Source organism: Enterovibrio coralii, assembly GCF_001559595.1.
Taxonomy (GTDB): Bacteria; Pseudomonadota; Gammaproteobacteria; order Enterobacterales; family Vibrionaceae; genus Enterovibrio; species Enterovibrio coralii.
This window is the reverse complement of the sequence record NZ_LNTY01000006.1, coordinates 1-57,671: the sequence shown is the minus strand read 5'-3', so window position 1 is coordinate 57,671 and position 57,671 is coordinate 1. Positions and strand designations below refer to the sequence as shown.

Genomic DNA, 57,671 nt, shown 5'->3' with positions numbered 1-57,671 from the left:
AAGCCGTTTGCGCGCAAAAATCACCCAATTAAATTCGTAAACGATTTTTCTGTTTTTCTGGCATTGATCAAAGTTTTCCCTTCACGTAATCAAAATAAACAACGTAAAAATCTTCGAAATGGCCAAATGGAGCGCAATTATGTGGGAGAGAAAAAGAGGCGTAAGACATAAAAAATCAGTCTGCATAATTTAGCAGCATGCACCACAAAACAAGACACGCTTCACGATACCTGCAAACAATTTCTATTTTCCGAGTTTTGCTTCACACCAAGTTTATATTCGTGTCATAAATTTATAACACGCCAATCGTACCGTTCGGTTCAAAGCAAAAAGCCTCCCGCTAAACATGATGGGTGCTTGTTGTAGAAGTACGCAAAACACTGTGATTACGGAAAAAGACGAAAGGGAAATAAGATGAACAGCGTGAAACTCTCTATCATGGCTGCCAGTACACTTTTGCTGGCGCAAACGGCTAACGCAGAAACACTTCGCTTACTTACCTGGGGTGGCTATGCTCCGCAAGAAGTGATTGACCAATTCCAAAAAGAAACGGGTATCGACGTAAAAGTGACCAAGTCCAACAACGAGGACATGATCTCTAAATTGCGTGCAACGCGAGGTGCGGGTTTTGACCTTGTTCAACCGAGTCAGGACCGTATCACTGGCGCGCAGCGTGACTTTAAAATTTACCAGCCAATCGACCTTTCCAAAATCGACACCAGCTTGCTGATCCCTTCAATGCTGGAAGCCACAAAGACCAATACTGTGTTGGACGGCGATATTTATGGCGTTCCACATATTTGGGGTACCAGCGGCCTTGTTGTGGATACCAAAACAGCAGGCGGCATTAAAGATTACACCGACCTATGTGATGCGGCGTACAAAGGCAAAGTCTCTTATCGCCTAAAACGCCCAACCTTGATTGGTTTTGCGTTTGCCATGGGTGAAGACCCCTTTGCTGCCTACAACGCCCCAGCAAAATACCAAGCGATCTTGGATAAAGTGCAGCAAAAACTCATTGAATGTAAGCCGAACGTCAAAGCGTATTGGTCTGGTGGTGACGAACTGCTGAACTTGGTTCGTTCTGGTGAAGTCGTTGGTGCTATGGCATGGGACGCGGGCGGCTGGAAAGTTAATCGCGACAACGCAGACATCACTTTCGTTGCACCAGAATCTGGTGCACTTGGTTGGATTGATACCTTCGCCATCCCTCGCAAGTCGAAAGCCGTCGATGCAGCATACAAATGGATTAACTTCGTTAATCAACCTGAAATTGCAGCCAAAATCACCGAGTCTGCGGGCAACTTTACAGCGTCTAAAGGTGCTGACAACTACGTCAATGACACTGCAAAAGCGCAGTTCCAAGCGAGCTTCCCGCAAGCCGATATCGATAATATCAAATGGTACCCAACTGTACCTGCTGGCCTAGAAGAGATGGAAGGTCTCGTCTTGGATCGCGTGAAAGCAGCGAACTAATCAATACTGTTCCGCCCAAACGGCCTGTTTCTCTGCAGGCCGTTTAAACACTTCATATAAGCATTATTCATAGGCGTTGTATCTATGTCAGACAAGGCAACACCCGACCTCGAATGCCGGTCGCTTAATAAAACCTTTGGGGACTTTATTGCCGTCAATAACGTTAACGTGACGGTTCCAAAAGGCAGCTTTTTCTCCATCCTTGGCCCATCTGGTTGTGGCAAAACCACCTTGCTCCGAATGCTCGCGGGCTTTGAGCAGCCGACTTCTGGCGACATCATAATTAAAGGCGGACGCGTAAACGACATTGCGCCGAACCGTCGTCCGGTTAACATGGTCTTTCAGCACTTGGCTCTCTTCCCTACCATGACGGTGGCGGAGAACATCGGTTATGGTCTGCGCCGCAGAAAAACACCCAAGCATGAAATTGATAAAAAGGTCGATAAGGTGCTGGCACGCGTGGGGTTATCCGGCAGCGGTCCTAAAGAGATTTCTCAACTCTCCGGCGGTCAAAAGCAACGTATCGCCATTGCGCGATGTTTGGTACTCAACCCAGATGTGCTGTTGCTCGATGAACCGTTGGGCGCATTAGATCTAAAACTTCGTGAACAAATGAAGGTGGAGCTAAAACATCTTCAACAAGAATTCGGCACCACTTTCGTCTATATCACGCATGATCAGTCCGAAGCCTTGGTGATGTCCGATCAAGTTGCGGTGATGAATCACGGCCAGTTTGAACAACTCGGTTCACCGCAAGACTTGTACTACTCCCCAGAAACCGCCTTCGTTGCCAAATTTGTGGGCGAAAACAATCACCGCTCCGGCACCGTTGCTGACATCAATGGTCAGGTCGCCACCATTACAGGTGCGAATGGCGAAAAGCTAATGGCAAGCACCAGCCATCGTATGACTGTCGGCGATAAAGTAGATGTATTTGTGCGTCCCGAAGCGATTGGAATTTCCCTGCCAAACGACAAACCCGCGCATGCAGAAAACGGCTTTGATGTGGTAGTCAAAGAAATACTTTTTGACGGCTCACGCAGCCAATTGGTGGCAGAAAGCCCGCAACTTCAAACCGCTTTCTTCGTTCAACTGCCACAAACCGAAAGCTTCAGAGCTATTCGTGCAGGTGACCCCTTGTTTATACACTGGCAGTCCGCTGTGTCTCGCTGCTTACGCACTGAGAGCTAGGAGGCGAACATGATTGAACGCGGTCACCGACTTGCTCTTTATCTACTGCTGACGCCTTTTTTACTGTGGCTGACGCTACTCATCATCTTGCCGCATGTGCAGATGTTCAATATCTCCATCCATGACCGAGTGGTTGGCGGCGATAAGGTGTTAAGCCTCGACAATTACGCCACCTTCTTTACCGAACCGCTCTATTGGCGAACCTTCGCGCGCACCGCCATCATGTCGCTACTCGCAACGGCATTAACATTACTCATCGCCTTTCCGGTGTCGTTCTACATTGCCAAAGTGTGCCAAGGAAAAACCAAAAGCCTGCTGTTTGTTGCCTGCCTGCTGCCCTTTTGGGTCAGCGAATTGGTACGCAGTTATGGTTGGATGATTTTGCTCCGTGAATCTGGGCTTGTTAGCGGTTTTCTCCAATACGTTGGCCTTGCCGACCAGCCCGTAGAGCTGCTGTATAACGATGCCACTATCATGCTTGGCCTCGTCTACACCTCTATGTTGTTTATGGTCGTGCCGTTGATTACAACCTTGGACAGCCTCGACAACAGTTTGATTGAAGCGGCTTACGATTTGGGTGGCAGCAGTTGGGATGTATTGCGCGAAGTGGTTATCCCACATGCCATGAGCGGCATTGTGGCAGGATGCATCGTCGTCTTTATGCTCACATTGGGTAATTACCTCACGCCTACCCTGCTTGGCGGAAAAGACAGCCTTTGGTTTACCGAGCAGATTTTTACCCAGTTCATAACGCGTTTTAACTGGGAACAAGGTTCAGCATTTGGCATTTTGTTACTCTCGCTCTCCTCCTTAATGGTTTGGGGTGGTCTCAAGCTAACCCGTCAATCCTTTGTTAAGACGATGGGGTGACGCATGATTCCTTCATTACCTACAAACCGCTCGTTGCAACGTATCTATCAGGGATACATCGCCCTGTTCTTTATCTTTCTGATGTTGCCTTTGATTGTCGTTGCAGTCTTCGCCTTTAACGACAGTTTGTTTCCGTCGCTACCTTGGAACGGTTTCACCCTCTCTTGGTTTATCGGCACAACAGAGCCAGAAATAGGGATTTTCAACGATCGAGAACTGACGGACGGCATTGGCGTAAGCATTATGGTGGCCATAGCGGTGACTGTTTGTTCGATTGCGCTCGCCACCACCAATGCCTTCTTGTTTGAACGTTTCGACTTTCGCTTCAAAGGGTTTTGCTATGTGCTGCTATTGCTGCCACTGGTGATCCCTGGTGTGATCCTTGGTGTCTCAATTCTTCTGATGAGCAGCACCATCGCAAATGGCATCGAAGACAGCATTGGCTGGGACATTGAGTGGATGCGTCCTGGACTCATTCTCGTCGTTCTCGGCCAGTTTGCCTTTATCACCACCATTTGTACCTTGGTGATTGCAGCAAGACTGCGTAAGTTCGATATCAGCCTAGAGGAAGCGGCACTGAATCTTGGGGCAACCAAACTAGAGGCTGTTTTCACGATTACGCTGCCTTTCCTTCGCCCTGCTCTCATTGGCGCAGGTATCATTGCGTTCCTCATGTCTTTTGAAAACTTCAATACAACGTTGATGTTGGTGGGATCTGATGCGCCGCTCACCATCGCCATGTTTGACCGTTTACGCGAAGGTTCTACGCCAGTCATCAACGCCGTTTCATTGCTACTTATGGTGGCCTCTGGCCTTCTTGCGATGGCAAGCATCTGGTTTTCATCGAAATCTGCGAAAACAGACTGACGAAAGCTTGCAGGGTAAAAACGCCATCCGATGCTTGATCGGGTGGCGTTTTTTATCGGCAGCAATAGAACAACTTGACGCAACACCCTTAACGAATACAATACATATACGTTTTATATATACATCGCATATCAATGGGCATCGTTAAGATTTCAGAAGAACTTCATGAGGAGATCCGTAAGGCAAGCTCCGTCATGTCTCGCTCAATCAACTCTCAGGCCGAATTTTGGATAAGAATGGGCATGTTGGCTGAATTGTATCCTCACCTGACCTTCAACCAAATCGTCGCTGAACTGATGAAATCAGCCGATGTGTCTGTACCTTCTGCAACATCTTCACAAGGTGCGAACGATGAATAATACCGTCAACATCAAGTCAGCGTCTGATATCGAGTTAATGCGAAATGCAGGTAAGCTGCTCGCACAGGTTTTCCATATGCTCGATGACTATGTAAAACCCGGCATCTCAACCATGGATATCAATAACCGTGTGGACGACTTTATTGTCAACGAGCTAAAAGCCCGTCCAGCGAGTAAAGGCCAGTATGATTACGCCTTTGTTTTGAATTCCTCCATCAATGACGTGGTTTGCCACGGTGTCCCCAAGGTCACTGAGTTTCTGAAAGGCGGCGACATCATCAACCTCGACATCACGCTGGAGAAAGACGGCTTCATTGCGGATTCAAGCAAGATGTATGTGATGCCAGCAGCCACACCTCGCGCGAAAAAGCTGGTAGATGTCACCTATCAAGCGATGTGGGAAGGCATTAAGCAGGTTAAGCCGGGAGCGAAACTGGGCGACATTGGTCATGCCATCCAGAAATATGCAGAGTCGCATGGCTACAGCATTGTTCGCGAATATTGTGGACACGGTATTGGCAGAGAGATGCATGAAGAGCCACAAGTGCTTCATTACGGACGACCAAACACTGGCCTCACACTTCGTGAAGGCATGGTATTTACCATTGAGCCGATGGTGAATCAGGGTGGCGCAAAGATTAAAACCAAGAAAGATGGTTGGACTGTCGTCACGCGTGACAAAAAGCTTTCTGCACAGTCTGAGCACACGATTTTGGTTACTGCGACGGGATACGAAGTGCTCACGCTACGTGGTGACGAAAGTTTGCCATCACAGTAACAAATTAAGCGTTATCTGGCAGTTCCCATGGTTCTGCCAGAGCTTATCTCGTCCTAGATTCGTTTCTTCACAAGCAGCCTTCTGCTTAAGCAGGTAAGAAGTCGCTAGTGAAAACAAAGTACCACAGGGCCGATGACACAAAGCCAAAAACAATGGCCAAACTAAGATGCTGGTATCGGCCAAAAGGACTGTTCAACCTTGCCAAACTAGGATTGTGGACAGGAACCCATAACGTCACTTTTTTACCCGTTTTGAACCTCAATAGAACCATCATGGGATAGTTCATCGAAACGGTGTGCTCAACTAGGTAATCCCAACCCCTGAAGTTAAAATAGAAAACGGCATTAAATGACACAGAGGGCTTATTAAGGTCTACGGATTCATCCTGTCGTCCATAGTGAGTGAAATGGGTAGCACCTGCAATTTCACCTTCCACCAGCTCATACTTCCACTTCCGCTCTTTCGCATACGTTCTGAGAGCGAAAATGCCCGCCAAACCAACGATTCCTGCAAACCAAGCTGTTAAAATTTGACCACCGTTATCAAAGAAGATTGCTGCAGCAATAGCGACGGGAATCGTCCCTATCGTTAAACCAAACTTCACCAGCCCCTTCTTTTCTTCAGGTGAAATGTTCAACGAGTTAGGCTTGGTGTTGCTCTTGTTCTTTGAGTGTTGAGGCTTTTTTCTGGACACGCTACTACCTAGTGATAACTAATTTGCCGTTGATGAGTGAGAAGTAGGGAGAGCACCGGAGTCTCCTTTGCAAAACACGGTAGGAGAAGACAGCTTCAATAACAATCCAAGCTAGCATCACTCTCAATGGATTCTAAAAATTAGGAAAATTGACACTTACATAGAGCGGAAAACAGCTTAGTTTCAGGTAGCAAAGGAGCAGAGTGGAGTAATGCTTAATACAACGAGTTAATCAGAAGAAGTGCTGCGAATACACTTCCCCTGACTTTCTCTTGTCAATGAATACACTTAGTTGCAAGATATTAGAGGGTGGAAGCAGAAGAAATTTCAGTACCGCTACTTTGCAACGCAAGCTCGAAATCTTCCGCAATAAGCTTCATTGGTGTCACTGGCAATCCATAAAAATCCACTTTCTCGCCTGTCACCGTACCGCCCAACGTTTGTACGATAGAAACCGTCGTATCTCGTGCGTCGATAAGGATTTCATCAGTAATCGTTAGTAAGTCACGAAGCGAATGCAGTGCCAGTGCTTTCCCTATGCCACAGCCTCTAAATCGATTGTCGACTACAAATCTTCCCCAATGCCAAGCTCCTTCTTTTTCCCAACCGGCTACGGCACCGAGAACATACTCCCCAGAGCGTGCAACCCACCACTTTTGGGTTGTTTCTCTGGCAAGTGGGACGAGGTCTTCAGGAATTTTTTGTTCACCATGAAAAGTATCTCTTAAAAGAGCATCAATATCTTCTCGGTAAACAGGGCTGAGAGTTTCTATCTGAATCTTTGTTTTGTTTATTGCGGCACTTTTTCTAAATGCGCTCAATCTTAGTAATCTCAAACCATCAATGACTGACTGTGCTTCTTGAGGCTCTAGATACTCGAGCAATTGAGAAAGCTCTTGATTTGCCGAGTTATCTGCAGTACCAAGTCGCTTCAGGCCTTTCGGTTCTAACCGGAAACACTTTTGTCGTTTATCATTTTCATTGGCAGATGCACCCACATAACCTTTGGTGATCAGCCCATTCAACGTTCTGCTCAATGAAGCTTTTTCAACATTCAATTGAGTGCCAAGTTCGGCAAATGACGTTACGCCGTTTTTACGTAAGTAAGTGAGTACGTGAACTTGTGATAGAGACAATCCTGAATTCAGGCAGTTTTTGTCGAGCAAGCCTAATTCTCTGACGAGATATCTAAGCTCACTCCTGATTTCTTTTGCAAAAGGCATAACCACACCGAAAATCTAAAAAAGAGCGTTCAATCATATAGATAAATCATCGAACCTCAATACTCATTGATACTATCAACAAAAGGTGCGATGTAGCTCCCCTTAATTAAAGAAGGCGGGAAAACACCCGCCTTCGTGACTTTCATTGACAATTGAATTGCCCATTTATAAATCGCAATCCTCGCTCAATTTGGTCGAGGATGCAGTCGAGATGTCCACCGTCAAACACATGATGCGTAATAGGGATATCAAGGGCTTCAAAGTTGGCGATCATCATGTTGAAGCTATCCAAAATTGGCTCACCGACTGCATCCCCTTCCTGAGTGCCTATCTCGGTATAGAGCGCGAGGCGTGATGCAGATTGAACAAATGCTGATGCTCTGTCGCAATCGCTAAGATAAGGTTTAAATTTGGGCACCAATGTCTTAGCGATATCGGATAGCTGGAACGCCTCCAAGGCCGACATAACCGCCTCCATATCATTTGAAATATACGAAGGTGGATTATTTGTGTCTGGGCAAATCGCGCGAAGAATCGCTAGGTAGGCAAAGGTATACCATTCGCATGTTTTACCCGATGTAAGCAGTTCAATTTGCTAGTTAAAATATGCCCCATGACCTCGATAGGTGTGTCTTCGCATCATCATTCCAGCAGGACTCAATGCAACACATGCTTGATAAATCTCGGGGCAATGCATGGCAGCGAACAGAGCACTGAACCCTCCCATTGAATGTCCAAATATCGCTCGCTTACCGCTTGCTACTCGGTACTGATGCTCAACCACATGAATCACATCTTGGGTGAGGTAGTCAAAGAAATTGCCGGAAACAGGAGAGTTCAGAAACCAGCACCCCCTGAGCGACGATGTACCATCCACCGACACGAGGATCATTTCTTCAACGTCCCTGTTTTCGACCAAGGTATCCATGACATGGTTAAGTCCTGGAGCACTGGCATCATCGCTAAACCACCCTTTCGGCGTTCCCTCTATGCCGTGCATCACGTAAACCACTGGGTAATGGCGGTCTTCCATTACGAAGTATGATTGAGGAAGATAAATAACGAGGGTACGGTTAGCATCTTCGCCAACAAGATTCCCTTCCAAAGAAGGAGCCGTAAAGGAGATTTCTTCGACATACCCTTGGTAACAGCCAGAACGATGTTTTTCTAATGTTGGAGCAGGAGCCATTTCGTCATCCTGAAGTGCCATAAATAAGCACATTTGAGCATATAACCTATTGACCGCTATCTAATTTACATTGACGTGTGACCACTACAGCAGGCGAAAGACATGTTTTTAATCGAAGTGTGTAAACCCCAGAATTTCGCGATTTTTTAGTTGGTTAATTCTGGGGTTTCAGTGTAAGACAATGTGCATGCCGATTGCGGTCTATGATATACCCATTATTCGCTCCTAAACGCGCGACCAATAAACCGAAGACCACGCTCCACTTGCTCCTCGATTTTGTCGATGTGCCCACCTTCGAATACATGATGTTGAACTGCTACATTAAGCTCTTCAAACTTGGCAATCATAAGCTGGAAGCTCTCAAGGATTGGATCACCCACTGACTCTCCTTCATCCGTTCCAATTTCCGAATAAACTGGCAGGAACTTGAGGTCCTCAACTTCAACATTACCGATTTCGGTGTATTTAGGTTGTAGCGTCAAGGCAGAAGCGCGCTCTTCCACAATGGCTGAAAGATGGAAGCTTTCCAGCGCTTTCATCGCGCTCTCCAGATCTTTAGTGATGTACGAAGGCGGGTTATTCACATCCGGGGCAATAGCGCGAAGAATCGAAAGATAAGCGAGCACAAACCACTCGCACTCCTCGCCTCGAGTCAGTTTGCCTATCTGTTCTTTGAAAAATCAGCATGTTGCTGATAGGCGTGCTGTCGCATCATCATTCCTGCTGGGCTGAGTGCCGCACAGGCTTGGTACAAATCAGGACGATACATTGCCGCATACAAGGCTCCAAAGCCGCCCATTGAATGGCCGAAGATCGCTCGCTTACCGGCTTTAACACGATATTTGCTCTCAACGACATCTATGGTTTCTTGCGTCAGTAAGTCGAAGAAGTTGCCTGACACGGGCGAATTTAAATACCACGCCCCTTCAAGCGAGGAGGTGCAATCGACGGCGACCAGAATCATCTCTTCAACATCTCCGCTCTGCACTAACCTATCCAAAACCCTGTCCATACTGGGGTCAGTAGGTAGCTGACTAAACCAATTTTCAGGCGCGCCATACATGCCATGCAGCACATAAACGATCGGATAATTGCGCTCAGAAGAGGACGCGTATGACGCCGGAAGATACACGATGAGGTTTCTTGTTTCGTTCTCGCCCGCAAGGTTTCCTTTTAGTGAGGTCGCATCAAATGAAAAGCGTTCAAACACACCTTGAGAGCAATTTGTGTTCAGGGGTTCTTGTGTTGAATGCGTTTCCATATGCCTGTCCTCAATTGTCTGAAATGCATTTCATTTGAGCACAGGCAAGGTTGTTGATGATGACACTGGAGGTTTCTTGCGAGCCAGTTAACAGCGAAGCCACAAGCAATAGCAAGAGTGCTAGGCTTTCCCAAAGGTCGCTTCCAAGTCGGCGACTTCTTCTCGGGACAGGTGTTTGCGAATATCGTCGGGAACAAGGAAGGCCAGCTTTGCCGTTTCTTCCAGCTCTTCGTAATTGTCACCAGCGTCTAGCAGGTTTTTCCCCATCACCACTGCTCCGTGGTTGGCCATCAAAATAGCGCGATGATTTATTGCTTTCTCGGCTAACGCAGGTGCGATCTTATCTGAGCCTGGGCGAAAGTAGGGAATGGTCGGGAGGCTTCCGACTCGCATCACGTAGTACGGAGAGAAAGCCTCTAACGCATTGTCATGATTTAAGTCTTTGCGACATGCAAGTGCGGTCAAATACGTAGAATGCAGATGCACGACAGCGCGATACGAAGGGTTGGCAAGGTAGATAGCACGGTGGAAGTCCACTTCTTTTGAAGGACGGTCGCCTGAGAGATGCTCACCCGCGAGACTCACAACAGAGAGGTTTTCCGCAACCAATCTTCCAAACTGGTGCCGGTCGGTGTCGCTAAAATCATTCCATCATCCAAGAGCAAAGAAAGATTGCCTGCGCCACCCGTCGCGTAGCCACGTATGAATAAGTCGCGTCCGTAGTCCACCATTTGCTGGCGAAGTGTGTTTTCATCCATCATTTCATTGTCTCCTGTGCTCGGTAAAAGAAGTCTTCTTCGCCGAAATTTCCCGACTTCAGTGCTAACGCCACAGAGCTATCAAAAGATTGAACCCAAGGTACGCCCGGCGATATTTCTCCGCCGATCCTTACCCCATCTAAATCAAATGCCTGCGTAACAGTACCTGACGTTTCGCCACCCGCGCTGATCACGGCTTTCAAGTCGTGTCGACGAAGGTGACGGATGAGAGAGTGGAACATGCTCTCTACAGCAGCGGCAGCCTTGTCGCCAAACTGTGCTTGAATGGCTGCCAATTCCTCGGGTGGCACAGTGGCGTAAACAAGCGGAAAGCATTTATCAGATTTGTTGTTTAGTACCCATTCTCCGACTTGCAAAAAATACTCACGGTCTTGAATGCATGAAGCCACATCTACCTTGAAAGACGGTGCCTGCCCGCTGTAGCTCTTCACCTGGCGGTTAGTCATTTCCGAACAGCTCCCTGAGACCACCAATCCAAAATCAGGCTTGTTCGGATAAAACGCAGCAACGCCATTGTCGCTTAATACAGATTGCGTCGATTTGTTTTCGTTTAACGCTGCCGCAATCGCACCGGCAAAGCCTGACCCACCGGTTGCCAACGCATCACTCGCAAACACTTTTCCCAATGTTGTAAGGTGACTTTCATTCAAGGCATCACAAACCACATATTGATGCGCATGCTCGATATCTTTTTGAGTAAGCGATAGACAAGCTTCAACACCTCGCTCGATGTCATTAAGCGGCAGCAACCACGATTTGCCTAATGACTGCGCATCCATCAAACGAAGAAGGTTTGCATCTCGCATCGGCGTTAAAGGGTGGTTACGCATGCCCGATTCATTGAGAAGCACATCATGAACAAACAAGTAGCCGTTATAGACGGTGCGACCGTTGACAGGCAATGCCGGACAAACAGACACCGAGCGCACATTGAGTGCTTTCATCAACGCATCTGTAACTGGGCCTATGTTGCCCTTTTCCGTGCTATCGAACGTGGAACAGTACTTAAAGTAAATGTGCTCACACCCTTGTGATAGCAGCCATTCTAGGGCTTCCAACGATTCGGTAATGGCGTTGTTCGGTTCAATAGAACGCGTTTTCAACCCAATCACAAGAGCCTTTGTGTCCATGAAATGGCTGGAGATATCTGACGCAGGCACACCATTGAATTGCACCGTGCGAAGTCCGTTTTTAACGATAAAGCTGGCTGCGTCTGTGGCACCCGTATAGTCATCTGCAATAACGCCTAGTTTCATAACTACCTCGACGTGACGTTAATCAGCCCCGTGATCCCTGTCAGCAATGAAATCAGCTCACTGGAGGAGCGTTTTCTGTGTTGTTCATGAATAAGAAAAGCTTTGTCGAAATCGCCAGACTCCATCGCCCGAAAGGTTCGCGTATGTTCATCCGTCGACTCTTTGGGTATTGCCCTCACGCGAAACGTCAGCAGCCGAATTCGCTGCGATTTATCCAAAAGGTGCTGCGTCATGGAGGCTAACGTTTCATTTCCACATAGCTTTATCAGCGCAAGGTGAAACCCTGTGTCATGCTCCATCCAAAGGGCTTTGTTTTCTTGTTGGAGAGCAAGGTTCAACCCCTCAACATGCTCGCGTAAGGTTTCCCAACTCGTCCCTTTGCAGTGCTCTACGCTCAGCAAACGAATGGCCTGCAACTCCAAAGCCGCAATCACCTCGTAGATTTCTTTTAGCTCTTCAACGGAAATAGGCTTAATAAAAACCCCCCGCCTTGGCACTAATTCCACCAACCCCTCTTGCGCGAGGCGAATACACGCCTCCCGAAGCGGTGTTCGCGATACTTGTATGCGTTCTGCCAATGCCTCTTCGAGGTAGTAATTTCCAACTTCAAGCTCGTTGGAGAGCACCATTTGGCGAACCGTCTGATACGCAGTTTCAGTGAGCTTTTTCTTCATTCATATCCTTATCTGGCTCTTAATCGAGCACTTAGCGCGTTACGTCTCCTCGATGACGCCAGATAGCTTATTGCCAATGAGTCCCGAAATCTGTTTCAACCCCGCGCTACCCCCTAATTCAAAGGGAACAATGCTATGGGTTGCGTATGCTTGCTCTACGGCACTTTCTAGTTTTGTTGCTGCGTCCAATGCTTCGTAGCACTGATGTTTGTCAGCCAAGTATTCCAGCATCATTTTTCCGGAAAGGATCATGGCTGTTGGGTTTGCCTTACCCTGCCCGACTATGTCTGGCGCGGAGCCGTGACACGGTTGAAACACGGCGTGCGAGTCACCAATTTCACCTGACGGTGCCATCCCCATACCGCCCATCAACCCTGCCGCGATATCGGAAAGAATGTCGCCGTACTGATTTTCTGTTGGCATCACATCAAACACCCAAGGACGACGCAGCAAATCCAGTGCAGCAAAATCCACATACTGGTGCTGCGCCTGAACATCTGGGTATTGTTCAGCGACGGAATAGAACCATTGTCTGGCTCGATGCTGCGAAGACAGTACGTTGGCTTTATCTATGTGCGTCACGAGATTTTTGCCTTTTCCGTTTTTGCTTCTTTGCTGAGACAAACGAAAACTGAAGTTAAAAAGCTTGTCGCACACGGTTCGAGAAATCCGCATCAAGTTGTGGGCGTATTCCTCATCGTCCTTTTCGTGACCGCGAGGAAAAGCAAATAGCCCTTCTATGGACTCACGGACGATGACGAAATCAAGTGCCAAGCTCCGCGGGTCTTTTAATGGCAAAGGCAAGCCCGGCAAGGTTTTACAAGGTCGCACACCTGCATAGAGCTGAAGGCGCTTTCTCAAATCATGTTGAGGCCCAATTTCCGTGCCGTCTGGATAGCGAATATCAGGGTGACCCATCGCAGAGAGAAAAATGGCATCCGCGGCTTTTGCTTCCTGAAAATGGCTTTCTGGAAACGCATCTCCCGTTTGGGCGTAATACTCGGCGCCAGCGGGAATATGGGTAAAGCTCAGTGAAAGGCCACATTGGTTTGCGGCCTCCTGCACCAATTCAAGTGCAGGTGGTGTGACTTCCTTGCCGATGCCATCTCCCGGCATCACTGCGATTGTGAAATGCTTCATCGCGAATTCCTTTTACTCACCAACTCTTGGCCAAACACGTTCAAAACACTGCACCGTTTTCTCATCCAACTTGCCGATACAAGCCTGATCAAAAGAGAAAAAATGCGCAGTCACGAGATGCTGTTCAAACGCGAGTCTCGACGTGTATTTCTCATAGAGAAAAACGGTTTGGTTTGGCTCATCAAAACAAACATCAAATTGCAGGCATCCTGGCTCTTCGAGAGACAAGGCTGCGTTTTGTAAAACAAGGTTGCTGAACACATTGAAATATCCATTCGACACCTTGAACATGACGGTTACCACGTACATCTACTGCTCCTTGTCCTACAACACGCCTTGTGAGAATCCGAATAAGAACCCCAACACCGCAGCGACCATCAGAACGCCCGCTATCTCTGGCCACCAGCCAAACTCGTAAATCTCGGGATCTTTTCCATCAGAGGTTTTCATTTTTCACTCCTACTTCGTTAGTCCCGGCAGCCACAGCGCAAGACTTGGGAAGAACAACACCAGCATCAAACCAATCAACTGCAATCCAATAAATGGCAACACGGCGAGGAAAATCTCCTGCAACGTGACGTCTTTCGGCGCAACGCTTTTGAGGTAAAAACATGCAGGACCAAATGGCGGCGATAACATGTAAATTTGAATGTTCATGGCAAACAAAATGCCGAACCAGACAGGATCAAAGCCAAGGCTTGCCACCACAGGGGTAAACACAGGAACGGTGATAAAGACGATGGCAATCCAATCGAGGAAGGTACCTAGCACCATCACAATCAACATCATGATGCTGATGATGGCCAACGGCGGAAGATCTAGCCCTGTCAGTAGGCCATTCAGAAAGCTTGTCCCGCCAATGATGTTATAAATCCCCACCAACGATACCGCACCTACGATGAGCCAAATGATTGAGCCCGTCGTCACTGTGGTCGACCAGAGTGCTTCTCGAATATTCGCGAGCGTCAGTTCTTTACGAAGTGCTGCGATGATGACCGCACCAGCAGATCCAATTGCCGCAGATTCAGTGACTGTCGCGATACCCATGTAAATCGAACCCAATACTGAACCGATTAAGAAGAAGGGCAACACAATCCCTTTGAGATACACCAGACGCTGCATAAAGGGTAATTGCGCTTCCGGTTTGTCGTAGACTGGCCCTAACGCTGGGTTCATCCGGCAGCGAATCATCACGTAGGCGACATAGAGAAATGCCAGCACTAACCCCGGAACAACGCCCGCGGTAAAGAGGTCTTTCACAGACACACCCGCTTCCGCGCCGTAAACAATCAATACAACGCTCGGAGGAATTAACGTCGCTAGTGAACCTGATGCCGCAATCGTCCCTATCGACAGTTTTCTGTCATAGCCAAGGCGGAACATTTGAGGCAGCGCGATAAGGCCGAGCAGCACGATTTCACCGCCTACAACACCGCTCATCGCCGCCAAAACAACGCTGACGAACACCGTTTGAACGGCAATGCCACCGCGCATCTGCCCGCCCAGTATCGCCATGCTGTTAAACAGTTCTTTTGCAACCCCAGACCGTTCAAGAATGTTCGCCATAAAGACAAAAAACGGAACGGCAATGAGCGCATGTTTTTCAAATACATGAACAACATTGCTGGAGATGAGGATGAGGCCATCCGACCCAAAATTCAGCAGTGCTGTCGTTACTGATACCAGTAAGGTTGTTGCACCTAATGGCACACCAATGGCCATCAGCAGGAAAAGGCTACCAATGATTGATAGCGTAATGAGTTCAATGCTCATACTGCCTCCTCCTCATTAGAAAATGAGAGAACGAGGTTGGCCGCAAGCTGAACGAAAAATAGGCATGCAGCGACCAAAAGTAGCACTTTGAAATAGGTCGGCAGCGGCGGGTTAAATGCACTGCCAGAGCGTTCGATGTACGTCGCCGCATGCATGGCTGGATCCCATGCTGCCCAGATAAGTCCTGCGACGGCAAGCATGCTAATCGCCAATGCCAAACGTTGCATCCAACGCCATGTCGCTTTGCTCACCACCAGTTCCATCACTGTCACTGTGATGTGGCGTTGTTGCTGTGTCACTGCACCTGCGCTGAGTAGCCATGTGCTGCCACACAACGCCATGATGATTTCCAAGCTCCACGATGTCGGCGCATCGAAAACATACCTTGCGATCACTTCATTGACCGCCAATATGATGGCTGTGGCGTAAAATATGCCGCAGGTTTTGCCTATAAATACGCTGATCTTGCTGGCAACGTCTGCGAATTTGATTCCGTTCATTCACTACACCTGAAGTCGGTTATGGCTTGGCGGAAGAGGCATCTCCCGCCCCTTTGTTTACAGCAGTCCGTTTTCACGCATGTAGTTGTAGTGAGCTTCAAGTGCCGCTTTTGCTTCTGGAGACTTACTTGCGGTTTCTTCCCATGCGCCCTGAGCGATCCTGCGAAACTTGTCTCGCTCCTCTTGCGTCCAATCGATAACTTCGATGTTCTCGTCTGCCTGATCTCGCGCGACGAGCGTCTTGTCTTGTTCATCTAGCGCGTTGAGTAAATCGGCATAGGCAAGGTAAAACCAATCCGTCAGTGCTTGTTGTTGCTCTGGCGTGAGTCGGTCCCACTTTTTCTTGCTGACAGTAAACTGGTGAACTGCCATGGAATGGATGCCAGGGTAAAGCGGGTATTTAGCGATTTGGTGGAAGCCATTACGGTCGTTATTCACATAAGCCGACGCATCTGCTGCATCTACCACGCCTTTTTCAAGGGAGGTGAAAACGTCAGAGAAAGGAATATTGACTGGGCTAGCACCGGCTGCGCGGAAAACGGACGCGGCCAACCCTTCAGGAGAACGAATTTTTACGCCTTGCAGATCGTCAACACTGCGGATCGGCACTTTTGATACCAAGGCTTCTTTAGAAACGGCACCGCAGCCTACGACATGAATACGACCGGGTAAGGTTTTATCCCACAGCGTCTGAAGCGCTTGCGCACCACCACCGTCTTTGCAAAACGCTTGAACCTGTGCCGGGGAGTCATAACCAGCGATCAAATCCCCCAAAATAGCAAAGGCAGGATTACGGCCACTGAAATAGGCAATAGAAGTCAGATCTCCACCCAAAATCCCTGCGGCAACCCCTTCTGGTGTTTCATTTCGAGGCATGACAGATTTGATCGGAAGTAGCTCAACTTTCACTTCTCCGTTCGTCATTTTTTCCAATTTAGGAAGCCAGTTATCTTTGAGGTATCCAAAGGAATAGCCGCCAGATTGAGTTGAAGTCTGTACTTTAAGGATCGTAGCAGCGGAGGCAGAAAAACTGGTTACGGCTAGCCCCAACGACAAGCTGACAACCGTTCGAATGAAGTGACGTCCTAACATCGTGTATCTCCTTATGAGTCATGAACACGTACCTCGAAGCACGTTCTCATTAACATCCTAGTAACACGATTTCAGGCCTTCAATGTATACATTAATAAATATATTAGTAGAATCATAAATAAGAATTTAATGCATACATTTCATTTTAATCTCATTTATTAATCACATAATTCATTCTTACCTTTGAAAAGTTTACTTTGGTAGTGAAATTACACCTGATTTCCAAATTTAAACCGCATATAACGTATACGTTAATATTGGGATTTATCTCTTCCCCTTCTCCTTCAGAACATGTCGATTTCATTTCGTCTGATTCAGATGGCTGTGAGTGCCCAGTAAACCATCAAACTTGTCTATAAAACTTATTTCACAAAAAGAAAGAGAAAAAAATATTTTTACCCTTATTACCCACTCTTTTTCCCCGAGCCAATTAGAAACCCCATTACTTTCTGTTTTTAATGATATTTTTAACCATATGATGACCTATATATTTGCAATATTTCGATCTCACATTTGAGACAATAATTTTATATTTGAATCACTTGTATCTTATGCCTACTTTTTATTGTGTGAAGTTGCGTTAACTCGATAGGCAAATCGATAGAGGTGGCAGTAATGGATAACACGCTTGTAGTTACTCAGATTGAAGGTAAAGCGGTTGCAGTTTCCCCAGACGGAGGTGTAACCCCCGTGGAGAACGGCTCGGTTCTTAATCAAGGCGCATTGTTAGCTCAAATTTTGGGGAAATGGCAATCGTTCAGACCGAAGACGACTCCTTAGTGCTTAACGGAGACATTTTCTTCGTTGACGACGAAGGTGCTGAAGCTCTCGAGTTACCCGAAGACATTGCCAACATCATTGCGGCGATTGAAAGCGGCGATGACCCTCTCGAATTAGAAGACGCAGAGACCGCCGCAGGTGAGTCACTGCAAAGCGGCTCCGGTCCTATCTTCACTGGTTTCAATGAAGACGGTGGCGGAGAGGATTCTAGACAAAGTATTCTCGAGTCTCTTTTCGAGCGCATTGTGGAGTTAAACCCGGATCTAGACATCACCCGCGACCAATTCGATTTTCTTGCCAACAACAGCTTCTCATCCTCTCAACGTTCTTTTGCCAATAACGATGATGCCCAAAACACGGATCCACTCGGTGACGACGAAGAACCCGGCCCGGGTTTCGCCACCTTGTCTGCGAGTGTTGATGACTCACCGGAAGAAATCGTCATCCGTGGCACAAATCAAGACGATGTCATCGACGGTGACTCTCCTGACGAAACCATTTATGGCTATCAAGGTGACGATAACCTTCGTGGCTCAAATGGCGATGACGTGATTAAAGCGGGCAACGGCGAAGACCGTGCTTACGGAGACTTGGGCGACGACACCATTTATGGCGGTCGCGGCGCAGACACCTTGTTTGGTGATACCGGTACCAACGCGACTAACAGTAGCGAGTTTTCAGTTAATGGCGATTTGGAAGCTTGGGGTGATGACAGCCGCCGCCGCTGGGGCTTGTTTGATGACGACCAAGTTGAAGGTTGGAGTACGCCGGATGACGTGAAAATTGAGTTCCAACAAGGCGGCTTCGGTGGCGGTCCTGCAAACGACATCTCAAACACCATCATGGAGCTTGATTCCACCGCAAACTCAACAGTCCAACAGACTATCGATGTCTCTTCGCTAACAGGAAACTCCTATTCTGCATTAGAGCTGAACTTTGACTATGCCAACCGTTATAAAGGCGGCAACACAGAGACAAGTCAGTTCTCGGTAGAGATTACCGACCAAGATGGCATTGTGCTCTTCTCCCAGTTTTTCGACAACACCCAACCTAACACGCAGTTTGAAAACTATCAGGGCTACCTCATCATTCCTGAAGGCACAGAAAATATCACGGTAACCTTCAGCGGTGAGGGCGCATCAGACAGCTATGGTGCACTAATAGATAACGTTTCTCTGACCGAAGTGTATGAAGACGTAGAAGTCGATGGCGTCCTTTACGAATACACAGGAAACGCCGACGTTATTTATGGCGGTCGTGGCGCAGACAAAATCTTCGGTGAGTCTGGAGATGATCAGTTGCACGGCAATCGCGGCAATGACGACATCAACGGCGGCACGGGCGACGACATCCTTAAAGGTGGTCGAGGCAGTGATGAACTGCACGGTGACGAAGGTGATGACCAATTGTTTGGCGGTCGTGGTCAAGACGAGCTTCAAGGCGGTGCAGGTGATGATCTCCTTAACGGTGGCCTTGGAAAAGATGAACTATACGGTGCTGAAGGTAATGACACCCTGATTGGTGGCAAAGGTGCCGATAGCCTTTATGGCGGTGCTGATAACGACACGCTGAAAGGCGGCCGTGGTAATGACTACCTCAAAGGTGACAGTAGTGACGACACACTGCTTGGCGGCTTAGGGAAAGATGAAATTCAAGGCGGCTCCGGCGACGATACTGCGAAAGGTGGCAAAGGCGCAGACACCATTTATGGCGCATCTGGTAATGATACCTTGCACGGCAATCAAGGCGCAGACCGTATTTTCGGTGGCTCGGATGATGACATTATCTTTGGCGGTCGTGGCAACGACTACCTTAAAGGTGACGCGGGCAACGATACTGTAAACGGTGGCCTGGGTGCAGATGTGATCAAAGGTGGTGATGGTGATGACACCTTAAAAGGTGGAAAAGGAAATGACGACCTTGAAGGTGATATCGGCAATGACACCTTGTTTGGCGGAAGAGGGCAAGACGACCTTGATGGCGGTGAAGGCAACGATGTGCTTAACGGCGGTCGTGGCAATGATGAACTGCACGGCGATGCGGGCAATGACACGCTAAAAGGCGGTTTGGGCAACGATGAGCTTCAAGGTGGCACTGGGGATGACCTCGCCTATGGCGGCAAAGGTGCTGACAATATTTATGGCGGCTCAGGCAACGATACTTTGCACGGTAATAAAGGTGCTGACCGCATCTTCGGTGGCTCAGATGACGATATCATCTTCGGTGGTCGTGGCAGTGATTACCTCAAAGGCGATGCGGGTAACGATACAGTAAACGGTGGCCTTGGCGCGGATATCATCAAAGGCGGTGACGGCAACGACACCCTCTATGGTGGCAAAGGTAATGATGACCTCGAGGGCGATGCTGGGAATGATACCCTATTTGGAGGCAGAGGCAGTGATGATCTCGATGGTGGCGAGGGCAATGACATCTTAAATGGTGGCCTTGGCAATGATGAACTGCATGGCGATGCGGGTAACGACCTACTGAATGGCGGCAAAGGTGATGACGAACTTCAAGGTGGCGAGGGTAACGACACATTGATTGGTGGTCGTGGCGCTGACCAACTCTTTGGCGCGGAGGGTAATGACACCATTCTGGCGGCCGCGGCGACGATGTTGCTTATGGTGGCTTGGGTAATGACATTGTCAAAGGTGGATTGGGCGACGATACCCTCTCAGGCAGTGAAGGCGATGACATCGTCTTCGGTGGCGAAGGTGACGATACGCTCTTTGGTGCCAACGACAACGATATTCTTCTCGGTGGCGAAGGCAACGATAGCCTGAATGGCGGCAGCGGTGATGACATTCTCCTTGGCGGCAAAGGCGATGACTTCCTCCATGGCAGCAGCGGCAGTGATGTCGTTTATGGCGGTGAAGGTAATAACTCTATCGACCTTGGTAGCGGTAAAAACACCGTTGCCTACGACGGCAAAGGTAACGATACCGTTGTTGATTTCAGCGTCCGAGACGACAAAATCACGATTCCTCGTTCAATGGGTGCCCTCTCGATGTCAGCACTGGCTATTTCTGTCGTTGACGGTGACGCAGTCATCACAATGGGCAGCAATACGCTGACGTTGGTAGGTATCGACCCAGCAGACCTGACAGATGACAATTTTGAGTTTGTCTCTGATGAAGACTTTGATGCACTGCTCGGTAATAACGGTGAATTGGCGTTCGAGGAAGTGGCTGTTGTTTCTCAATCAGAAGGCAGCTTCCTCGCAACCGGTAGCCTGCTGAACGAAGAGAACACTGTCGGTAGCTGGCATATCAAAACCGTCACTGTGGATGGCGTAGACTATGACGTGCCTGACTCAACCGTTGTCATTCACACCGAACACGGTGAGCTCACTATCTTTGGTCAAGACGACCCGCGTCATGCGGAAGGTGAATATGCCTACCACTTAACGTCAGAAGCTCTCGCGGGCGACGAACTCGAGCACTTCGATATCAAACTCGAAAATGACTTGGGAGAGACGGTGGATACAGAGTTCGACATCAGAGCAGGTGAAACTGCAGATGACGACCTCCATGACCTAACAGATGACTACGAAGTTGAAGGCGATGACGGCAACAACTTGCTCATCGGTGACGCCGATGACAACGAAATCCATGGCTATGCTGGCGATGATTTCATCGACGGTGGCTTAGGCAATGACCTCATCGTTGGCGGTGCAGGGTCTGATACTCTCAAAGGCGGCGAAGGATCAGATACTTTTGTCTTCCTACAAGCTGACGCGGGTGCAAACACTGTCGATACCATCGTTGACTACTCACCTACTCTAGATGTTCTCGACTTTACTGACGTCCTTGGTGGCGTCGAAGAAGAAAACATCGGCGACTACCTAGTGTCATTAGAAAACAATGACGACAACGAAGCAGTACTGTCTATCGCGACAGACGGTGACGTGGTAGACCAGCAAATTGTATTTAGTGATACGTCCGTCGCTGATCTTGCAGCACTTGTTGGTGCACCTTCAGCATCCAGTTCAGATGTTCTTTCCACCATGATTGAAGAAAACAAAATTCTGGTGAGTAACTTCTAACAAAAAGCAAAAAGCCCAAGAATCCGAAGCCTGCTCTTGCAGGCTTCTTTTTTGGGGTAGCGAATATCAGCAAACCCTTAATTGTTACCAAAATCGAGACAAGATCAGGCGAGACACAAAGAGTCGTTTATCTGGGTCTGTCAAAACGCCGTGGAGCCTTCTTTATTACTTTCCGCTGGCGAGCAGATCTTTTCGCTCAACGTTTAAGGAGACAGAGCAAATGACCAAGCTAGTTGATATTGAAGGTATTGGTGCCACGTATGCTGAGAAGTTAGAAGCCATTGGCATCTCAACTATTGAGCAGCTTTTGGAGCAAGGAGCACAACCTAACGGCCGCAAAGCTATCGCTGAGCAAAGCGATATCAGTGGCAAACTCATTCTAAAATGGATTAATCGCGCAGATTTGGCACGCATTAAAGGGATCAGCACCCAATATGCCGATCTGCTCGAGCATGCAGGTGTCGATACCGTTCCAGAGCTTGCCCAGCGCAATGCGGCTAACCTTGCCGCGAAAATGGAAGAAGTGAACGAAGAGAAAAACCTCGTTCGCCAACTTCCAGGTGAAACCAAAGTCGAGGACTGGATAGCCCAAGCCAAAGTTCTCCCGCGCGCCATCCACTATTAAATAACGAGGTGCGGGTTGTCACGACCTGCACCTTTTAAAGCTCTTCCACTCTATACGCCCACTGAATTAAAAGACTTTTTACCCGCCGCGCCCCAAAAGTGCGACAAATGAACAATACTTAGAACCAAAGCGCACTGCGCCGATCAATTCTTAAAAGGGTTTTCGATAGACGACATGATTTTCTTCTATCGGTTTTCGGGTGAGCATGGAATCAATTCAAATACAGGGTGAGCTTCTCGATGTCGTCTGGTTGATGTTGTGTACGGCATTGGTTTTATTAATGCAGCCAGGCTTTACTTGCTTTGAAAGCGGGTTAGTGCGAAGTAAAAACAACATCAATGTTGCTTTAAAAAACGTCGCTGACTTTTGCGTTGCGGGCGTCAGTTTCTGGGTGGTTGGTTTTGGATTGATGTATGGCACATCAATCAATGGGCTAGTCGGTTTTGACAGCTTTATCTTCGACGTTAATGGCGAACACCTTCTTCTCTCCTTTTTCCTTTTTCAAATGATGTTCTGCGGCACCGCCACCACCATCGTCGCTGGTGCCGTAGCCGAACGTATGCGTTTTTCCGGCTACTTGCTTTGCGCGCTACTGATCTCGGCAGTTATTTTCCCTGTGTCTGGTCACTGGATTTGGAACGGTTTGCACTTTACTGACCATGGCGAAGGCTGGCTGCGAGAACTCGGTTTCATCGACTTTGCGGGCGGAACAGTTGTCCATTCCGTTGGAGGATGGTTAGCACTGGCTGGCATTATTATTTTGGGTCCCCGACTGGGTCGTTTTAATGAAGCAGGAAAAGTGCAGGACATCTTTGGTCAGAATCTGCCCCTCTCCGCTCTGGGCACCTTCCTGCTGTTTTTTGGCTGGTTTGGTTTTAACGGTGGCAGTCTTATTACACCTAATGAAACGTTACCTCTTGTGTTTGCAAATACCGCGCTCGCCGCCTGCTTTGGTGGTGTTGCGGCACTGATTTTTTCGTGGCATTTACATTCAATGCGAGGAATTCGATATTGCCTGAATGGCTTGCTGGCAGGTCTGGTATCTATTACAGCAGGTGCAAATGTTTTGTCGCCTCATATGGCTGCACTCGTTGGGTTTATTGGCGGCATCATCAGTGTACTTGTGTCGCACCTTCTGGTTCATAAAAAGCTTGATGACGTGGTTGATGCGGTGCCTGTTCACCTAGGTGGCGGTATTTGGGGCACGTTAGCCGTGGCGATTGTCGGCCCCCTTTCTGCTTTTGACGGTGCAACACGTAGTGAGCAACTCATCACTCAGTTTATTGGCATTGTGGCATGTGGCGCATGGGCCTTTGGTGTTGGTTATCTTGTACTTTCACTGGTCAACCGTTTTTATCCGCTAAGGGTATCCCCACAAACCGAAACCATTGGGCTTAACTATGGTGAGCATGGGCTTAAAGACGAACTGATCGATCTCATGCATCAAGTGGATGAAATGCGTGAGCAGAAAGAATTTGACCGCACCATTTCCTTTGAACGTGGCTCAGAGAACGCCGCCATTTCGATTGCCTATAACCATCTGCTTGAAGCGGTGAACAAAGAATACCGCGACAGAGAACAAAACCTGCTTCGCATGGCGAACCTTGATCCCCTTACAGGGATAGCTAACCGACGCATGTTTGATAGTGAATACGAGAGTGAATGGCGGCGCAACCAACGAGAAGGCTCTGGGTTAGGATTAATGTTGATCGACGTTGATCACTTCAAGAAATACAACGATCGCTATGGTCATACTCTGGGTGACTATTGTCTTCAAAACATCTGCAAAGCACTGTCAGACAGTTTGCTGCGATCGTCCGATACGTTAGCGCGGATCGGTGGTGAAGAGTTCGCGGTTATCATTCCAAACACAACGCCAACTTCTCTCAAACAATTGGCAGAGCGTCTGCGTGGAAGTGTAGAAGATTTACGCATTCCTCATGCCGACAACGAATTGGATATTGTGACAGTCAGTATTGGGCTTTCCTATGTATCAACCGCAACCACCAGTGATAAATCACACTTCTTTGATGAAGCCGACAAAGCACTTTATAAGGCAAAAAATGGCGGAAGAAACCGCGTTGTCGTCTTCAGAGACATGCGTGCAACTGGTTAAATTAAAAACGAAACCTCGCCATTAATGTGACATGAGTCACAACAAACACCCAAGAAAGTAGAGATGTCATCTCCGATCCGTACGCTAAAAACATCCTTACAGCACAAAGCATTGGAACGAACATTTGCTGTAGCACAGGATTCTGTTCACAGGACCAAGGTAGGCGATATGACAGAACTAAACAACAAACTATTCTGCGAGAAATGTGGCACCATGACGACACACACATGTGTTGAGCTGGAGCCTCGCAAACCAGAGCCTGATAGCTCTCTTTTTCAACGAGCCACCATTATTCTTTCCAACTCTATGGATTTAATGCTTGGTAGTGCGTATCACCAGTGTGATCGCTGCGGTTCAACATACGGCCACTCAGAGTCTTTCGGAGGCTTCTAGTGGAGCTGACTTCTCTCCAAGAAGCACTTAACAATAATGGCTTCAATGACATGATGAAAAACGGCAAGGTGCGCGTCACTTTCGGATATGCCACCTTGCCAATCACTATCGAAAAAGACCTCTCCAACGACACGCTTAACATTTCATACCCTCAGCTGTTTCAAATTCTTATCGCGATGCTGATGCTGGTACTGGCCTTTATCTCGTTAGGAAACGCGAGCTTTGCGTGGGCTGGTATTGAGTTCGCTGTAGGTATCTACATGTTTGTGAGTGTGATCCTCACAGAAATGAGTGCCAAAGAGTTACGCCAGCACATCAGACAAATGTCGCTCCCTGAAACGTGATTGCCGAGAAACCCATCCCAACAGCAATATTGAGCAATTTTGTTCAAGTTTTATTCGCTTTCTACCCCTATAGTTCTGTTTAATAGTTAACGACACGGAATAAGGGAATCACTGTGAGCACGGAAAATCGCTTTCAATTCATCAATAGCCAACACCTTGATGGGGTGTCGGTGCTTGATGCCAATATGAGCGATTTCACCTACGACAAGCATGCTCACGAAGAGTTCTCGATCGGTGTGACGTTACAAGGCCGCCAAGACTTCTTCTGCCAAGGAGCCTTCCATAAAAGCCCCGCGGGTGGTGTACTGCTTTTTAACCCAGAAGATGTTCATGACGGTAGCTCAGGTGGCGACAAAGACCTCGAATACCTGATGCTATATATCCACCCCAACAGTTTTGAGTCTCAGTTTCTCGCCCTTGGCGTTACTCATCCAGCACAATTGAGAATTGAAGGTTGTTTGGTTGATGACCCTGTATTGAGAAACCAAGCTCTCGTCCTCGCTCAGACGCTCAAAAATCCGCAGTCTCGTCGAATCGAGCAAGAGTCGGCACTGTTTCAGCTCTCTCACGCCATGGTATCGAAAGCGGGCAAACTGGATGAATTACCTCAAACCAATCGCAAAGATACCCTGCTGCTTCGCGCCAAAGACTATGTGCAAGACAATCTAAGTCAGGATATCGGCATTGATGACATCGCAGATGCTGCGAACATGTCAAAGTTTCATTTCATTCGTCAGTTTCGCGCGCAGTTTGGAATAACGCCGCACCAATACATTCTTAACTGCCGCATCAACAACGCCAGAAAAGCACTAGAGGCGGGCGTGCCTTCCAGCGAAGCCGCACAGCAGTTCGGTTTTGCTGACAGTAGCCATTTCAATCGACGATTTAAACGCGTCTACGGCATGACACCGAAGCAATACCAATTGCAGACCACCTAGCTTTCTCGCTAGCACCAAAAATCAACACATCAGGAATTCTCACCATGTTAGAACTATGGGCATATGCCATTGGCATTATGTACTCGCCCGGCCCTGTCAATTTACTGGGGCTTCACGGTGGCGTACAACGGAGCACTAGACAGAATCTGGGTTACTTTGCAGGTGTTGCGTCCGCCATGTTTTTGCTGTTTCTTACCATGAGTTTGGTGGGCGGCTCTCTGATTACAGCTTCAATGCTGCCGTATGTGAGTATCGTGGGGTGCACTTATATCTTGTACATTGCCTTCAAACTGCTTCGTGCTGATGTGAGCTTCAATGCCGACCAAAAGGTAGCTTCTCATCTCACTTATATGGACGGTTTGATGCTGCAACTGCTCAATCCGAAAGGGTATATCGCAACCCTACCCATAGTGACCATTCAGTTTCCGGCGGCGGGTATTTCTGGCTATTCAAGCCTGTTCTGGATAGCATTTTATCAGTACTCGCTTTCGGTGCACCCGCGTCTTACTCACTGGTCGGCACACTGCTTGGCAAACAGATAGAAAAGCCATTTTACTTGCGCGCGTTTACGCTTCTTATGGCCATGCTATTGGTTTATGTCGCGGTAGGTATTGGTTATCAACACATCTACGTCCCTTGGTTTTCATAGCGTTGTGCGTTTGACATAGAACGAAAAAGCCGCCCAATGAGGCGGCTTAGTATCAATCTTCGCAACGATTATTGTGTCACGTAAGCTCGAATGAAATCACTCACTGCAACCATATCTGCAATCGCAATGAATTCTTCTGTGGTGTGTACTTTCGACATACCGGTAGACAGGTTAACCGTCTTCAAGCCTTTCTCATTGAAGACGTTTGCATCAGAACCGCCGCCCGTTGGCTTGGTCACAGGTTCGATACCAATTGACTCAAATGCTGCTTTGATAGACGCAACGTGCGCATCGTCATCAGCCAGTTTGTACGCATTGTACGAACGGGTTGATTCGATTTCGATGCCTGCACCGTGCTTTTCAGCTGCCGCTTCAAAGGTAGACACCATGTGTGCCACTTGTGCTGCCAGCTTGTTGTCATCCAGAGAGCGCGCTTCCGCTTCTAGGTATAGCTCAGGCATAACAATGTTCGTTGCTTGACCACCGCGAACCACACCAATGTTTGCCGTGGTTTCTTCGTCAATACGGCTCAGGTTCATTGCGCTGATTGCATCAGAAGCAACTGTTAGTGCGTTGATACCTGTCTCTGGTGCCAGACCCGCGTGCGCTGGTTTGCCTTTGATGGTGATTTTCAGGCTTTGCTGACCAGGTGCCGTGGTGATGATAGTGCCGATTGGGCCACCTGAATCCAGTACAATCGCTTGTTGGGATTCAATTTTGCTCATATCGAAGTGCTTCGCACCTTCAAGGCCCAACTCTTCGTAAACGGTGAACGCCACTTCGATGGTCTTGTGTGCAACACCACTTTCTTGGATTGCGCGAACCGCTTCCATGACCGCAACGATGCCTGATTTGTCATCACCACCCAAAATGGTGTCACCTTTAGAACGGATAACACCGTCTTCGATGATTGGCTCAATGCCGTTACCCGGGGTCACGGTATCCATGTGGCTACTGAACAGAATGCTGCCATCCAGTTCGCCTTTCAGCTTACCGTAAACGTTAAAGCCGTTAGAAATGTGTGCAGGAACTGGCAGTTTGCTTACTTCAAAGCCCATGTTGCCAAGTTGCTCAGCAAGGGTTTCTGCCATAGCTTTTTCATTGCCAGATTCACTGTCAATTTTTACCAGCTCAATAAAATGCTCAACGAGTCTTTCTTGATTAATTGTGGTCATCGGTGTGCGACTTCTTTTCTGCAAGATGGACAAGCACCTTAAACCCAAGTGTGAGGACAAAGAGATGGGCTACATCAAAGAAAGTGTCGATACGGGTGAATTTCAGGCAAAAAAAACGGGCTTTCGCCCGCTGAAGGTATGGTAAGGAAAGAAGTTTTCAACGTGGCATACACACAAGGAAACACTTATGCCACGTCAACACCGGCTTCATCTTCTGGGATAACGCTGGTGTCTTGTTGAGATTCCTCAATCCACTGCTGTAATGCAGCATTTTGGATCACATGCGTTGCATATCGCTGAGCATCGTCTGACAGTGTTACACCGTAAGTGATGAAGCGAAGCACAACTGGCGCATACATAACGTCAGCAATCGAGAAGTCTCCGAATAACCAACCGCCTTTCTCACTAAATTCTTTCATCTGTGATGACCAAATGTCATCAATTCGGGCAATATCTTTCTCACAGTCTCGAGAAGGAGACACTTTGCGACGCCCACGAATGTTCATTGGCATTTCATTTCTTAATGCGCCAAAGCCCGAATGCATTTCTGCAGCAATCGCGCGAGCTTTCGCTTTTTGAGCGGGCTCAGAAGGCCAGCCTTTACCATCTAGGTAGGTATCATTGACGTATTCGCAGATCGCCAACGAATCCCACACCGAAATGTCACCATCAACCAAAACGGGCACTTTCGCCGCACCTGAGTATTTTGCAATCTCGTCATAAAACTCGGTTGAGAAAAGAGCCATTTCAACTTCTTCGAAATCGATATCGAACCCACGAAGCACTAGCCAACCACGTAGCGACCATGTCGAGTAGTTTTTATTTCCAATAATCAACTTCATAACTCACTCCTTTGCATTCGTCTGGCTGAAAACAGTATGCTTGGGAGATGCACGGGTTTCTAACGCATAGTTTTGATACCTAGTATTCGAAATCCTGATAGAAGGCCTGACAGGTATGGACATCGACTCATTAAGAAGCTTTCTCGCGATTGTTGATACGGGCAGCTTTACACGCGCCGCGGCTCAAATTCACCGCACACAATCCGCCATCAGCATGCAGATTAAAAAGCTGGAAGAAGAGCTGGGCAGCCACTGTTTGACCGAGAGAAGAGGCCCTTAACGCTCAGCCTCGCAGGGCAAAGGTTGGTGAGCCATGCACGCCGCCTTGTGGCCTCACACGATGAAGCACTGGATGCTTTCAAACGGGAAGATACCGCGCGCCCTATTCGTATTGGTTGCCCTGACGATTACACAGACGGCCTATTGCCAGACCTACTTGAAAGTTTGAGACGAACGCTTAATCGCCCCATCACTTTTGATGTGCTTTGCGCATCAAGTACACGTCTTCGTCAACGCCTAGACTGCGGCGAATTGGACTTGGCAATCGTCACGCGTGCGCCGGATTCCGATGAAGGCTGGCTACTCAAACACGATAAAGGGGTTTGGATTTGCGGTGACAATGCGAGTCTCATTGCTCGTAGACCACTCCCGCTGGCATTGTTCGATAAAAACTGTAAGTTTCACACTACTGCCTTAGATGGCCTTGGCAAGTTTGGTATCGACGTTGACTTGTTAACCTTCACCACCAGTGCTTCAACATTAAAAGCGGTCGTTAGAAAAGGTATGGCGGTTTCAGCGATGGCAAGAAGCAGCGTGCCTGATGATTTGCAGATCATCGAAAACAGCAATTTACCTCCATTGCCTGCTATCGATATCGTTATTGTTGCCGCAACGCAAAAGCACCCCCTTATCACGCCATCGCTCATTTCGGCCATTTCTCTAGAGTTTGTTGCGATGGATAAGCAAACCGCAAACATTGCATAAAGGATTAAGATGGAGATGGATTTCTTTCAATACTACGGTATCGATTGGCTAGCGATGGTGCTGACCTTTCTAGCGATTTGGCAGATCGGCAATAAGAACAAGGTTGGCTTTTATCTCATGATTTGCGGCAACACCTCTTGGATATGTGTAGGCTTTTTAACTGACAGCCTTGCCATGATGATCGCCAACGTCATTTTTTTGCTGATGAACATTCGCGCCATTGTGAAATGGTCACAGCCAGACGAGCTAAACCATAATTAAAAAAGCCGCCAAATAGAGGCGGCTTTCTCGATTTTCGGGGCACGTTTATCGGCTAATGCTAGGTAAGCACCTGCGCCAATCATGATAGATCCCGCACTGCGATTCATGCGCTTGATGGCTTTTTCTGTTTTCAGCAAACGCGCTGCTCTGTCAGCACAAACGGCAATCAGCATACCGCCGCTCATCAATGCGATGCCTGCAAGCACGTTCGCCAACACAACATCACTCATGCTCAATACGGTTAGATCCATAAAGGTCGGCAAAAATGCGATGTAGAAAATGATGACTTTCGGATTCGACGCTGAGATGAGAAATCCCTGCATGAAATCCGCAACATAGCCTTTCGACTTGCGTTGAGGTTTCGCCGAGATTTCAGCAAGTTGAGGCAACGCCTTGAACATTTTGTAGCCCAAGAAAATCAGATATGCCGCGCCAGCATAGCGAATAACGGTAAACAGCTCTGAGTAGTTTTCTGCAATGGTCGCCAAACCAAAGCAAGCAAGGGTGAGATAAATGAGGTCACTCAAAACCATACCCGACATGATAACAATACAATCACGCCAGCCCGTCACCATCGCTCTCGCCAAAATGGCGAAAATACCCGGCCCAGGGGTTATTACAAAGATGAATATTGCGATCGTAAAGGTAATCGCCCCTTCAATAGACATAACACTTCCTTCGTGCAGTTATGCTTAGTACAAAAATCCACACTAACAGAAAGTTTAAAAATTAAAGAAGGCTTTTTGATGGGTTCAGTAAAAAAAGAATCGGCGTCTTAATCTGGTTACGCTTTGCAGTTAAACACAACCAGATTATTCAAACTCGTTGCGTTTTGTCAGAGACGTTTTTGATACTCAAACACCACAAACTCGTTATCGGGATCAGGGTGAAACTCACCGATCTTTTTGTAGCCGAGCTTTTCGTAAAAGTACTGGTTTCTGAAGGCTTTGTAGGGCGTTAATAGGTAGATTTGTTGAATGTCAGGGAGCAAGTTTTCTGCCATCGACATAACGTCTTGTCCGATGCCTTTGTTCTGAAACGCCTCGCTTATGTACAGATAACGAATGTCCATCCCGCCATCGCCAGTGTCTTCAATGCAAAGACCACCAGCAAAAGCCGTGTCGACGACTATCTTGAAGAATTGCTTATCCGCGATTCGCTCATAGAACCAGCCCAGCGATTCAATATTGGGTGGATAGCCGCCGTAAAGTTTATAGTCTGCATGAAATGCAGTTAACGCAGCTTCCTGCAATAGACTGGCATCATCTTTGGTTGCTAAAACCAACTGCGTGTTGGACATTCCTGCTCCCATTTTTGCCCAAGTGGGCTTTAAATTTCGTGATCAAGTTGATCGATAAACGTCTTCATAAACGCCACGCGCTTCTCACCTTCTCTTTGCGCTGCTGCGGTTTGCATGGTTGAAGGCAAACCCAAAAGCTTTGTATAGAAATGATCGAGCGTGTACGTGTGATCGTCTGGTTCCCGCTCTTCGCAGAAAGGATCGACCAGCGAATACAATTGGCGTCCCAAACTCGCGCTGACCAGAATACAGCGCGCAACACCAACCGCCCCTAACGCATCAAGACGATCCGCATCTTGAACGATTTTGGCTTCCACAGTTTCCGGTGTGATATTGGCACTGAAACTGTGGGCAACAATGGCATGGTGAATGGCTTCCAAAAACTCCGCGGGGTAATCGATGGAACGAAGAAACGCGACGGCTTTATCGGCGGCAAATCGCGAGCTCTCGCTTCGCTGAGGGTGATTTTTAGGAAACGTGAAGCAATCATGCAGATAGGCGGCAGGAAGAACAACCGCCCTATTCGCATTTTCAATCTCACAAAGGGCTTCGGCGGTTTTAACAACGCGCAGGATATGGCTGGTATCGTGCGCGGTGTCTGTTTGCATCTCTTTCTCGATAAACGCAAGGCAATGTGTAGCTAAAGTGTCGAGGTAGTCCACTGTGTCTCTCTTATTGTTGTGCATCTTCTTATGTTTCAAAGTAGTACAGTGTTTGCGCCCTCGCTTGCGTAAGCGTAACGATTCTTGCCCATCGCCTTGGCTTCATACATGGCTTTATCGGCCTGATCGATAACCGTTTTAAGTGGCGTCTCGTCATGACTCGCCCAATAGCGAACGCCAATACTGGCACTCACACGTGGTCGCACGCCTTCGACCATGATGACTTCATTCAGCTTCTTCATCAAACGCTGCATGATATGTTCGATTTGCTCACTGCCGCGAATGCCCAGCAAAAACTCATCGCCCGCTAATCTCGCTACCAAATCCCCCGAAGATACGCAGCCTTTAAGGCGCTTAGCAATTACCTTCAACAGTTCATCGCCAACGTTGTGTCCATAGAGGTCATTGACGTTCTTAAAGCCGTCTAGGTCAACAAACAGAACATGCATGTCCTGCCCGATGGCATGCTCCTGTGCCAACGTCGCCATAGCATGGGTGCGGTTTGCCAGTTGGGTCAGAGGATCGTGGTGCGCCATATGGTTCAGGCGTTTAAGCTCAAGTCGTGTTGTTTGGTCGAAAATGGAAATAACAAAGGCTTCCACTTTTCCATTTCTATTGGTCACTGTCCTTGCATCAATGCGGCAAGGAAGGATGGTGCCAGAAATACAGAACAAGTGAGAGTGCCAGGTGTACACCCCCTTTCTCAACAACGTTTTAAACTCGGTATACGGCAGTCGCCCAAGGTCGCTCGAGAACATCTGATTCCAATGCTCCACCGCACCAAACGTCTTCAAACAAGCACGGTTTTGCGCTTCAACGGATAGGCTTCTAGAAAGAACAAGCGTTGCATCTTTGCTTTGGTCAAAGATCAATTCGGCGAGTTTACGGCGCTGCTCAGCCGTTTGGAGCGTAGTGATGTCTTCAAATTGCACCAAAGAATGTTGTGCCGATGCCATTGGTGTTGAGCGCACGCGATACACTTTGCCCGAAACACGATGTCGGATTTCAACAGCATGGATTGGACGATGCTCATCAATCGCACTTGAGACTTCTAACAAGGTCGTCGCTGGCAGGAAGTTAGACAAAATATGGTCGAGGTTTGTTGGGTCACAGCCCATCGACTTCAACTCTATCTCTGCCGCTGGATTAAAGTAAGTCACTACGTCGCCCGGCGCGATAACCAAAATACCGTGATCAATCGTATCCAATACGTGATTGATATAAATACTTTTCTCTTCCAGTTGGCTCAGCGTTGCCGTTAGCTGTTTGTCCCGCTCATACAAGCTTGTCACCATGTCATTGAAACACTCGGTGAGCTGCCCTAGCTCGTCATAACGGGTAACCGGAAGTGTGTTGCTCATTATACCTAACCGAATCATGTTCGACATGGAGCGATGCAGTGATGACAGGGGCTGCGAAACAAATCCATGGATCAGGCGCGCAAAGAATAGCGCGAACAACGACAACGCCACCGTCGCCATGACAAGGAAACCCGTGAGTCTTTGCTTCTCATCTGCCACGCGCGTTTTAGTGAAATAAAGCTCTAACGTCCCCAGCTTCTCACTGCCCATTTGAATCGGTTTGACCACGCGCTCTAGAGCGGTCTGATTACAGATGAACCCGGCTGGATGTGGCGCGCAATCCTTTGGCAAGCGAGAGAATGACACGAATTCTGAACCGCTATCTCTCAAGACCTTTGCATGAACAAGGTCAGGGTCATAGCTCAGTGCCGTCAATTGCTCTTTGGCTGACGCTATGTCTTCAAACGCAATGGCAGCGGTTAAGTTGCTCGCCGCGCCACTCGCGAGAATATCTGCACGATACGCCAACCCTTCTTCTAGGTTCTGGCTAACGATGTGAGTTGTCGCTAACCCACCACCAATGACGAAAACAGTCATTAGCAACCAGGTTGGTAAAATCAGCTTAACGCGTAACGGTAAATTCTTTAGAAATTGAGGTGTCATTCCTGTACCTCCCCCTTAGTCACAGCAATGGCAAGCAACTGTGATCGAAGCGTAAAAGGCAAGCCGAGAAGATTATGCATGTCAATGTAAGGTCTGACTCGATTGTTCATTTTTATAAATGAAGCCATACCGCCATTTTCAACGAACCTCTTTCCTTCCCCGACAAGAAGCGAATCAGGATATTGAATTCGAAGTGACAAGATATGTTCTTCTTCACGACTGGTGGTGAATAAGATGTGGCATCGACTGGGCGTTGCGCTGTCGTCAGTGATGTCCCAGTACTTTGCTTTTTGGCGTTTCTGTTCAGCAATCGTCTCAAGTTGTCGAGCAACTTGGCTACTGCCATCCACGCAGTAGTGGTACAAATTGTCTTGGGAAGGCAGGTTCTCCCAATTAACAAGATAAGCAAACCTGAAAAGGTACACTGCCTTCAACTCGTCATCGGTGAAATCCGCCGCCTCGACATAGTGCCCTAATACAAGGACAAGCGACATCAGCACACCCACAAAAGGTGCAGAAAACAGTCGCTTAAAGCGTTGTAAATCCCATTTACGCTTTACCATAGATCCTCAGGGCAAAAACCAATCAAGCTCCAGCCAATATTGGGTGCCATTGTCGAACCCATTGTATGACTCTGGAAACTCATTAATTTGATCGTTAAACAGGTTTTCAACCGTGAGGGTCATTTCTAACCCTTTATAGAAGGGCTGGAGACCAAAAAGAAGGTCCCACGTAACCACATCTGGCCACGCAACTTGCTCCGCGTTGGCGAGAATGTCATCCGGATCAGTGCCAGACGCATAGTGCAACACACTGCTCACCCAAAAACTGTCTGTTACATCCCACATGACTTGCGCGCTGGCTAAATGCTGCGGTTCATTTTCATAGGTTTTGAGCAATTGCTTGATAGCGAGGCTTTCTGCACCATCAAACTCTGCTTTGATCCGCTTGTAGCTGTAGTTTGCATTGACCTGAAGGTCTTTACTTACCAGCCACTTAAGGGCGATCTCACCGCCGCTTGTTTTAGAAGAAACACGCTCTTCTTTTCGATAGACGATAGATTCAACCAACGTCCCCACGGTGCCCGGAGAAGAGTTGCCAGTGACAATCATTGCGCCAGAGCTGTTAGGGTCGTAAGCCCAAACCGGAATGTTAGATTCTTCGCTGTAAAACAAATTAACGTCAAAGCTAACGTTGTTCTTTTCATAGAACTTATACCCGACTTCGAAAGTATCAACTTCGGGGGCTTTTAGCTCTTCTTTGCCTACGTATGTCGTTGTACGGTAGCGATCAAAGTCTCCGCAATAGACATTATTCGGTGCCAACTGCACGCAAACGTACTGATCGCTCGCATAAACATTTCTCTTGAAGTGTGCGCTTCGGCCATCACGGGCGGGTGTCACCAAGGCTCTACCCCAACCTGCCCATACACTTTGGCCGTCAGTCAGCTTTTGCATAACCCTGAGCTGAGGCTGAGAATACGTTTCGTGGTTAATGTCAAAATACTGCCAACGATTACCCAGCATCACTGTGGTTGAGTCAGTGATCGGGTAGATAAAGTTAAAGTAACCCGCGATGCTCTTGTTACCGTAACCTTGCTCATCTGCGACTCTCACATACGGTGACAAAAGGCTTTCGTCCGCACTGTAAGGTCTGAAATATTCATCAATAAAGCGGTAATTCAAGCCAAGCGTTAAGTGGCCACCAAAGAAGTTGGCATCTTGATAGCTCGTTTCTGAATCGTAACGTGTGAAATACGCGTTGCGGTCGGAACCATCACTGCTGCTGTAAGTGATCCAAAGCTGCTGTTCCCAGTGACGGTCTTCACCAAGTTCTTGCAAATACTTCACGCCACCAAAGTATTCTTCGGCAAGCATTTCCGTTTGATATGGCGCAAAGTCATCAACATCTTCACCACCGTTTAAGAAGTGCGGCTGATACAGACCCCACTGATAATCTTCACGGGAACGAATGCCGCCTAGTTGGAAAGAAACGGTTTTATCGAAATGTTGGTAGTCGCCGCGCAAACCAAAGCGTTCGGTATAAACACGGTAGTCTTGATGAGGTTGGACAATTTCTTGGTCACTCGTCCACGGCATATGCTGAACAAACTCAGCATATCCGCTCATGAATAGATTATCGCTGACTTTGCCTGCGTGATGCGCTTGGTATTCTTGATAGTGGTAGTTACCCACTGCCGCAGAAACATGGCGTTTCGGTGCATCTTCAGCATCAACTGTGATGATGTTAATGACAGCATGAACCGCGTTGCCACCCCAAATAGTGCCGACCGGCCCTAGCACCACCTCAATATGGTCAATGTTGTCCAAGCTAACCGGAATCAAATCCCAGTCTACACCGGAGAACATCGGGTTAAATACGCTTCGGCCATCCACCATCACCAGCATGGAATTGCTCATCGCTTCATTGGTTGTGCGCGCGGAAACACCCCAGTCGTAGTTGGAAAACTTAGCGACATGTAAACCCGGTGCTAGGGTTAAGGCATCGGCGACGGATCGTACGCCTGATCGTTTGATTTCTTTTGCGGTGATGACATAGGTAGCGGCGGGAATATCGGCAAGGCTTAACGCTGTTTTCGTAGCAGACACGACTTTGGTATCAGACAGTGCCTCCAACGGCATATCCAATAATTCACTAAGATCCGACTGTGCAAATGCTGTTATTGGAAACGGCAATATGAAGCCTGCGATCGTTGTCGCCAGACGAGCTCTAAACATAAGTACTTCCGAGAGCGATTTATTCCAATTCTTATTATTTGTTTCCCTGTGAAGGTGAAACTGACCTGATCACTTCGAAAGTAAATATTCTGCTTCTTGTAGAGTTCGCGCCAGATCTAGGCGGATTATAATGGAGTTATTGCTCAAAAAAACATAACTATATTCATCAAATTGTAAATTTTTACAGCTCTATCGGAATTATTTTCCTCAGTTACACCTCAGCCACTAACTCCTTGTTAAAAGGCAAGAAAAAAATTCAACATACCATCACAAGTTTCACAAAAATAATTATACGACTTTCTTTAATTTCGCCAGACCATATGCGGCAATCGTCACATTATCTCGGATCTCTCCTTCGACGATCATGTTTTCAAAATCTGAAATGTTAAAAGCACGAGAAATTAAATCTTCTTCTTCCACGTCTAAACAATTCCCAATGTGAGATAGTTGTGTGGCGAAATAGATATGACAAGTTTGATTCAAAAATCCATAGGCAATGTATTGTTTGCCGAGATACGTCATTGACGCAGCATCCAACCCTGTTTCCTCTCTTAACTCCCCTTTAGCCAGCTCCAAATGATCCGCATCAGGGTTAGATTCCCACGCACCTTGCGGAAGCTCCCAGCAGCGCTGTTGAACTGTGTATCTGTACTGTTGTACCAAGTGAATTTGGCCGTCATCCACGGCAATAATCACCGCACAGTCTGGTTTATCAACCACGCCATAAATACCTTGTGCGCCGCTCGGACGTTCAATCTGGTCTTCTCTTACCGACATCCATTTGTTTTCGTATACAACTTTAGAGCTCAACGTTTTAATCATAAAAACAATCACCTACCGAGATTTTTCATCACGTTACATTAAGAATTAAAGAAAGTCAGGCATCATAGCAATCGACTTGGCGTAATCGTTGCGATTCTCTCAAGTTGCGCCAGCGAAGCCGAGTGTTCAGCGTCAGTGTGTGCGGCACAGGCATCAGCGACAACATGGACGACATAATCACGGTCATGGGCATCACGCACTATGCTCTGAATCGCCCACGATGTGCTTACGCCACATACATAGAGGTTGTTGATTTGATTTGCCCGAAGCGTCGCGTCGAGCGACGTACAGTAGAATGGGTTCACTCGCGGTTTAACCACCACTAAATCGTTGGCTGTCACCTGCAAGTCTTCATGAAACGCCGTCCCCCAACCGTTGAGGTTTAATGCACCGAGGCTATTGGCTTTACCAAAGATGGGAGAATGCTTTGGCTGGTCTTGATACCCTTCCGTGAAGCCAACTTTGACAAAGATGATGAGATGTTCCAACTTCCTCGCCCACGCAATAGCGTCATTGGCTTTTTCAATCACTCCCTTCTCTGCCACTTGCTCTGCACATGAGGGGATTTTTCCGTCCGGATGAACGATGTCGTTGATGAAGTCGATTACCACTAAGGCTGTGTTCATACATCCTCCAGATTCAGATACGCATTCAGTATATGCCCGCAACCAGTCTAGCCAGATTCAAAGACAACCGGCTTTGCATTTGCGACGCATCTTGATTTAGAGAAACTCTGCTGCTCCCATCTTGCCAAAATCAGAAATCGTGATATTTTTCGCTGCAGTTATTCAACTGGAATAGTGACCATGCCAAAGGCAAGTGAAATTAAAAAGAACGCCGTGATCGAACACAACGGCAAAGTACTGGCAGTTAAAGACATTTCTAAGCTGACTCCAAGCGGCCGCGCGGGTAACAGCTTGTTCCGTATGCGTCTGTACGATGTAGCAACAGGTGCAAAATACGACGAGAGCTTCAAAGCAGACGATATGCTGACGCTGGCTGACTTCAGCCGTCACGCAGCAGACTTCTCTTACATCGACGGTAACGAGTACATCTTCATGGATTGTGAAGACTACACGCCATACCACTTCAACCAAGAAGACATCGCTGAAGAACTGCTGTTCATCACTGAAGATACTAAAGGTATTCAAGTTCTGGCAGTAAGCGGCAAGCCTGTTGCAATCGAACTGCCATCTTCGGTTGATCTGGTGATCACCGAGACATCGCCGTCAATCAAAGGCGCGTCTGCAAGTGCACGTACTAAGCCTGCAACCCTGACTACAGGTCTGGTTGTTCAGGTTCCAGAATATGTAGCACCTGGCGACAAAATCCGCATCAACACGGCTGAACACAAGTTCATGAACCGCGTAGACGGAAAATAATCGAAAAAAAAGCCCTGAACAATCAGGGCTTTTTTTCAACTGCGTTAGGCTATTCACCCGCACCGCGTTGCGACTGCTCGCTGTTTTCCACCAAGCCTCGTGAGGCAAAAGCTTTCATCGTCAACCAATGTGCCTCATCAACTTCAATGCCACATTCCCATGCACGTTGAAACGATATGGCCTGCATCTCCGCCGAAATATCCGGTGACAAGCTTGCGTCATCCATGATGAATGGCACCAAGCTCAATTCAATCTCTACGTCGTGAACGCCAATATCCTGATTGTCCCCAAAGTAGATGTCCGGATAACGACGCCCTGCATTGTGTATGTACTCGACACCGAGCGGTACTTTGTCATTGCACCATGTCATTCGAACTGAAATCCCTTTACCTGATAGCTTTACCAGCTCACCAAATGCAAAGTGCCGATTGCTGCATTGATGAATCGTCAAACGCGCAGACTTCGCACTGATCAGCTGCTCGATGGTGACATCCAGCAGCGCTGGAAAATGGCACAGCAAGCTCGTACCGTGAAGATCGGCCTCTACATGATTCAAATCGATGACGATGGACGGCGAAACGGGTTTTCGTTCTTCATCGAGAAACTGCAGAGCTGCAACAAAGTTTGCGACACCCCCGAGCCCCGCCATTTCTAGCTCCACCACCATGTTTGCGATCGCATCTGACTCGCCGCAGTGCTTTTGTAGGCTCTCAAACGCCTTGGCACACAAGGTGACCAATTCATTGTGTGAAACAAACATGAACGTTATGCCTCCCTGTCAGGAAGCAACGGAAAAAGCCAGTCGTCCTTTGCGATACCTTGAGAGGTTTCCGCCGCCAAAGGCGCACCTTGAAACAAGGTCACCCTCACCCATCTGTCAGAGCGCGGGTCAAACTTAGTCGCGCCAAACATAGAAAGCTTGCACCTCAACAAATGCATAGGAAGCACGCCTTTATCCAGCACGTTGATTTGGATGTCACCCATTGGCTGATTGCCTAGCGTCCACACTCTTCGCGCTATCGTTCGATACTCTGGGTTTTCCAGCAAGAACATCGCCAGTGAGTGGTTACTGTCAACGCGAGAGAGCGCGTGATAGAGCCGGTGAGCCTGCCTTGCAACATCAAGTGATAACTCATGCTCCTCGCCCGCTTCATTGCCTCGAACGCCCATACGCGGCTCTTCTTTGTCTATCGAGCGATACCAAAACCAATACTGGCTGTCGGGCGACTCAAAATTTATGTCTAACGCCCAACGGTAGCGGGTTTCGAGTAGCCTCAGCATGTTTGCCACACTGATCCCCGGTGTTAGCTGTATGGACTCCTCTGTGTTCATACCCTGCGCGAATTCATCGACCAACCAAGGATGCGCCTCCATCAACGAAGCAATGAACACTTCTTGCGTTTCAAAGCTGTAAACCGAAGCACGTTCAATCAAGGTCTGCCATGTCAGGTTAGGTTCGGATGTACTGTTGATATCCTCTAAAAGAGAGGGAATCTCGCTTACACAGAGGGCATTGAGCTTACGCTGATGCTCGTCGATGGTGACAACCTGACTTAAGTGCTTTTTGGCCTTCTGAAGCAAGATGACACCTTCTGTTTTGCTTCTTCGTCAATGCTACTCAATGCCACCGTTCCCAGTGCCATTTCGCGTTGATAGAGCCAATTATCGACAACACGAGGATGACGAATAAGATACGGCGCCATACCCAATCCAGTGGCATTGCCTATCCCGATATACCGCTGCATTTGGGGAGAAAGTGTCACGGCTTTCTCACCGCCTCGTCGCGCTGCCAAGTCATGCACCCAATCGAGACTAAACTGACGAAGGATGAAAACCGCACACATTTGCGCGCTAAAAGAGAGCGAAAAGTCCGGATTTTCACCTAGCGTTTCAAAATCTGCGATACCGAACTTGCCATTGCCATACACTGCCGTCGTGCGCAGGATGTAGCCCACTTTGGCAATCTCATACGTATCGGGCTGACAACCTTTCGAGAGTTCATCAACCACGTGCTCAAACACGCGCACGCTCTTGTTGGCACGCGATAGCACAAGCACTTTGGTAGAGTTTCTGCCCGCCTCTTGAAGCGGTACATTTTGGCGAAGGTATGCCAGTTCTTTCTCGTTAACTTCGCCTTTGACCAAGGCGAACGTGACATCCCATTTCTCTGCGATCACACGATCGTTGCGATCTTCATCCGCAATCTCGTCAGAGAAAATGATCAACTCATAGTGATGATTTGGTGTATCTAGCGCGTAGATAGCGTGGCCGAAACCACTTTCCTGAATTTCCCATGTCTTTAACGCTATCTGCCACTTTTCAGCAGACATTTTTCTGAGCAGCGAACGAACAAAGCTAATACGGGTTTGGTGCATCGCACCGATACGATAAGGATCCATGACCACTGCTGGATCTCGAAGGACTGCCTTTCCATCGATTACTTGGTTTGCTTCCATGGCTGCTCACCTTTAACTGCCAAGGTTTACGTCGAACCTTTTCCTTTATTATTGGTGACAGCCTCTTGCGAGACTGTCACGTTCCTGTGTCGATTGAGTAATATTTTTTGGCTCAATCCAGCCCTTGCGCTTTTGCCATTTGAAGCGCAATTTTTGGCGCATTCCAAAGTGATGGAAGCAATATCAGTGAGACCGGCACTGCGGTGATCACGATGAAGGATTGCAAGGCAGAGACGCCGCCTGAACCCAGTGAAATCAATATGATGGCAACGGTACCCATCATCACGCCCCAGAAGGTACGCATCAGACCGTTTGGCTCCAAATCACCACTGATCACGACGCTGATGGTGTAAGTCATCGAGTCGCCTGTGGTGACGATAAAGACCGTGGTCAGTATCAAGAACAAGATGGACACCAAGGTAGGAAACGGCAGTTGCTGAGTAATCGCGAGCAGCGATGCTGGTAAGTTGAACCCTTCAAACGCCTTACTTACCGAGCCAGGTTCCGCCATTTCAAACGCAAGGCCAGAACCACCGACAATGGTGAACCAGAAACAGGTGATTAACGGTGCGATAATGGCAATGGTGGTAACCAGTTGGCGAATGGTGCGCCCTCTGGAAATACGGGCAATGAAGATCGCCATCATAGGTCCATAGCCGAGGAACCAGCCCCAGAAGAACACCGTCCACCAGCTCAACCACCCCATATCGCCACGGAACGTCGCCATGGGAATAAAGTTGTCGACCATGGTGCCCACACCTTGCAGGTAGCCGTTGATAATGAAATCGGTCGGCCCCACGAGAAGGATGTAGATCATCAGGCCAACCGCGAGGATCACGTTGTAACGACTGAGAATTTGAATCCCGCGGTTTACGCCGCTCAGAGCAGAAATGGTGTAGATCGCGATGGCACAAAGAATGATGATAAATTGGGTAGTAAAGCCATCAGGCAATTCAAAAAGCAGGTTTAGCGCATAGCTGATTTGAAGACCAAGAAAGCCAATTGGGCCAATGGTACCCGCCGCAACAGCTACAACACAGCATGCATCAATCACCGCGCCTAACCAGCCTGTCATTGCACGGTCACCAAACACAGGGTAAAGCAATGTACGTGGTTTGAGTGGTAAGCCTTTGTCATAATGAAGGTGCATCAAAACAATCGTGGTCAGCGTCCCCAGAATTGCCCATGCAAGAAAACCCCAGTGCATGAAGGACTGTGCCAACGCATTAAAGGCCTGACGCTGAATATTTCCCTCTGGCACACCATAAAGTGGCGGTGGATTCACAAAGTGTGCGATTGGCTCGGCCGCCGCCCAAAACACCCCGCCGCCCGCAAGCAATGTGCAAAGGATAATCGCGAGCCATTTGAAGCCTTCCATTTCTGGCTTGTCCATTGCTCCGAGGCGAACGCGTCCCGTGCCGGGACTAAACGCCAGTGCAATTCCAATCAAAAATGTCGCTAACAGCAAAAGCTGCCAGTAAGGACCAAAGAAAGACACGCTCCAACTGAAGCCTTGATTAACAAGGTCAGACAGCAATTTATTGTTCACCAATGCGGTGATTACGAAGGCAGTGAGAAAACCTCCGCTTAACCAAAAAACAGGGTTATCTAAGCCTAATTTCTGCCACGCGCTTTGCGTCTTGGATGCAGCATTAGACTTTTCGGCATCAAGTACTCCAGACATTCTCTGTCTCCACGTCATTTCGAGCTGAGAATCGACTCAGCTCTGCTCCTTGTGAACGGGTATGCTTCCCGCTTGCGATATTATTTTTAGCTTGTTTGGGTATAAGCTGGTTCCAATCCAGCTTCTAAGAAGCGAAGCCAGTTGCGGCCTAGAACACCTGCCGCTTCTGTTTCGCTAAATCCGATATCGCGCAATCCCTTATAAATATTTTTCAGTCCACTCGCGTCGGGGAACCAAGGCAGTGCCGCTGGCCATCCTGAGTTAGACGCTGACCCTTCTCCATAGTCTTTGCTCTTTGACCAACGTCCGTTTCGCATCCACTCCAGAACGCTTTGAGGCTGGTTTAGGCATAGGTCGCTGCCAATCGCGAGGTGCTCAACACCATACGCATTGGCAGTTTCCGCTACCATTTGGCAAAACGCCTCTAACGTGCATTTACTGCCATCAGGTAAGTGAAACGGATACAAACTGAAGCCCAGCAAGCCGCCTCGCTCGGTCAACGCACGTATGACTTCATCCGATTTATTTCTCAGTGCATTGTGGGTGCGTGAAGGGTTCGCATGGCTGATGCAAATAGGTCTCGAAGACAGATCTATCGCTTCCAGCGTTGAACGCTCCGCACTGTGGGACATGTCGATGATCATCCCGACGCGATTCATTTCTTCGATGACTTGCTTACCGAAGCGGGTAACGCCGGAATCCTCTTGCTCATAACAACCGGTCGCGAGCAGGCTTTGGTTGTTATAGGTAAGCTGCATGATCAGAAGTCCTTGCTTACGCATCACTTCCACAAGGCCGATTTCATCATCAAGGGGCGAGCAATTTTGCGCGCCAAAGAACACGCCCACTTTCCCCAGTGCCTTTGCATTTCGCACATCGGCCATGGACATAACAGGCATAATCAGATCATGATTGAGCTCGAACAGGCGGTTCCATTCAGCAAAACGCGTCAGGGTTTCGCGTGCGTTTTCGTGGTACACCAAGGTCGCATGAACGGCCGTTACGCCACTCGCTTTTAACGATTCAAAATAGGCGCGGTCCCAGTGGCAATACTGCAAGCCATCAATGATGATTTCGTCTTGATACATCGTTCTCTCCTTGAACTGGTCAGCAGTTTTTCACTCAATAGGCGCGTTGGTAGGCTGTTTTCACAACGGTGTAGAAATCTCGTGCATACTGCCCTTGCTCTCTTGGTCCAAAGCTTGACGATTTTCTGCCACCAAAAGGCACGTGATAATCGGTACCCGCAGTAGGAAGGTTGACCATGACACAGCCGGTTTGCGCCTTTTGCTTAAACACGCTGCTGTTGCGAAGACTGGAAGTGACAATCCCTGCGGTCAGGCCAAAGCGGGTGTCGTTCACCGTATCAATGGCTTCGTCTAACGAACTGACACGCTGCACACAGGCCATAGGTGCGAACAGCTCTTCTTGGTTCACGTCCCAGCCGTTGTCGGTGTTGATGAATAACGTCGGTGCCATGTAGAAGCCTTCGTGCTCCATCGAAAGACGCTCACCGCCGACAACCAACTCGCCGCCCAAAGATTTGGCACGCTCCACCCACTCAAGGTTTGAACTCAGTTGTTTTTCGTCAACGACAGGCCCCATAAACACGCCTTCCTCTAGCGCGTGACCGACTTTGAGCTCAGACACTCTGGCGACCAACGCATCCACATAAGCGTCGTGGATGCTATCCAGCACAATCAGCCTTGAAGACGCGGTACACTTCTGTCCGGTGCCCGAGAAAGAACCCGCGATAGTGGCTTCAACCGCAATCGAAAGATCGGCATCATCAGCAATGACCAAGGCGTTTTTGCTGCCCATCTCTAACTGACAACGCACGAAATTTGGCGCAGTCGCAGCCGCGACTTGGCGACCTACATCCACGGAGCCAGTAAAGCTCACCGCGTCGATGTCAGAGCTATTGATGAGCGAGTTGCCAACGCCTGACCCTGAACCCAACAGCAGGTTAAACACCCCAGCAGGCAGGCCTGCTCGATGAATGATGTCGGTCAGAGCCACGGCACTCGCTGGCGTTAGGTTGGCAGGTTTCCAAATCACGCTATTGCCAAAAGCGAGTGCTGGCGCGATTTTCCAAGACGCCGTGGCCGTCGGGAAATTCCATGGCGAAATAATCGCGACAACACCGACCGCTTCACGCGTTACTTCCACCGTGACATTTGGACGAACCGAATCGGCCAAATCGCCCATTTGGCGAAGCACTTCAGCGGCATAGTATTGAAAGAACTGCCCTGCGCGATAAACCTCACCACGCCCTTCTGCAAAAGGCTTGCCTTCCTCTGAAGAAAGCATTCGACCAAGGTCGTCACAACGTGCAATGAGCTCATCACCAATGGTTTGAAGAATGCGTTGTTTTTGCTCCATGGGCGTTTTTTCCCATGAAGGTTGAGCCCGTCTCGCAGACGCAATCGCATCACGCACTTGCGCGCCACTTGCTTGTGCAAAATCACCCAACGATTCCGCGATATTTGATGGATTAATGTTGGCAATCGTCGACATCCCTTCGTGCCATTCACCATCAATGTAGAGGCTCTTTTCCGTGTTCAAACGCATGGTTCACTCCTTTCTTAGATTCTTTGTTGCGGCACAGCGGCGTAAACAACGATTTCAATCAACATGCCTTCACGTGCAAGCCCAGCAATCACCATGGCGGCTCTGTTTGGATACGGCGCGTTGAAATATTCGCCGTACACCCTATTTACCGTCGGTAAATCGCTTCTATTCGTCACATAGATGAGGATCTGCAGTACCTCGCGATTTGAAACGCCTGCTGCGCTTAACGTATGCATCAGATTGTCGAGGGTTTGTCGGGTCTGCGCTTCTATGCCGCCATCAACCAAATTACCGTCACCATCGATGGGAATTTGAGCCGTATACAAGGTGCCGTTATGGGTAACCGCCCATTCCAGCGGGGCTTTTGAAGCAAACAGTTCCGTCTTAACCGCTCGAATGCCATGTTCTTGTTGTTCTGACATCGTGATCGCGTCTCTCTTGATGCAATTGTTAAAGTATGGTTAAAGTTTGCCTTGGGAGATTTGATAAATCGAACGGTTAATTTTTGACAATTGTTCAATTTTACTTATCACTTAGAACAGAGAAGGAACGAGACAAGGTCAGGTGATATGGACATTAAAATTCAGCAGCTTAGACACTTTTCACTGGTCGCAGAATTGAGAGGCTTTCGCGCGGCTGCATCAAAAGCCAACCGGTCTCAAGCTGCCTTGTCGACATCCGTAAAAGAGCTGGAAAAAATATTGGGGCAAACCCTTTTTGACTCCGGCCACAAGGCAAAACTCACGCCGTTTGGCGAGTTCTGCCTGCCCAAAATCAATCAATTTCTTAAATCTACGAGGATTTAAACTCTGATCTAGCCGCAGCCGCTGCGGGTCAACTAGGGCAAGTACGTATTGCCAGTGTGCCTTCTGTTGCCGCAAAACTGATACCCGGCGTGCTGGCCGCGTACACCGATACCCATCCTCATGTTGAAGTGGCGTTGGTTGATGACAATGCAGCAGGCGTGGAGACACGGTTGCTCGCGGGTGAAGTGGATCTCGCGCTCGGAAATTGCCTTCACATACAGGACGAACGCATCGAATTTACGCCACTTCTCGCTGACCCATTAGGCTTAGTCTGCCTTCATGATCATCCGCTTGCGCAGAAACCCAAAGAGGTAAGCTGGCAAGAATTGGAACCTTTCCCTTTCATCAGAAACGGTACTTGCACCTTGCTTGAGCCTACACCTGCTCACGTACTGGCAGACAATGCGCGATATAGCGTAGAAAACATCACGTCACTTTTTTCTGTATTGGAATTGGGCATTGGCATCACCACTTTACCTAAGCTGGCCTTTCCTGATGGCTCGACGCATTTGCGTTGGATTCCGCTCACGTCACCCTATGTCGAAAGGCAAATCGGGATCTTTCGCTTAAAGGACAGGTACATCTCGCCTCAAGCCTATGATTTCTTTGAAATGTGCGTGTCTCAACTGAGCGCAAACAATCTATAGGTAAGACCTATCAAATCAATTGAAAGATTGAATTGGCGGAAAATGAAGAGAAGACGTAATCTACAGCCAATAAAGCAAGACAAGAAAGAAAAAAGGATTATTTATGAATACGTTAACCTTACGTTGCCCGCATTGTCATACTGCCAACCGCATTCCGGCTGAACGCATCAACGATCAACCTAAGTGTGGCGCATGTAAATCATCCGTACTGTCGGGTAAACCGATTGAAGGGACAGAAAACAACATGGATGCTCTACTTGCTTCAGACAAGCCAGTCGTTATCGACTTTTGGGCACCATGGTGTGGTCCTTGCCAAGGCTTTGCACCCGTGTTTGAAGCAACAGCAGCACAACACGAAGATGCTATTTTCGTGAAAGTGAATACGGAAGAACAACAAGCACTCGCGGCTAAATACCGTATCCGCAGCATTCCGACCATTATGGTGTTTAAAGATGGCAAACTGGCTCAGCACATCAACGGTGCGCTGCCACAGTCAGACTTTAATAACTGGTTGGCACAGGCCAAATAAACCAGACGAGTTGGGTATCAAAAAGGGGCTTCGGCCCCTTTTTCATTTTCAAGCGATACACATCCCAAACGAAACCACCCCGTCCTATTCCCTGACTGAATAAAGGGTTGCACTCTGATTTTTATATGATAATAATTATCATTAACATGTAAAAACGAGTAAAGCGCATGGACAGTAAACAGTATCTCTACCAAACCTACTTCGACGCACAAGACAGGTTTAATGAAAAGCACTCACCGTATGGTTACGAGCCTGACATCGTTCAGCAGTATCTTCATGCTGGTTTTAATCTCGCGTCTTTTCATGACTTTGGGGCAGACAACGAAAGCCCACTGTTAACTGAGCTTTTTCTCAAGCAGCTCTATTTCAGTTTGCTTGAAGCGATTCAAGACCCCGCGCGTAGCCACAGTTTCCGACACGTGTGCCTCGACGCCATTCACGCGCCACTTATTGGTCTAAAACGCTATTACAAGAACTGGCCAAATGGCGACGTCAGGTTTTTGCAGCTACAACAAGAACTACAACGCTTACAAGCACCACTCGACTAATTTAAAGGGACTCTGTATGACGCAAGAATATCGCATCGAAAAAGACAGCATGGGCGAGGTCAAGGTTCCTGCTGATGCACTTTATCAAGCGCAAACACAGCGTGCTGTCGACAATTTTCACTTCAGCAAGCACACCATGCCCGTCGCGTTTATTCAGGCACTCGCTTACATCAAACAAACCGCAGCCCTGACCAATGCACAACTGGGACATTTAGAAGGCGACATTGCTGAAGCCATATCAGATGCGGCGCAAACCATCATTGATGGTGAGCATTATGACCAATTCCCTATCGACGTGTTCCAAACCGGCTCTGGCACCAGCTCTAACATGAACGCCAATGAAGTCATCGCGACATTGGCAAGTAAACGCCTTGGTGGCGATGTTAGCCCAAATGATCACGTCAACATGGGGCAAAGTAGTAACGATGTTGTGCCGACGGCAATTCAAATCAGTGCTGTTTTAACCATTGAGAACAAACTCATCCCAGCACTGAATGCCCTAAGTTCGGCACTGGCTGAAAAACGCACTGAAATCGGCGAGAAAGTGAAAACCGGTCGCACCCACTTGATGGATGCAATGCCCGTCACCTTCGACCAAGAACTCGGTGGATGGCAGTTCCAAATTGAACACGCAAAACAAGGAATTGAGCGCAGCTTGGCCGCCGTGCGCCCTCTTGCGCAAGGCGGGACTGCCGTTGGGACGGGAATTAACGCAGACCCGCGTTTCGCCGCCGCGTTTGCAGACAACCTCTCCCAAGTGACTCGAACGGGCTTTTCCGCAAGCGATAACTTCTTCTTTAACCTCAGCAGCCAAGACGCCATTGTTGCGCTTTCAGGCCAACTGAAAACGGCTGCTGTTGCCATGATGAAGATTGCCAACGACTTACGCTGGATGAACTCAGGCCCATTGGCAGGTCTTGGCGAGATTGAGCTCCAAGGCTTGCAACCTGGTTCATCCATCATGCCCGGTAAAGTAAACCCGGTGATCCCGGAAGCAGTCGCCATGCGTCGGCACAAGTGATAGGTAACGACACCACCATCACAATTGCGGGTCAATCGGGTAACTTCCAACTTAACGTCATGCTGCCAGTGATTGCGCACAACATTCTAGAGAGCATTGAACTGCTGGCGAACAGTGCCACTGCCCTGTCGGAAAAAGCAATCAAGACCTTTAGCGTGCGTGATGACAACCTTCAACAAGCCCTTGCGAAGAACCCTATTCTCGTGACGGCACTGAATCCTGTCATCGGGTATTTGAAAGCCGCTGAGATTGCAAAGAAAGCCTACAAAGAGGGACGAGCAATCATTGATGTGGCAGAAGAAAACACCGATCTGGACAGAGCAACGCTCGAACGTCTGCTCGACCCCGCGAAACTCACCCAAGGTGGCCTCGCAGAATAATAACACCTCAAAGATACGCTTCGTTTTGCTGCAAACTGAAAATGGCTCCTAATAAGGAGCCATTTTTTTTCATCGTCAAAATGGCGAGCCAGCCCGGCAATAGGGGGAACACAGGCCAGCTCTAAAACTGGGGAATTAGCTGTTGCTAAAACGGATACGGTGAGCGCGGCTTTGTGATTCTTGTTTTTCCTGTTCCTTCAACGCGCACTTCAAAGCGTTTTCGCTTTGAAATCCGCAACTTCTCCAGCCATAACCGTAATCTCGCCCATAGAATTTAGTGAGTTCAACAACCCAAGATTCTCTATTACTTTCAATAAGTTCGCAGATAAAATTCAACATCACTTTCGCCTCGTCGTATGGGAACAACAACACTATAGCGAGCAGATTGAAGCACATTGATACGATGATGGCAGGTACTGGTACTTTTGCCGCAACTTCGTTTTTCCTCACCAAAAGACTGATAAAATTGAAACGTAACAGTAGGGTCGAGAAAGTGACGTGAGACAGAAGAAAACTGCATTGGAAAAGCCGCCGAGACGCAAAGGCTTTTCATGGCGATACCGAAAGATAGAGCAAACACAAAAGCCCACGCTTTGGCATTGCCATGAAGAGTATGAGCTTGCTTTGCACCGACACTTTGTCGGCACGGCAGCCGTCGCTCATCATGAATCTCCGGTACGCCATAACCATATGATGCTGATCGGCCCTAACCTTCCTCACGCGGTAACGTCGCAAGATATCGAAGGCCAAGCGTGTGAAACCCACGTTGTGTGGTTTCGGGAGTCGTGGATAAAGCAACTGATGGCAAGTTGCGAGGAGTTAAAAGATCTCAACCCACTGCTGGAGCGCGCCAAGCTCTGCATTGAATTTTCAGAAGAGACCGCCGAACACGTTTTTCAGCTCTTAAAAGACTGCACCCAAACCAGCCCTATCGAACAATTAGCCGTGTTTTTGCAAGTGCTCGCGGTACTTCGACAAGACAGCCAAAGCAAAACAGTGCTGCCAACTTCATCAGGACAAACCAAGGTTGATGATGCCGAGCGCGCGAAAATAGAAAAAATGTGTGACTACTTGGCGAATCACATGGCAGAGCCATCACCCTCGCCGATCTTGGTCGCCTCTTTCATGCCAGCGGAAGCAGTATTCAACGCCTTTTTACCGACCATTTTGGCGAAAGCTTTTCCTCATATTTAAAAAAGCTTCGCTTAGGCCATGCATGCAGCGAACTGCAAATGACGACCAAGCCGATCGCCTTAATCGCGGAAAATGTGGGATACCGTAACCTGTCGAACTTCAATCGCCAGTTCAAACAATACAAACAGCTCACGCCCAGAGAATATCGGAATTTGTATCAGCACAAACGCGGGAATTAGCGGATTAAAACCTCCCTTAGCAACCAGACTTTACATGCAACGAGAGGGAATGAGGAAGCAAATGTGTGAGGCGTTATTTCACCAATTTAGATACGTACGGAACGTTTCTTAGCTTGTCTTGCCAAGGCAATCCATAACCCACGAGCAAGTCATCATTTTCCATCTCGTAAGCGAAATACTGAGGTACAGGAATATCCACGCGCCCCGGTTTAACAAACAACGTTGCGATAGATAGAGAGTTCACGTCATAGTTCTCAAGGATATGCGAGACCAAACGTTTCATTGTGCCACCTGACTCAATCGCATCATCGATCATGATGACATCCTTTCCTGCAAGCGGCATGTTTTGGTGAAACACAATCGCCGATTGGTTATTGCTATCACCCGGCGTATGCGGACAAGAGATGTAGTCCATCTTCAAATCAAAATTGAGTTTTCGCACAAGATCTGCGGTGAATAAAATGCCACCAGGAACCACAGTAATGATCACTGCATCTTTGAACTGAGCGTTCAGCTTCTCCGCAACAATCTTCACACCATCTTGAATTTGCTGTTCGCTCAAGACCAACTCGCCAACATGTGACAGGTTCATACTTTCCCTTCTCCCACAGTCACGCAATGAAAGCGCGCCCGCTTCCTTATTTATCTAAAGACCTAAAAAAAGCATGCTCTCAACAAGCATGCTTTTCATCATTCCAATGTAGACAGCGTTCAGTGCTTTTTAGGGCCATGCTGAATCATGTCTTTGCCTGATTCTGCGATTTCAGGCGTTACCCAACGCGCAAGAATCAGCTGATGTTGGTCATCCAACACTGCAACAAACGGACGACCATCCGAGTTGTTACGAGCCAGCGCAACGCCAGCCACGTCTTTTAGACCCAAACCGCCGTTTTCGATGCTGATAAGGAAGGCTTCCAGCTCTTCAAGCTGTCGATGATATCGAGTTCGTTATTCATAAATGAAACGTTCTTTGACTTGTTTACTTAGGGGAGGATTATTTCACGGGGCGGGTGAGGTTGGCAATGTGCGAGTCACTTTAAACGCCACGCTCAGTCTCTGCTGGCGCAGTAATCCGCCAGCAGCGATTGATACTTAGGATGAAGGCGTGCTCGACGTTGTCACATCCTCGATTGTCTTTTCCAACTCTTCAAAATACGGGTTCCACGTTAAACGCGCGTGGATTTTTCCGTCTACTAAATAGTCATAGCTGGAATACCAAAGCGCGTTAGACGTTGGGCATTGCGCTTCCGCCTCGACACTTTGGCCGTTGTCGCAGACAAGCTGTGTCCCTTTTTCGCCGTAGTACGGATTAGCTGGTGAAAACAACACGCTCATGTGTGAGAAGGTGCTGATCCGTTTTTCAGGCAAAGACGAAGACAGTGAAACGATACGAGAGTCTCCCTTCACCGTGCTGTTGCCATACCAGACAAGCTGGCTTTGTGGGTTCGTGAACGTCGTTTTAAAAAGCTCTGCCGTCTCGTTCGCGTTCAACACACTGTCACTCTCGCTGATCGCAATCATTACTGGTTTGTCATAAGGCTTGGCTGACAGCAAATCGCTCACCTGCTCCACGGACTCCGAATATAACGCCGCACCATTCGTCGCTAGGGTCGCATAGCGGGTGTAGTTATTCTCGTGTGGGTCGATATCCAACCAATCAACAAAGTAGTTTGCGACAGGCGCCATCACATGCAAGGTGTCTTTGGGTGCGAATGCGGGAGAAAACAGCAATAAACCCTCGATGTTTTCATGTTTGGCGGCGTATGCCGTTACCAAATTTCCGCCCGTGGAAAAACCGCCCAGCCAAACATCGTCCACTTGCTCAGCGAGCAACTCAGCATGGTGTTCAACAACCGCATTCCAGTCATCAAAAGCCGGCAAGATCAAATCACCAGGGCGCGAACCATGACCCGGTAACAAAATGGTGCGAACGAGGAAACCCTGCTCTGCGAGCGCGGCGGCTATATCTCGAAAGTAAAACGGGGAGTCGCCCAATCCATGAACAAGAAGCACACCTTTGCGGGGTGTAGTGCCATCTTTGGGTTTAAGCTCGAACGGGGTGTTAGCGTCTATTTCCGTTTGTTCGTTGTTGGTCAAAAAGACGCGGTTTTCTTCCAGCCACTGCTTGGTCTCCTGAACATACTCTTCAAAAGTGGCTTGTTCATACGCAGGCAAGCTATCCGATGTTTGGTACAAAGGCTCATCAGGTGCGCGCAAACACCCTGTCAGGAGCGCACCTCCCAACACGATGCCAGCCAATTTAAACAATGTTGAGCATTTCGAATTCATATAGACCCTAATATTTTTCAGCGAGTGAGTCGTTATCGCAAAGATGTTGCATAACATAAAAAGCACTCTAACTAACCCGTTGTGAAAAAAATGTCATAGGCCAATATGGCGACTCTAATTCACTGAAACACAAGTCGTTACTGATGAAATCTGCCCCGTACTACATCATCAATATGGCTTTTTCTTTGCTCTCGCTATTTTGCACGTATCGGCCTTTTCAATACTGTTTACGTTGTCCCGATATTGGCCTTTGGTGTTTGTGTAAGAGTAATACCCCGCCACGCTGGCGGCATTTCTGCAAAAACGCTGGGTTAGCTCCCTGTTCGTTTTGTATTCCGCGTAATTGGCATTATGCGGCACCACATATTCATAGACGGATTTACTTTTCCTCTCGCCGATTTTTCCATACCCATAAAGCATATCGGTGATTTTGTGTTTGCTATGGTAGAACCCCTCTTCATAGCAAAACTCACTGACCGCCGCGACCAACGACGCTCGCTGAAAGTGATCAGGGATTTCCGACAGTGCCTTAAATGGCAGCATCGCGGTAACGATGACAATTAGCGTAAACATTTCTCTCTTCCCAGCAAGGAACAATCTATTTACGTTTCCATCAAAAGATACAGTGCACTTTATTGAGACGTTAGCAGCGTCGCAAAGCAGTGTATTTATGCGGAAACCGCGTTTTAATCACAGCGACAACTCGTTAGAGGTCACTGTACTTTTATTTGAGAAATGCTAACAACTCAAAGCAATGCAAACCAGAATTGTTATAGATTGATTTATCATAACGCAGCGGTTTATATAGCCACGTTGTAAATGGCAAGGATAATCAGTTATTTAGGGCAGGAAATAAAAAATCATGAATTTGATGCCATTTTCGAATTAAATCAGAGAGTAAACCACCTCGCCACGGTTATCGAGGTGGTGGTTCAGAGAAAGCTAACGGCCTAAAGCTGCCACAGTCCGTGGTCAACGCCACCCAGAATGTATATTGCGAACATCCCTTTCCCTGGGATTTCCATCGGCGGTACAGCAATTTCGCCGCCTTGCGCTTTTACTGCTTCAACAGCTTCTTGAACATCATCCACCAGCCAATACGGGCGAACCACGGGCATCTCGGTTTCACGCATCGGTGCGCGCACACCAACAAGGCTGCCATCGGCCAACTCACAGGTTCTTGCACCGCCCAGCATGGCATCAGGTTCACTAAAGCTCACCTTGTTTGCCGCTTCGTAGGCATTGCAGACCGACTCTACATCAGCCGTGACGATTTCTAGGTAGTGGACTTTCATAGGCTTCCTTATTGCTAGGCGATATATTTTTTTAAGCGACACACAACGTTTCGGCAGGCAACCAACAGAGTACCTAACGCTTTCTTACGTCTTCGCTATCACAACACGTATACTCGGGTAAAACAAACACACAAGAAGTACTTATGTTAAGACTATTAAATCCCGCAGATAAAGCAGAAATGCTTGCCCTAGTAGCCAAAACACAGATGTTTGAAAAGGAAGAGGTTTCATTTATTTCAGACACGTTTGAGAATAGTTCGGGCGAGGCTATTTGGTTTGGTGCGTTTCAAAACGAACAAATGGCAGGCATCGCCTATTGTGTCCCAATGGAAATGACCAACGAAACATGGAACGTGCTCATGCTCCTCGTCGATCCAGAACACCACAGAAAGGGGATCGGAAAAGCATTGATGCATTTGATGGAAGACACGTTATCTGCACAAGGTAAAAGACTGCTGATTGTAGAGACGTCCAGTACCGAGGACTTCCAAACCGCAAGGTCATTTTACGAAGCGATAGGCTACTCAAAGCAAGGAACCATTGAGCACTATTACGATGATAATGACCACAAGGTGACGTTCACTAAAAGGCTTTAGCTTGATAGGAGTTCATGGGTGGACGGCTATCACATAGCACAGCTTAACGACCCCTTTGAACAGTTCCAGCTAGATCGCTTCAAATAATCTTGAATGGCCTCTTCACAAGATTGGCAGACCGCGCTAAGAGGCCTATGTTTGTCGTTAGCAACGCCTTAATGGCTAAATTGGCGGAACACTGCTTTGTTGTTCAAGAGGATTGCAGCTGACGCAGCCAAAAGAATGCTATTGACTATTGACCGGAGAAGGGCTCATATGTGTTATACGTTTACTCAAAGGCTGCGCAGTTAAAACCTTGTAGCATTAACCCGGTTTCGTTGCTTATTTTGCTGTTACTTACTTTGTTCTTTTTAATAAATGAAGAGTATTCTTGGTCGATACGGTTTAATGGCTTTCCAAACAATACACGTGTGTTACCACCTTGCATTGCAATAACCTTATGCCCCCAAACTGGGTCAGCCTCTAGCAACAGGTTATCTTTAATTTCTGTCACTTTGTATTCTACTGCTACGTTTCTATTTTTGTTTATTACATAAACACTATCACCAACTTGAATTTGGCTATATTCGTCCCAGCCATGCTGAGATTTTTCCAAGTCAAAGAAAGCACCCACACCATATATCTTCGCATGGCGTCGATCCGCAATATTAGAAACCAAATATTTGTGCACATTTACCCCCGAGACGTATAACGCCTATAATAATGTGTGACCCACCAATACTATAAGATCACAATGGACTCCGAACCAAAATCGTCGAGTATAAAGCACCACCTTGGTTGCTTTGTTATAATAAACTTATTTATTTCGATAATCGCCAAATAACTTTCTGAAAGCCTCTATATTTAAATCTGTATTATCTTTTATTAAAAAATCAACTTCAGAATCAGGCACTGAATATTCGACTATTGTTAATAGCAAGCAATGTGCTAGTAATGTCATAAACCAACAATGAGCATATGTTGTTAAAGTTGCAGTACTACTCCTGAATGGAGCAAACAACTCTGCATGAGTTCGATCATTTCTAAATGTATAAGTCAATGCACATACGAGTAGAGCATGAATATCTTGATCCGATAATTTTATTTTTTCACAGTCCAAGTCAATTTCTCTCTGCCATATTGCTTTTCGTAATAATGAAGCGGCATCTCTAACCTGCAAATGATCATTCGTAGAAAAGTTACTTTTAAGGTGATTAAACAACTTTTGCAATTCAGGGAGGATAACAGGAGCATTTCCATTTTTATAAAGAGTTCTCTTTCCTATTTTACCTGTTACTTCTGGTGTGAAATCACCGTCAGTAGCTATCTTTTTGAATAAATACTCACATGATTGGAAAGGTATTTCTTTTGCTAATTTAATGAGAGACTGTGCACCATCAGTAATTCTTGGATCTGGAGTAGAGAGCAAATCAAAAACTGTATTTTGAAGGTTGACAGTTATGCTATTGTTATTATTTGCACTTAAACAATACTCAAATGCTTTCCAAAACCAGTCGAATGCATTATCAGGTTTATAGGGAAGGCAATCTAAAGCTTCAATAACATATGAGATTACTGTATGCACCTGATTATCTACACTATCCTTAAACAGAACAGGATAAAAAACTGGCGTGCCATTCATATTTTCATAACGTCGTGCAAAATCTATTTCACAAGAAAACTGCTCTGTTTTAGGCCAATTTCTCAAAAAACTGGTCCTGCTTCTCTTTACTTCTGCTGATATTTCCATTTATCCCTCTTTGTTATAACGCCAAATTAAGTAGTGAGCAACGCTACTACCTACCTAAACCATTGTGCAGTAAACACTTCAGCTGATTCAAACCAAAGTACCAAGCATTGCGAATCTGATTAAATTTATTGTTATGTTGTTGCCGCATACATACGGAAAACATGCCATACGATGTAAGTTAAAGCTCCAGAAAGCAAAAGATACATTTGCCACTTTCCGTAGAAACTCATGGATTTCTGATGACTTTCCATACGATTTTGATACGCTTCGTTCCCTTCATTTTCTAGGGTTTCCTTCTTCTCATCAGCACACTTTGCGAGCTCTCGTTTGAAACCAAGATAATTTGCATTTTGAAAGGTACTACTATTTAAGTGCTCTACAAACTGTAAGCCACACAGAAAACTGAGTGCCCACAAAACAACTGACATTCCCCATAACGAATGGTGGACTGCTAATTTCTCCACTTTAGTTTGAACAATAGCAAAACCAATTCCTGAGCCAGCTGCTGCCATCAAAAAGTAGATATACTTTTCTTGCGCAGCTTTATAGATTTTAATTAACTCTACTTCATTCTGAGAAGACATATAAATCTCTTTGCAATA

Annotated in this window: 57 protein-coding genes and 6 pseudogenes; 24 read left to right on the top strand and 39 right to left on the bottom strand. The window is 47.7% G+C overall.

The features are described 5' to 3' along the window. Nucleotides 1-414: 414 nt before the first annotated feature. The 6 genes from ATN88_RS01090 to map all read left to right on the top strand — a co-directional run bounded on the left by ATN88_RS01090 (nt 415) and on the right by map (nt 5,541). Nucleotides 415-1,476, top strand: a complete 1,062-nt coding sequence (locus ATN88_RS01090; RefSeq protein WP_067410131.1) for an extracellular solute-binding protein — start codon at nt 415-417, stop codon at nt 1,474-1,476. 84 nt (nt 1,477-1,560) lie between these two features. Further along, nucleotides 1,561-2,667: an ABC transporter ATP-binding protein gene (locus tag ATN88_RS01085; protein ID WP_067410128.1), complete on the top strand. Its 1,107-nt coding sequence runs from the start codon at nt 1,561-1,563 to the stop codon at nt 2,665-2,667. A gap of 9 nt (nt 2,668-2,676) precedes the next feature. After that, nucleotides 2,677-3,537 carry an ABC transporter permease gene (locus ATN88_RS01080; RefSeq protein WP_067410124.1) on the top strand — a complete coding sequence of 287 codons (861 nt, stop codon included), beginning with the start codon at nt 2,677-2,679 and terminating at the stop codon, nt 3,535-3,537. A 3-nt stretch (nt 3,538-3,540) separates the two neighbouring features. After that, nucleotides 3,541-4,404 (top strand): ABC transporter permease, encoded by an 864-nt coding sequence (locus ATN88_RS01075; protein WP_067410120.1) that lies wholly within the window; start codon nt 3,541-3,543, stop codon nt 4,402-4,404. 134 nt (nt 4,405-4,538) lie between these two features. After that, the gene (locus tag ATN88_RS01070) at nt 4,539-4,763 is read left to right on the top strand and encodes a ParD-like family protein (RefSeq protein ID WP_067410117.1); all 225 of its coding nucleotides are present in this window, start codon (nt 4,539-4,541) and stop codon (nt 4,761-4,763) included. After that, nucleotides 4,756-5,541 (top strand): type I methionyl aminopeptidase, encoded by a 786-nt coding sequence (gene map, locus ATN88_RS01065; RefSeq protein ID WP_067410114.1) that lies wholly within the window; start codon nt 4,756-4,758, stop codon nt 5,539-5,541. The genes ATN88_RS01070 and map overlap by 8 nt, the downstream gene beginning before the upstream one ends. A gap of 85 nt (nt 5,542-5,626) precedes the next feature. Here the strand turns inward: map and ATN88_RS01060 are convergent, their stop codons facing one another. The 15 genes and pseudogenes from ATN88_RS01060 to dctP all read right to left on the bottom strand — a co-directional run bounded on the left by ATN88_RS01060 (nt 5,627) and on the right by dctP (nt 17,122). Then, the gene (locus tag ATN88_RS01060; protein WP_067410109.1) at nt 5,627-6,235 is read right to left on the bottom strand and encodes a hypothetical protein; all 609 of its coding nucleotides are present in this window, start codon (nt 6,233-6,235) and stop codon (nt 5,627-5,629) included. Between the two features lie 302 nt (nt 6,236-6,537). Further along, entirely contained in the window at nt 6,538-7,458 is a 921-nt protein-coding gene (locus tag ATN88_RS01055; RefSeq protein ID WP_083539386.1) for a GNAT family N-acetyltransferase, read from the bottom strand. 142 nt (nt 7,459-7,600) lie between these two features. After that, nucleotides 7,601-7,924 (bottom strand): beta/alpha barrel domain-containing protein, encoded by a 324-nt coding sequence (locus ATN88_RS26435; RefSeq protein ID WP_232312663.1) that lies wholly within the window; start codon nt 7,922-7,924, stop codon nt 7,601-7,603. A gap of 129 nt (nt 7,925-8,053) precedes the next feature. Next, complete coding sequence (locus tag ATN88_RS26430; protein WP_232312662.1) at nt 8,054-8,647, bottom strand: alpha/beta hydrolase; 594 nt, start codon at nt 8,645-8,647, stop codon at nt 8,054-8,056. Between the two features lie 215 nt (nt 8,648-8,862). Then, nucleotides 8,863-9,273 carry a hypothetical protein gene (locus ATN88_RS26425; protein WP_232312661.1) on the bottom strand — a complete coding sequence of 137 codons (411 nt, stop codon included), beginning with the start codon at nt 9,271-9,273 and terminating at the stop codon, nt 8,863-8,865. Nucleotides 9,274-9,308: 35 nt separating this feature from the next. After that, entirely contained in the window at nt 9,309-9,908 is a 600-nt protein-coding gene (locus ATN88_RS26420; protein WP_232312660.1) for an alpha/beta hydrolase, read from the bottom strand. 120 nt (nt 9,909-10,028) lie between these two features. Continuing rightward, a pseudogene (gene otnC, locus ATN88_RS01040) lies at nt 10,029-10,666 on the bottom strand (3-oxo-tetronate 4-phosphate decarboxylase). Then, nucleotides 10,666-11,943, bottom strand: coding sequence for a 3-oxo-tetronate kinase (gene otnK / locus ATN88_RS01035; protein ID WP_067410106.1), 1,278 nt, complete (start codon nt 11,941-11,943; stop codon nt 10,666-10,668). Before otnK ends, otnC begins: the two are co-directional and overlap by 1 nt. A gap of 2 nt (nt 11,944-11,945) precedes the next feature. Further along, complete coding sequence (locus tag ATN88_RS01030) at nt 11,946-12,617, bottom strand: GntR family transcriptional regulator (RefSeq protein ID WP_067410103.1); 672 nt, start codon at nt 12,615-12,617, stop codon at nt 11,946-11,948. A gap of 39 nt (nt 12,618-12,656) precedes the next feature. Then, a complete protein-coding gene (locus ATN88_RS01025) occupies nt 12,657-13,757 on the bottom strand; it encodes an isocitrate/isopropylmalate dehydrogenase family protein (RefSeq protein WP_067410098.1) in 1,101 nt (366 codons plus the stop codon). A 12-nt stretch (nt 13,758-13,769) separates the two neighbouring features. Next, complete coding sequence (locus tag ATN88_RS01020; RefSeq protein ID WP_067410095.1) at nt 13,770-14,066, bottom strand: putative quinol monooxygenase; 297 nt, start codon at nt 14,064-14,066, stop codon at nt 13,770-13,772. A 15-nt stretch (nt 14,067-14,081) separates the two neighbouring features. Continuing rightward, the gene (locus tag ATN88_RS28060; protein ID WP_269748083.1) at nt 14,082-14,207 is read right to left on the bottom strand and encodes a hypothetical protein; all 126 of its coding nucleotides are present in this window, start codon (nt 14,205-14,207) and stop codon (nt 14,082-14,084) included. 9 nt (nt 14,208-14,216) lie between these two features. After that, complete coding sequence (locus tag ATN88_RS01015) at nt 14,217-15,530, bottom strand: TRAP transporter large permease (RefSeq protein WP_067410091.1); 1,314 nt, start codon at nt 15,528-15,530, stop codon at nt 14,217-14,219. Next, on the bottom strand, nt 15,527-16,030 hold the full coding sequence (locus ATN88_RS01010) for a TRAP transporter small permease subunit (protein ID WP_067410087.1): 504 nt from the start codon (nt 16,028-16,030) through the stop codon (nt 15,527-15,529). The genes ATN88_RS01015 and ATN88_RS01010 overlap by 4 nt, the downstream gene beginning before the upstream one ends. A gap of 57 nt (nt 16,031-16,087) precedes the next feature. Continuing rightward, entirely contained in the window at nt 16,088-17,122 is a 1,035-nt protein-coding gene (dctP, locus tag ATN88_RS01005) for a TRAP transporter substrate-binding protein DctP (RefSeq protein ID WP_067410084.1), read from the bottom strand. Nucleotides 17,123-17,868: 746 nt separating this feature from the next. On the opposite strand from dctP, the pseudogene ATN88_RS26415 reads away from it, so the two are divergent. The 7 genes and pseudogenes from ATN88_RS26415 to ATN88_RS00970 form a co-directional block, all read left to right on the top strand. Further along, a pseudogene (locus tag ATN88_RS26415) lies at nt 17,869-20,451 on the top strand (calcium-binding protein); the annotation flags it as partial. Between the two features lie 110 nt (nt 20,452-20,561). Continuing rightward, complete coding sequence (locus ATN88_RS25735) at nt 20,562-21,950, top strand: calcium-binding protein (RefSeq protein ID WP_198158302.1); 1,389 nt, start codon at nt 20,562-20,564, stop codon at nt 21,948-21,950. 220 nt (nt 21,951-22,170) lie between these two features. Further along, on the top strand, nt 22,171-22,575 hold the full coding sequence (locus ATN88_RS00995) for a DUF4332 domain-containing protein (protein ID WP_067410073.1): 405 nt from the start codon (nt 22,171-22,173) through the stop codon (nt 22,573-22,575). Between the two features lie 205 nt (nt 22,576-22,780). Further along, on the top strand, nt 22,781-24,691 hold the full coding sequence (amt, locus tag ATN88_RS00990) for an ammonium transporter (protein WP_067410071.1): 1,911 nt from the start codon (nt 22,781-22,783) through the stop codon (nt 24,689-24,691). A 392-nt stretch (nt 24,692-25,083) separates the two neighbouring features. Further along, complete coding sequence (locus ATN88_RS00980; RefSeq protein ID WP_067410069.1) at nt 25,084-25,428, top strand: hypothetical protein; 345 nt, start codon at nt 25,084-25,086, stop codon at nt 25,426-25,428. Between the two features lie 113 nt (nt 25,429-25,541). Next, nucleotides 25,542-26,366 (top strand): AraC family transcriptional regulator, encoded by an 825-nt coding sequence (locus ATN88_RS00975; RefSeq protein ID WP_067410066.1) that lies wholly within the window; start codon nt 25,542-25,544, stop codon nt 26,364-26,366. 44 nt (nt 26,367-26,410) lie between these two features. Continuing rightward, nucleotides 26,411-26,908 carry a LysE family translocator gene (locus tag ATN88_RS00970; protein WP_232312659.1) on the top strand — a complete coding sequence of 166 codons (498 nt, stop codon included), beginning with the start codon at nt 26,411-26,413 and terminating at the stop codon, nt 26,906-26,908. Nucleotides 26,909-27,083: 175 nt separating this feature from the next. On the opposite strand, the gene ATN88_RS00965 is transcribed toward ATN88_RS00970, so the two are convergent. After that, nucleotides 27,084-28,190 (bottom strand): M20/M25/M40 family metallo-hydrolase, encoded by a 1,107-nt coding sequence (locus tag ATN88_RS00965; RefSeq protein ID WP_067410064.1) that lies wholly within the window; start codon nt 28,188-28,190, stop codon nt 27,084-27,086. A gap of 185 nt (nt 28,191-28,375) precedes the next feature. Further along, nucleotides 28,376-29,032: a glutathione S-transferase family protein gene (locus tag ATN88_RS00960; RefSeq protein ID WP_067410055.1), complete on the bottom strand. Its 657-nt coding sequence runs from the start codon at nt 29,030-29,032 to the stop codon at nt 28,376-28,378. A gap of 115 nt (nt 29,033-29,147) precedes the next feature. On the opposite strand from ATN88_RS00960, the gene ATN88_RS28735 reads away from it, so the two are divergent. From ATN88_RS28735 to ATN88_RS00950, 3 genes are read left to right on the top strand one after another with little or no spacing between them, the layout of a single operon-like run. Further along, the gene (locus ATN88_RS28735; protein WP_408607688.1) at nt 29,148-29,312 is read left to right on the top strand and encodes a LysR family transcriptional regulator; all 165 of its coding nucleotides are present in this window, start codon (nt 29,148-29,150) and stop codon (nt 29,310-29,312) included. A 26-nt stretch (nt 29,313-29,338) separates the two neighbouring features. Then, the gene (locus ATN88_RS00955) at nt 29,339-30,016 is read left to right on the top strand and encodes a LysR substrate-binding domain-containing protein (RefSeq protein WP_408607687.1); all 678 of its coding nucleotides are present in this window, start codon (nt 29,339-29,341) and stop codon (nt 30,014-30,016) included. A 15-nt stretch (nt 30,017-30,031) separates the two neighbouring features. Further along, nucleotides 30,032-30,277: a nicotinamide mononucleotide transporter gene (locus tag ATN88_RS00950; RefSeq protein ID WP_067411876.1), complete on the top strand. Its 246-nt coding sequence runs from the start codon at nt 30,032-30,034 to the stop codon at nt 30,275-30,277. Here ATN88_RS00950 and ATN88_RS00945 read toward each other — a convergent pair. From ATN88_RS00945 to ATN88_RS00910, 8 genes are all read right to left on the bottom strand, one after another. After that, entirely contained in the window at nt 30,274-30,945 is a 672-nt protein-coding gene (locus ATN88_RS00945; RefSeq protein WP_067410053.1) for a LysE family translocator, read from the bottom strand. The two genes, ATN88_RS00950 and ATN88_RS00945, sit on opposite strands and share 4 nt — an antisense overlap. A gap of 167 nt (nt 30,946-31,112) precedes the next feature. Continuing rightward, on the bottom strand, nt 31,113-31,577 hold the full coding sequence (locus tag ATN88_RS00940; RefSeq protein ID WP_067410051.1) for a GNAT family N-acetyltransferase: 465 nt from the start codon (nt 31,575-31,577) through the stop codon (nt 31,113-31,115). Nucleotides 31,578-31,606: 29 nt separating this feature from the next. Continuing rightward, nucleotides 31,607-32,263, bottom strand: a complete 657-nt coding sequence (locus ATN88_RS00935) for an HD domain-containing protein (protein ID WP_067410050.1) — start codon at nt 32,261-32,263, stop codon at nt 31,607-31,609. A gap of 11 nt (nt 32,264-32,274) precedes the next feature. After that, the gene (locus ATN88_RS00930; RefSeq protein WP_067410048.1) at nt 32,275-34,203 is read right to left on the bottom strand and encodes a diguanylate cyclase domain-containing protein; all 1,929 of its coding nucleotides are present in this window, start codon (nt 34,201-34,203) and stop codon (nt 32,275-32,277) included. Beyond that, nucleotides 34,200-34,766: a YfiR family protein gene (locus tag ATN88_RS00925; protein WP_067410039.1), complete on the bottom strand. Its 567-nt coding sequence runs from the start codon at nt 34,764-34,766 to the stop codon at nt 34,200-34,202. Before ATN88_RS00925 ends, ATN88_RS00930 begins: the two co-directional genes overlap by 4 nt. Before the next feature lie 6 nt (nt 34,767-34,772). Then, a complete protein-coding gene (locus ATN88_RS00920) occupies nt 34,773-36,941 on the bottom strand; it encodes a TonB-dependent receptor plug domain-containing protein (RefSeq protein ID WP_067410036.1) in 2,169 nt (722 codons plus the stop codon). A 288-nt stretch (nt 36,942-37,229) separates the two neighbouring features. Then, a complete protein-coding gene (locus ATN88_RS00915; RefSeq protein WP_067410033.1) occupies nt 37,230-37,763 on the bottom strand; it encodes an NUDIX domain-containing protein in 534 nt (177 codons plus the stop codon). Between the two features lie 62 nt (nt 37,764-37,825). Further along, a complete protein-coding gene (locus ATN88_RS00910; RefSeq protein WP_067410029.1) occupies nt 37,826-38,389 on the bottom strand; it encodes an isochorismatase family cysteine hydrolase in 564 nt (187 codons plus the stop codon). Nucleotides 38,390-38,569: 180 nt separating this feature from the next. Here ATN88_RS00910 and efpL point away from each other — a divergent pair, with 180 nt between their 5' ends. After that, nucleotides 38,570-39,145 carry an elongation factor P-like protein EfpL gene (efpL, locus tag ATN88_RS00905; protein WP_067410026.1) on the top strand — a complete coding sequence of 192 codons (576 nt, stop codon included), beginning with the start codon at nt 38,570-38,572 and terminating at the stop codon, nt 39,143-39,145. Nucleotides 39,146-39,194: 49 nt separating this feature from the next. Here efpL and ATN88_RS00900 read toward each other — a convergent pair whose 3' ends face one another. The 6 genes and pseudogenes from ATN88_RS00900 to ATN88_RS00875 all read right to left on the bottom strand — a co-directional run bounded on the left by ATN88_RS00900 (nt 39,195) and on the right by ATN88_RS00875 (nt 46,278). Then, the gene (locus ATN88_RS00900; protein ID WP_067410023.1) at nt 39,195-39,905 is read right to left on the bottom strand and encodes a DUF3726 domain-containing protein; all 711 of its coding nucleotides are present in this window, start codon (nt 39,903-39,905) and stop codon (nt 39,195-39,197) included. Nucleotides 39,906-39,910: 5 nt separating this feature from the next. Then, nucleotides 39,911-41,601: pseudogene (locus tag ATN88_RS00895) on the bottom strand (hypothetical protein). Nucleotides 41,602-41,713: 112 nt separating this feature from the next. After that, a complete protein-coding gene (locus tag ATN88_RS00890) occupies nt 41,714-43,285 on the bottom strand; it encodes a BCCT family transporter (protein WP_067410021.1) in 1,572 nt (523 codons plus the stop codon). A gap of 86 nt (nt 43,286-43,371) precedes the next feature. Continuing rightward, nucleotides 43,372-44,373 (bottom strand): membrane dipeptidase, encoded by a 1,002-nt coding sequence (locus tag ATN88_RS00885; RefSeq protein ID WP_067410019.1) that lies wholly within the window; start codon nt 44,371-44,373, stop codon nt 43,372-43,374. Nucleotides 44,374-44,407: 34 nt separating this feature from the next. Continuing rightward, a complete protein-coding gene (locus ATN88_RS00880) occupies nt 44,408-45,856 on the bottom strand; it encodes an aldehyde dehydrogenase family protein (RefSeq protein ID WP_067410016.1) in 1,449 nt (482 codons plus the stop codon). A gap of 14 nt (nt 45,857-45,870) precedes the next feature. Further along, nucleotides 45,871-46,278 carry a RidA family protein gene (locus tag ATN88_RS00875; protein ID WP_067410014.1) on the bottom strand — a complete coding sequence of 136 codons (408 nt, stop codon included), beginning with the start codon at nt 46,276-46,278 and terminating at the stop codon, nt 45,871-45,873. A 147-nt stretch (nt 46,279-46,425) separates the two neighbouring features. On the opposite strand from ATN88_RS00875, the pseudogene ATN88_RS00870 reads away from it, so the two are divergent. The 6 genes and pseudogenes from ATN88_RS00870 (at nt 46,426) to ATN88_RS26400 (ending at nt 51,160) form a co-directional block, all read left to right on the top strand. After that, a pseudogene (locus ATN88_RS00870) lies at nt 46,426-47,309 on the top strand (LysR family transcriptional regulator). A gap of 103 nt (nt 47,310-47,412) precedes the next feature. Beyond that, entirely contained in the window at nt 47,413-47,838 is a 426-nt protein-coding gene (gene trxC / locus ATN88_RS00865) for a thioredoxin TrxC (RefSeq protein ID WP_067410012.1), read from the top strand. A 167-nt stretch (nt 47,839-48,005) separates the two neighbouring features. Beyond that, nucleotides 48,006-48,386, top strand: coding sequence for a hypothetical protein (locus ATN88_RS00860; RefSeq protein WP_067410010.1), 381 nt, complete (start codon nt 48,006-48,008; stop codon nt 48,384-48,386). Between the two features lie 16 nt (nt 48,387-48,402). Next, a pseudogene (locus ATN88_RS00855) lies at nt 48,403-49,787 on the top strand (class II fumarate hydratase). Between the two features lie 498 nt (nt 49,788-50,285). After that, nucleotides 50,286-50,981, top strand: coding sequence for an AraC family ligand binding domain-containing protein (locus ATN88_RS26405; protein WP_232312658.1), 696 nt, complete (start codon nt 50,286-50,288; stop codon nt 50,979-50,981). Beyond that, nucleotides 50,882-51,160, top strand: a complete 279-nt coding sequence (locus tag ATN88_RS26400; protein ID WP_332308852.1) for a helix-turn-helix transcriptional regulator — start codon at nt 50,882-50,884, stop codon at nt 51,158-51,160. The genes ATN88_RS26405 and ATN88_RS26400 overlap by 100 nt, the downstream gene beginning before the upstream one ends. Before the next feature lie 73 nt (nt 51,161-51,233). Here ATN88_RS26400 and ATN88_RS00840 read toward each other — a convergent pair whose 3' ends face one another. From ATN88_RS00840 to ATN88_RS00820, 5 genes and pseudogenes are all read right to left on the bottom strand, one after another. After that, nucleotides 51,234-51,752: a phosphoribosyltransferase gene (locus tag ATN88_RS00840; protein WP_067410008.1), complete on the bottom strand. Its 519-nt coding sequence runs from the start codon at nt 51,750-51,752 to the stop codon at nt 51,234-51,236. 119 nt (nt 51,753-51,871) lie between these two features. Further along, a pseudogene (locus ATN88_RS00835) lies at nt 51,872-52,116 on the bottom strand (hypothetical protein). Nucleotides 52,117-52,252: 136 nt separating this feature from the next. Beyond that, nucleotides 52,253-53,449: an alpha/beta hydrolase gene (locus tag ATN88_RS00830; RefSeq protein WP_067410003.1), complete on the bottom strand. Its 1,197-nt coding sequence runs from the start codon at nt 53,447-53,449 to the stop codon at nt 52,253-52,255. A 168-nt stretch (nt 53,450-53,617) separates the two neighbouring features. Then, complete coding sequence (locus tag ATN88_RS00825) at nt 53,618-54,022, bottom strand: hypothetical protein (protein ID WP_157490631.1); 405 nt, start codon at nt 54,020-54,022, stop codon at nt 53,618-53,620. Nucleotides 54,023-54,399: 377 nt separating this feature from the next. Next, nucleotides 54,400-54,744 (bottom strand): VOC family protein, encoded by a 345-nt coding sequence (locus ATN88_RS00820; RefSeq protein ID WP_067409999.1) that lies wholly within the window; start codon nt 54,742-54,744, stop codon nt 54,400-54,402. A gap of 143 nt (nt 54,745-54,887) precedes the next feature. Here ATN88_RS00820 and ATN88_RS00815 point away from each other — a divergent pair, with 143 nt between their 5' ends. Then, entirely contained in the window at nt 54,888-55,340 is a 453-nt protein-coding gene (locus tag ATN88_RS00815; protein ID WP_067409996.1) for a GNAT family N-acetyltransferase, read from the top strand. A 268-nt stretch (nt 55,341-55,608) separates the two neighbouring features. Here the strand turns inward: ATN88_RS00815 and ATN88_RS00810 are convergent, their stop codons facing one another. The 3 genes from ATN88_RS00810 to ATN88_RS00800 form a co-directional block, all read right to left on the bottom strand. Next, nucleotides 55,609-56,010 (bottom strand): hypothetical protein, encoded by a 402-nt coding sequence (locus ATN88_RS00810; protein ID WP_067409984.1) that lies wholly within the window; start codon nt 56,008-56,010, stop codon nt 55,609-55,611. A 126-nt stretch (nt 56,011-56,136) separates the two neighbouring features. After that, entirely contained in the window at nt 56,137-57,069 is a 933-nt protein-coding gene (locus ATN88_RS00805; RefSeq protein ID WP_067409981.1) for a hypothetical protein, read from the bottom strand. Nucleotides 57,070-57,200: 131 nt separating this feature from the next. Continuing rightward, the coding region (locus tag ATN88_RS00800) for a hypothetical protein (protein WP_232312657.1) at nt 57,201-57,671 on the bottom strand (471 nt) is incomplete at its 5' end.

Coding starts and splice junctions, on each gene's coding strand:
- ATN88_RS00910 (WP_067410029.1), bottom strand. CDS start 38,389: ATGAACACAGCCTTAGTGGTAATCGACTTCATCAACGACATCGTTCAT.
- ATN88_RS00950 (WP_067411876.1), top strand. CDS start 30,032: ATGGATTTCTTTCAATACTACGGTATCGATTGGCTAGCGATGGTGCTG.
- ATN88_RS01070 (WP_067410117.1), top strand. CDS start 4,539: ATGGGCATCGTTAAGATTTCAGAAGAACTTCATGAGGAGATCCGTAAG.
- ATN88_RS00995 (WP_067410073.1), top strand. CDS start 22,171: ATGACCAAGCTAGTTGATATTGAAGGTATTGGTGCCACGTATGCTGAG.
- ATN88_RS00880 (WP_067410016.1), bottom strand. CDS start 45,856: ATGCGTTTGAACACGGAAAAGAGCCTCTACATTGATGGTGAATGGCAC.
- ATN88_RS01025 (WP_067410098.1), bottom strand. CDS start 13,757: ATGAAGCATTTCACAATCGCAGTGATGCCGGGAGATGGCATCGGCAAG.
- otnK (WP_067410106.1), bottom strand. CDS start 11,943: ATGAAACTAGGCGTTATTGCAGATGACTATACGGGTGCCACAGACGCA.
- map (WP_067410114.1), top strand. CDS start 4,756: ATGAATAATACCGTCAACATCAAGTCAGCGTCTGATATCGAGTTAATG.
- ATN88_RS00965 (WP_067410064.1), bottom strand. CDS start 28,190: ATGACCACAATTAATCAAGAAAGACTCGTTGAGCATTTTATTGAGCTG.
- ATN88_RS01020 (WP_067410095.1), bottom strand. CDS start 14,066: ATGTACGTGGTAACCGTCATGTTCAAGGTGTCGAATGGATATTTCAAT.
- ATN88_RS00960 (WP_067410055.1), bottom strand. CDS start 29,032: ATGAAGTTGATTATTGGAAATAAAAACTACTCGACATGGTCGCTACGT.
- ATN88_RS28060 (WP_269748083.1), bottom strand. CDS start 14,207: ATGAAAACCTCTGATGGAAAAGATCCCGAGATTTACGAGTTTGGCTGG.
- ATN88_RS26430 (WP_232312662.1), bottom strand. CDS start 8,647: ATGGCTCCTGCTCCAACATTAGAAAAACATCGTTCTGGCTGTTACCAA.
- ATN88_RS00820 (WP_067409999.1), bottom strand. CDS start 54,744: ATGAAAGTCCACTACCTAGAAATCGTCACGGCTGATGTAGAGTCGGTC.
- ATN88_RS00920 (WP_067410036.1), bottom strand. CDS start 36,941: ATGTTTAGAGCTCGTCTGGCGACAACGATCGCAGGCTTCATATTGCCG.
- efpL (WP_067410026.1), top strand. CDS start 38,570: ATGCCAAAGGCAAGTGAAATTAAAAAGAACGCCGTGATCGAACACAAC.
- ATN88_RS00875 (WP_067410014.1), bottom strand. CDS start 46,278: ATGTCAGAACAACAAGAACATGGCATTCGAGCGGTTAAGACGGAACTG.
- trxC (WP_067410012.1), top strand. CDS start 47,413: ATGAATACGTTAACCTTACGTTGCCCGCATTGTCATACTGCCAACCGC.
- ATN88_RS00935 (WP_067410050.1), bottom strand. CDS start 32,263: ATGCACAACAATAAGAGAGACACAGTGGACTACCTCGACACTTTAGCT.
- ATN88_RS00830 (WP_067410003.1), bottom strand. CDS start 53,449: ATGAATTCGAAATGCTCAACATTGTTTAAATTGGCTGGCATCGTGTTG.
- dctP (WP_067410084.1), bottom strand. CDS start 17,122: ATGTTAGGACGTCACTTCATTCGAACGGTTGTCAGCTTGTCGTTGGGG.
- ATN88_RS01010 (WP_067410087.1), bottom strand. CDS start 16,030: ATGAACGGAATCAAATTCGCAGACGTTGCCAGCAAGATCAGCGTATTT.
- ATN88_RS00885 (WP_067410019.1), bottom strand. CDS start 44,373: ATGTATCAAGACGAAATCATCATTGATGGCTTGCAGTATTGCCACTGG.
- ATN88_RS28735 (WP_408607688.1), top strand. CDS start 29,148: ATGGACATCGACTCATTAAGAAGCTTTCTCGCGATTGTTGATACGGGC.
- amt (WP_067410071.1), top strand. CDS start 22,781: ATGGAATCAATTCAAATACAGGGTGAGCTTCTCGATGTCGTCTGGTTG.
- ATN88_RS00815 (WP_067409996.1), top strand. CDS start 54,888: ATGTTAAGACTATTAAATCCCGCAGATAAAGCAGAAATGCTTGCCCTA.
- ATN88_RS01090 (WP_067410131.1), top strand. CDS start 415: ATGAACAGCGTGAAACTCTCTATCATGGCTGCCAGTACACTTTTGCTG.
- ATN88_RS00825 (WP_157490631.1), bottom strand. CDS start 54,022: ATGTTTACGCTAATTGTCATCGTTACCGCGATGCTGCCATTTAAGGCA.
- ATN88_RS00840 (WP_067410008.1), bottom strand. CDS start 51,752: ATGAACCTGTCACATGTTGGCGAGTTGGTCTTGAGCGAACAGCAAATT.
- ATN88_RS01080 (WP_067410124.1), top strand. CDS start 2,677: ATGATTGAACGCGGTCACCGACTTGCTCTTTATCTACTGCTGACGCCT.
- ATN88_RS01085 (WP_067410128.1), top strand. CDS start 1,561: ATGTCAGACAAGGCAACACCCGACCTCGAATGCCGGTCGCTTAATAAA.
- ATN88_RS00805 (WP_067409981.1), bottom strand. CDS start 57,069: ATGGAAATATCAGCAGAAGTAAAGAGAAGCAGGACCAGTTTTTTGAGA.
- ATN88_RS00945 (WP_067410053.1), bottom strand. CDS start 30,945: ATGTCTATTGAAGGGGCGATTACCTTTACGATCGCAATATTCATCTTT.
- ATN88_RS00930 (WP_067410048.1), bottom strand. CDS start 34,203: ATGACACCTCAATTTCTAAAGAATTTACCGTTACGCGTTAAGCTGATT.
- ATN88_RS01055 (WP_083539386.1), bottom strand. CDS start 7,458: ATGCCTTTTGCAAAAGAAATCAGGAGTGAGCTTAGATATCTCGTCAGA.
- ATN88_RS01075 (WP_067410120.1), top strand. CDS start 3,541: ATGATTCCTTCATTACCTACAAACCGCTCGTTGCAACGTATCTATCAG.
- ATN88_RS01015 (WP_067410091.1), bottom strand. CDS start 15,530: ATGAGCATTGAACTCATTACGCTATCAATCATTGGTAGCCTTTTCCTG.
- ATN88_RS26420 (WP_232312660.1), bottom strand. CDS start 9,908: ATGGAAACGCATTCAACACAAGAACCCCTGAACACAAATTGCTCTCAA.
- ATN88_RS00940 (WP_067410051.1), bottom strand. CDS start 31,577: ATGTCCAACACGCAGTTGGTTTTAGCAACCAAAGATGATGCCAGTCTA.
- ATN88_RS00925 (WP_067410039.1), bottom strand. CDS start 34,766: ATGGTAAAGCGTAAATGGGATTTACAACGCTTTAAGCGACTGTTTTCT.
- ATN88_RS00970 (WP_232312659.1), top strand. CDS start 26,411: ATGTTAGAACTATGGGCATATGCCATTGGCATTATGTACTCGCCCGGC.
- ATN88_RS00915 (WP_067410033.1), bottom strand. CDS start 37,763: ATGATTAAAACGTTGAGCTCTAAAGTTGTATACGAAAACAAATGGATG.
- ATN88_RS00900 (WP_067410023.1), bottom strand. CDS start 39,905: ATGTTTGTTTCACACAATGAATTGGTCACCTTGTGTGCCAAGGCGTTT.
- ATN88_RS01030 (WP_067410103.1), bottom strand. CDS start 12,617: ATGAAGAAAAAGCTCACTGAAACTGCGTATCAGACGGTTCGCCAAATG.
- ATN88_RS26435 (WP_232312663.1), bottom strand. CDS start 7,924: ATGTCGGCCTTGGAGGCGTTCCAGCTATCCGATATCGCTAAGACATTG.
- ATN88_RS00860 (WP_067410010.1), top strand. CDS start 48,006: ATGGACAGTAAACAGTATCTCTACCAAACCTACTTCGACGCACAAGAC.
- ATN88_RS00890 (WP_067410021.1), bottom strand. CDS start 43,285: ATGTCTGGAGTACTTGATGCCGAAAAGTCTAATGCTGCATCCAAGACG.